Source organism: Bacillus sp. FSL K6-6038 (assembly GCF_038050455.1).
In the GTDB taxonomy this organism is placed as follows: Bacteria; Bacillota; Bacilli; order Bacillales; family Bacillaceae_G; genus Bacillus_A; species Bacillus_A pseudomycoides.
In genome coordinates this window covers 1-47,285 of the sequence record NZ_JBBOUH010000004.1, presented here as the reverse complement: position 1 = coordinate 47,285, position 47,285 = coordinate 1, and the positions used below count along the sequence as shown (strand labels likewise).

The following is a 47,285-nucleotide window of genomic DNA, read 5'->3' as shown; positions in this document are numbered from 1 at the left end:
CATCGCGTTTCGGCGACTTTTATAATATAACACAGTATATTATTTTCGTCAACAAGTTTTTTCGATAACTTGTATCTCTCATTTGCTGACTCTGCCTATTATATAGACTTTCCCATCTCTATGCAAGTATTATTCTAAAAAAAAAATAAGAGAGGGAAAATCCCCACTCTTATTCTTCAGAAGCCTCTTCGCTTCCATCTTCTTCATCTTTTTGCGCTTTTGCTACTGTTGCTACTTCTTGTTCATTTTCCAAACGGATTAATCGTACACCTTGCGTATTACGACCCATTTGAGAAATTTGATCAACTGGCATACGGATAATAATACCCGCAGCTGTAATTAGCATAATATCTTCTTCGCCAGTTACAGACTTAACTGCTACTAATTTACCGTTTTTATCTGTGATATTACATGTTTTTAAACCTTTACCACCGCGACTTTGTAGACGATATTCATCAACCGGTGTACGTTTTCCGTAACCATTTTTGGTTACAATTAAAACGTTCATATCCTCTTCAACAATTTCCATACCTACAACTTGGTCTTCATCACCTAGTGTAATAGCCTTTACACCTGCCGCATTACGTCCCATAGAACGAACATCTTGCTCATTGAAACGGATTAACATACCGTTACTTGTTCCAACAATAATATCCTTATCACCAGATGTTAATCGTACAGAGATTACTTCGTCCTCTTCACGAAGGGAAATTGCAATTAAACCATTCGTACGTATATTGGCAAATGATGAAAGAGGCGTTCTCTTAGAAATACCTTGTTTTGTTGTGAAGAATAAGAATTGATCATCACCAAATTCACGGATTGGAATAATAGCGTTGACCCACTCACCTTTATCTACTTCTAACAAATTAACAATTGGTATACCTTTTGCCGTACGGCTATACTCTGGAATTTCATATCCTTTTGTACGGTATACTTTACCTTTGTTTGTGAAGAATAGAATATGATCATGTGTAGACGTTGTCAATAAATGCTCAACAAAGTCATCATCATTCGTACCCATTCCTTGTACACCACGTCCTCCACGGTTCTGTGTTTTGTACGTAGAAGCTGGTAACCTTTTGATATAACCATTATGAGTAAGTGTGATAGCGATATTTTGCTCTGGGATTAAATCCTCATCTTCAATTGATTCCATACCACCAATTGTAATTTCTGTTCTTCTTTTATCATTAAAGCGTTCTTTTACTTCTGTTAATTCTTCACGAATAATTTCAAGAACCTTTTCTTCATCTGCTAAGATGGCCTTTAATTCAGCAATTAACTTCATTAAGTCTTGATATTCTTGTTCAATTTTTTCACGTTCTAGTCCTGTTAAGCGTTGCAGACGCATATCTAAAATTGCTTGCGCTTGTTTTTCACTTAAACCAAAACGTTCCATCAATCCTTGTTTTGCAATATCAGCAGTCTTTGAACTACGAATTAAAGTAATTACTTCATCAAGGTGATCTAATGCAATTCGTAACCCCTCTAAAATATGAGCCCGAGCTTCCGCTTTCTCTAATTCATAAGCAGTACGTCTACGAATAACTACCTGTTGATGCTCTAAATAATAATATAAAGTTTGTTTTAAGTTTAATACTTGTGGCTCCCCATTCACGAGCGATAACATATTAATACCAAAGCTTGTTTGAAGCGCTGTATGTTTATATAAATTATTTAATAGTACGTTTGCATTTGCATCACGGCGTACTTCCATGACAATACGCATACCATTTCGATCTGACTCATCGCGTAAATCTGTAATACCTTCGATTTTTTTATCGCGAACTAACTCTGCAATTTTTTCAATTAATCGAGCTTTATTCACTTGATAAGGCAGCTCTGTTACAATAATTGCTTGTTTTCCATTTGCCTTTTCTTCAATTTCAACTTTAGCACGAAGTATAATAGAACCGCGACCTGTTTCATACGCTCTTCGAATTCCACTTCTCCCTAAGATTAGACCCGCCGTTGGGAAATCTGGTCCCGGAATAAATTCCATTAATTCCGCAATAGTAATGTCAGGATTATGACTCAATGCTAGCACGCCATCAATTACTTCTCCAAGTTGATGAGGCGGAATATTTGTTGCCATACCAACCGCGATACCTGTCGTACCGTTTACTAATAAGTTAGGAAAGCGTGCTGGTAATACAATTGGTTCTCTCTCAGAACCATCGTAATTGTCTTGGTAATCTATCGTGTTTTTCGTAATATCACGCAACAGCTCCATAGAAATCTTAGACATTCTTGCTTCTGTATAACGCATTGCTGCTGCTGAATCTCCATCAACAGAACCGAAATTACCATGCCCATCAACAAGCATATAACGTTGACTAAAATCTTGTGCCATACGTACCATTGTTTCGTAAACGGCTGAATCACCATGCGGGTGATACTTACCAATTACTTCGCCAACAATACGCGCTGATTTTTTATATGCTTTATCAGCAGTAATCCCTAAATCATTCATTGCGTATAAAACCCTGCGATGCACAGGTTTTAACCCATCACGAACATCTGGTAGTGCACGAGATACGATAACACTCATTGCGTAATCTAAAAATGAGGTACGCATTTCATGACTAATATTAATTTCTCGAATTCGTGCTTGTTCTTGATTGTCTGACATCAACGAGCACCTCCTCTTACATTTCCGTTACATATACATTGATTTATATGTAGAAGACAGGAATGCTTAGATTCCTGTCATTACTTACTTAAATATCAAGGTTTTTCACGTATTTTGCATTTTCTTGGATAAAGTTACGACGTGGCTCTACTTTATCACCCATTAAAATTTCAAACGTTTCATCTGCTTCAATTGCATCTTGCAGAGAAACTTGAAGTAATGAACGTACTTCTGGATCCATTGTCGTTTCCCATAATTGAGTCGGATTCATTTCCCCAAGACCTTTGTAACGCTGAATACCAGGTTTTGGGTGAGCTGGTAACTCTGCTAATATCTTTTCAAGCTCTTTATCGTTATAAGCATATTGAATCTTTTTCCCTTGTTGCACTTTAAACAATGGTGGTTGTGCAATATATATATAACCATGTTCAATGATTTGACGCATATAACGATAGAAGAACGTTAATAATAGAGTACGAATATGCGCGCCATCAACATCGGCATCGGTCATAATAATAACTTTATGATAGCGAGCTTTTTCAATATCAAAATCCCCACCGATATTTGTACCAATCGCTGTGATAATCGTACGTACTTCATCATTAGATAAAATCTTATCTAATCGTGCCTTTTCAACGTTAATAATTTTACCCTTAAGTGGTAAAATCGCTTGAAAGTGGCGATCGCGTCCTTGTTTTGCAGAACCTCCTGCAGAATCTCCCTCTACGATGTAAATTTCACTAATCGAAGGATCTTTAGAAGAACAGTCTGCAAGCTTCCCTGGCAAACTAGATACTTCCAGCGCACTCTTTCGGCGTGTTAATTCACGTGCCTTCTTCGCTGCTACACGTGCACGTGCTGCCATTGTTCCTTTATCCACAATCTTACGAGCAACATTTGGATTCTCAAGTAAAAACTTTTCGAACGCTTCTGAGAAAACAGATTCTGTAATCGTTCTCGCTTCACTATTCCCAAGTTTTGTTTTCGTTTGTCCCTCAAACTGTGGATTCGGATGTTTGATGGAAACAATCGCTGTTAGTCCTTCACGTACATCTTCACCTGTTAGGTTACTATCAGCATCTTTTAAGATGTTATTTTTTCGTCCATAATCATTTATTACACGCGTTAGGGCAGTCTTGAAACCAACCTCATGTGTACCGCCTTCATACGTATGAATATTATTCGTAAATGAATAAATATTGTTTGTATAACCTTCGTTATATTGAAGAGAAACTTCAACTTGAATTCCATCTTTCGAACCATCTACATATACAGGTTCTTCATGAATCGGTTGCTTCGAGCGGTTTAAATGCTCAACATAAGATTTAATTCCACCTTCATAATGGAACTCTTTCTTCTGCTTATTTTCGCGTTTATCTTCAATTATCAATTTAATATTACGATTTAAAAATGCTAGTTCACGCATACGTGTTGCTAATGTATCAAAATCGTATTCTGTAGTTTCTTTAAAAATTTCTGGATCTGGCTTGAAACGAGTTATTGTTCCTGTATGATCTGTTTCGCCAATTACCTTTAAATCTGCAGCTGGGATACCTCGTTCATACTTTTGATAATGAATTTTACCTTCACGATGTACAAATACTTCTAACTCTGTTGATAGAGCATTTACAACAGATGCACCTACACCATGTAAACCACCGGAAACTTTATAACCGCCACCGCCAAATTTACCACCTGCGTGGAGTACAGTCATAATAACCTCTACAGCAGGACGTCCCATTTTTTCTTGTATACCAACTGGAATACCACGACCATTATCCGTCACACGAATACTATTATCTTCTTCGATGCTAACATTAATTTCATCACAGTATCCTGCTAATGCTTCATCAATACTATTATCTACAATTTCCCATACAAGGTGATGAAGACCCTTCCCACTTGTAGATCCAATATACATACCCGGGCGTTTTCGAACTGCTTCCAGTCCCTCAAGCACCTGTATTTGACTTTCATCATATGAATTTTCCTGCATTTGCTTTTGTTCCATTGACACAAAGATCACCTACTTTTCCATTTAAACAGAAATTATGTTCTGTCTATTTCACAATCTACCGTGCCGTTCGTTACATGAATTGTTTTCGCTTGCTTTAATGTTTCGTGTTCAATTCCGTCGACACTTGTCGTTGTCACAAATGTTTGCACTTTTCCTTGAATTGTATTTAAAAGATGTGATTGACGATAATCATCTAACTCTGATAACACATCATCTAATAAGAGGATTGGATATTCTTTAACCTCTGAATAAATCAATTCAATTTCAGCTAACTTTAGGGAAAGTGCGGTTGTTCGTTGTTGCCCTTGTGAACCAAAGACTTGAACATTTTTATCATTAACGAAGAATTGTAGATCGTCACGATGAGGACCAATTAAAGTTGTACCACGGAAAATTTCACGTTGTTTCACAGATTGAAAACTTTCATAGTATACTTCTTTTATTTTCGACAAATCCATTGATTCTGATACATCTACGCTCGGTTTATAGACTATTTCTAGTTCCTCTAATCCCCTACTAATGCCACGATGGATTGGAGCAGCCCATTCTTGTAATAAATGCAGAAACTCAAAACGTTTTTGCAAAATTTTTGTACCATGTTCAATGAGTTGCAGTGTAAATACATCCAACATCGTTTCCTCATTTTTACTATTCCCTTGCATTTTTTTAAGCAAGTGATTTCGCTGCGTGAGCACTTTTTGATATTGACTTAACTCATACAAATAGACAGGAGCTATTTGTCCAAGTTCCATATCTAAAAAGCGTCTTCGTACTTGAGGGCTTCCTTTTACAAGATTTAAATCTTCTGGGGCAAACATAACAACATTCATTTCACCAATATATTGGCTTAACCTTTGTTGTTCTAGCTGATTTAATTTTGCCTTCTTCCCTTTTTTAGAAATATTTAATTCTAAAGACAAGGAACTGTTTCGCTTTTGTAATCTACCTTTTATTTTACCATAATCCTCATCCCACCGGATAAGTTCACGATCGTTCGAAGTTCGATGAGACTTGGCCATCGCTAATACATAAATAGCTTCCATCAAATTCGTTTTCCCTTGAGCATTTTCACCAATAATTACATTCACTTTATCCTCAAAGGAGAGATCCAGATATTCATAATTGCGATAATTTTTTAATTGTAATTCTTTAATATACAAAGGGCTCCCCCTTTATGCTTGAACTTGAAATGTTCCGTTTCCCGGAATTTCAACAATATCATTTGCATACAACTTTCGGCCTCTTCTATTTTCAAGCTCTTGATTGACATACACTTCGTATTCTTGTAAGAACCATTTAACAGCACCGCCTGTATCAATTACATCAGCTAACTTTAAAAATTGTCCCAGGGTAATATACTCAGTTGAAATCTTAATACGTTTCATAAAATCGCTCACTTTCTGAAAGTGTTCATTCTTTCATTGTACTAAATAAACCCGCATTAGGAAAGTAATACCCCGAAAATCAAATAAGGGCCACTAGCATATTCAAACTAGTAACCCTCACTCTCGCTTAGTAAGTACGAACTGGTAAAATTAATTGGATGATAGAATCATCATTTATTGTACGAATTAAGAATGGTCTCATCGCTCCAGTAAAACTAATTTTAATTTCTGTACTGTCTAACGCTTTTAATGCATCCATCATATATTTTGCACTAAAGGAGATTTTTAATTCTTCCCCTTCTATTTTTTCACATTGAACTTCCTCTACTACTTTTCCGATTTCTGGTGAATTTGAAGAAAGTTCCAGCATTTGTTGTTCTAACGTCGATAATTTCACAACATTATTGCGACCATCTCTTGCTAGTAAAGAAGCACGATCAATTGCTTGTAAAAACTCTTTTGTATTTACAAATATGTCGGTTTTACTTTCTGCCGGAATTAAACGTGTTGTATCCGGGTAATTCCCTTCTAACAACCTTGAGAAGAATAATAAATGTTTAGTTCGGAATAATACTTGATACTCCGTAATGACAATATCCACCATTTCTTCAGACTCATCTAGAATTTTGCTCAATTCATTTAAACTCTTACCAGGGATAACAACATTCGCTTGAAATTCATCAGAAATTGTATGACCTTCAATCTTCGCTTTACGAAGTGCTAACCTGTGACTATCTGTTGCAATACAAGTCAGTTCACTGTTATACACTTTCCAGTTTACACCTGTCAAGATCGGACGAGTTTCAGAACTTGAAACCGCAAATACAGTTTGACGAATCATATGTTTTAGTAAATCTGTCGGGATTTTAAATACATGATGTTCTTCAATTTGTGGTAATAATGGATATTCAGCAGCATCTAAACCATTTAGATTAAACTCTGACTTTCCAGATTTTATTTTTGTCATAAAATGATTTTCCACAGAGATTTCTACTGTGTCTTTTGGTAATTTTTTTACGATCTCACTAAAATATTTTGCTTGTAAAACAATGCTCCCCGATTGTGCAATTTCAACAATTTCTTTTCCATTTTCTTCAACTGGAATAAAAGATTCAATCGAAATATCAGCATCGCTTCCTGTCAATGTAACACCTTCTTCAGTTACTACAACTTTAATTCCTGTAAGTATGGGAATAGTTGTACGAGAGGAAACGGCCTTCATTACATCTTGTACACTTCTTACAAGATAGTCTTTTTGAATTGTAAAACGCATAGCGAAAACCTCCGGCAAGTATAAGATTTTATTTATTTAATAAATATAAAAAAATAGTAGTAATAGTAATAGGGCTTGTGGATATGTGGATAACTCCATTTAGAGACGGAAAAACAGTCTATCTACATGTGGATAGACTGTGTGTAAAACAAGGGAAGTTATTCACACTATTCAGCTACTACTTTAAAATATGATTGATTTCCTCAACTTGTTTTTGTAGTTGTGTATCAGTTTTTAATAGTTTTGAAATTTTTTCGTGCGCATGGATGACTGTTGTGTGGTCACGTCCACCAAATTCTTCACCAATTTTAGGTAAAGATGAATCTGTTAACTCACGTGATAGATACATTGCAATTTGGCGAGGAAATGCGACTGATTTTGTGCGTTTTTTTGCTTTAAAGTCTTCTAGTTTAACTTGAAAAACATCACCAACGGCTTTTTGAATATCATAAATAGAAATAATCTTTGGTTTAGAATTTGGAATAATATCTTTAAGTGCTTCGGCAGCTAAATCCGCATTAATATCTTTATTAATTAAAGATGAATAAGCAACAACTCGAATAAGTGCACCTTCTAGTTCACGAATGTTCGAGTCGATTTGATTTGCGATATAGAGCATGACTTCATTTGGGATGTCAAGGCCTTCCGCTTTCGCTTTTTTTCGTAAAATCGCAATTCTCGTCTCTAAATCTGGCGGTGTAATATCTGTAATAAGTCCCCACTCAAAACGGGAGCGAAGGCGATCTTCTAATGTCGGGATCTCTTTTGGCGGTCGATCGCTTGAGATTACAATTTGCTTGCTTTCTTCATGTAGCGCATTAAATGTATGGAAGAACTCTTCTTGTGTTTGTTCTTTTCCAGCAAGAAATTGAATATCATCTATAAGCAAGACATCGACATTACGGTATTTATTACGGAAATCGACAGCTTTATTATCACGAATAGAGTTAATAAATTCATTTGTAAATTTTTCTGATGATAAATAAACAACCTTAGCATTCGGATTATGTTCAATGACATAATGACCAATTGCATGCATTAGGTGTGTTTTTCCAAGCCCAACTCCCCCATAAATAAATAGCGGGTTATATGCTTTTGCTGGTGCTTCAGCAACTGCTAATGAAGCTGCATGAGCAAAACGGTTCCCAGAGCCAATAACAAATGTATCAAACGTGTATTTTGGATTTAACATGCTCTGTGGTAAGTGATTAGACTCATCATTTATTCTTTTCTTTTTAGCAGGAGGATAGTCAATCTCCTCTTCAGTTTGACTTTGGGGAATAATAAAGCGAATTTCTAGTTTTGCTCCTGTTAAATCATAAAGTGTTTCTGAAATTAGTTCTGAATAATGAGATTCTAGCCAGTCACGAGCAAATTCATTCGGAGCTGTAATCGTTAATATATCTTTTTTCAAAGCATGTGCTTTGGTTGATTTCAACCATGTCTCATAACTTGGTTTACTGACCTTTTTTTCGAGTTCTTTCAAAGCACTATTCCATAAATCAGAGATATTTTCCAAAGGTGTCCCTCCTTTACAAAGATGGTAAAAGAATAAGGTTGTGCAACAATTGTACAACCTCAAAATAACGAAATGTATATTTATACGAAACGTATTTTAAAACCTAAAAACGTCGTTTGTATACGAGATAGAGTTTTCGACAAAAAACACAAATGTGGACAACTGTTTACCCACATGTGATTATAACTGTCCACATGTTATGCACAATTTGTGGATAAACTAAACTTGTGGAAAACTTGTTCAAGGTGAAAACACAACTATAATATCAAAAAAAGATAGCGATAGCAATGAATTTCAGAAAGTTATCCACAAAATCAATACCTTGTGGAATAAACTTGTCCACAATACGATATACTGTGTAAAAGTGAAAAAATAATTTGTGGATACAAAAAAATGAAAAATATATTATCCACAAAGAAATAAAACAGCTGTGAAATAAATTGTGAATAGGTTCAAAATGAATATTTGATGAAAATTTAGAGAACCATTGACATTTTCCTAGTTGATTAACTATAATTTATAAGACTGTCTTTAACAGATATTCCTCAGGGAGGTGTCATATAATGAAAAGAACTTACCAACCAAATAAACGTAAGCGCAGCAAAGTACATGGTTTCCGCAGCCGTATGAGCACAGCGAACGGACGTAAAGTGCTAGCAGCTCGTCGTCGTAAAGGAAGAAAAGTATTATCTGCGTAGACCACTGATCGTTCAGTGGTCTTTTTTTCTAGTAATAATGAATTTCCGCTGATGAAATACAGGAGTGTCAATTGATATGAAGAAAAAAAATCGTATAAAGAAAAATGATGAATTTCAGGCTGTTTTTCAAAATGGAAAATCAAATGCAAATCGTCAGTTTGTGGTCTATCAGCTTGAAAAAGCGGAGCAATCATACTTTCGCATTGGTCTTTCCGTTAGCAAAAAGTTAGGAAATGCAGTAGTACGTAATCGAATTAAGCGTATGATTCGCCAATCGATTGCAGAATTAAAAGATGAGATAGATTCTGGAAAAGATTTTGTTATAATAGCAAGGAAGCCTTGTGCAGATATGACATACGAACAATTGAAGAAAAGCTTAATTCATGCTTTTAAGCGTTCTGGTATTAAAATAACAAACAAGTAGCGTAGGAAAAGGAAAATGAATTACACTATATACATACCGAAACAAGGAGGAGCAGGCTGTGAAAAAAAAGATAGGCTTACTAGTCATGGTTATTGCTTTAATGGCAATTGCTACTGGCTGTAATGAAACGAATCAGCCGATTACACCGAAAAGTACAGGGATCTGGAATGAATATTTCGTATACCCGCTTTCTCAGTTAATCACGTATTTTGCAAACTTATTTGGTAGTAATTATGGTTTAGCGATTGTTGTCACAACTCTTATCATTCGTTTTGCATTGTTACCATTAATGATTAAGCAGACGAAGAGTACGAAGGCAATGCAAGCATTGCAACCAGAAATGGCGAAGTTAAAAGAGAAATATAGTTCTAAAGACCAAGCGACGCAGCAAAAGTTACAACAAGAAATGATGCAGTTGTATAAAACACACGGTGTAAATCCATTAGCGGGTTGTTTACCAATTTTTATTCAAATGCCAATTTTATTCGCATTTTACCATGCAATTATGAGGACGGCAGAGATTAAGCAACATAGCTTCTTATGGTTTGATTTAGGACATGCGGATCCGTACTATATCCTTCCAATTGTTGCGGCAATCACAACATTTATTCAGCAAAAACTTGCAATGGCAGGTACTGCTGGACAAAATCCACAAATGGCAATGATGATTTGGCTTATGCCAATCATGATTTTAGTCTTTGCAATTAACTTCCCAGCAGCATTATCACTATATTGGGTAGTTGGTAACATCTTTGGTATCGCTCAAATGTATATGATCAAAGGGCCTGAAATTAAGGCTAGTAAGGCAGGAGGATCAAGCAAGTGAGTATAATTACTGCTAAAGGACAAACAGTCGAGCTGGCAGTACAAGATGCTTTAAGACAATTAAAAGTTTCAAGGGATCAAGTAGACGTGAATGTGATTGATGAGGGAAAGAGAGGATTTCTAGGTTTTATAGGGAATCGTCCAGCTATCGTGGAAGTTGTAATGAAGAAAGATCCCATTCAAGAAGCTGAGCAATACTTACAAAGTGTTGTTCAGGAAATGGGTGTGGATGTGATGATTACGAAGAATGTAAAGGGTCGAGAAATTGAGTTTACACTTTTTGGGAAAGATGTAGGGGTATTGATCGGAAAAAGAGGACATACATTAAATTCTTTACAATATTTAACAAAACTTGTTGCGAATCGCAGTACAAAGCAATATATTGGTATTACAATTGATGCTGAAAACTATCGTAGTAAGAGAAAAGATACGTTAGAATCGCTTTCTTATCGATTAGCAAAACAGGTCACGGTAACTAAAAAAAATGTTGTGTTAGAACCAATGCCTTCTTTTGAGAGAAAAATTATTCATCAAGCATTGTCCAATCATCCAAATGTAATTACAACTTCCGAAGGGAAAGAACCACATCGACATGTTGTAATATCTTCCAAATAACCGGTTACTCATTCGAGTACCGGTTTTTTTCTTGTTAATTTATGAAAAATAGATTGTGGATAACTAAAAAACGCTAAACTTATCCACTGTGAATAAGTTTAGCGTTTTTTACATGAGGACATAATAAAATGAGTTATTATTCTTTTGTAGATAGGTTCGTTATGGTATCCTAATAGTTTAGTGAAAGAAAAAATCATATTTGAAATAGAGAGAAATAAGCAAGTGAGGTGAAAGGACATGGATTTTGATACAATTGCTGCAATTTCCACGGCACTTGGAGAAGGGGCAATTGCCATTGTTCGAGTAAGTGGAGAGGATGCGATTGAAAAGGTCAATCGCATTTTTAAAGGGAAAGATTTAACGGCAGTTTCTTCTCATACGATTCACTACGGTCATATTGTTGATTTAGATACAGATCAAGTTATCGAAGAGGTAATGGTATCGATTATGCGAGCGCCAAGGACATTTACGCGTGAAAATATTGTAGAGATCAATTGTCACGGTGGTCTTGTTTCTGTAAATAAAGTATTACAACTTATTTTGGCTCAAGGAGTGCGTTTGGCAGAACCGGGTGAATTTACAAAGCGTGCATTTTTAAATGGGCGTATTGACTTATCGCAAGCAGAAGCTGTAATGGATTTGATTCGTGCGAAAACAGATCGAGCGATGAACGTAGCAATGAATCAAATGGAAGGGCGATTATCTAAATTAATCGGTCGCCTTCGTCAGGAAATTTTAGAAACATTAGCTCATGTAGAAGTAAATATAGATTATCCAGAATACGATGATGTCGAAGAAATGACGCACAATATTTTAATTGAAAAAGCCACACATGTTCGCGGTGAAATTAAAAAAATATTGGAGACATCTAAGCAAGGGAAAATTTTACGAGAAGGAATTGCAACAGCAATTATCGGAAGACCGAACGTTGGGAAATCCTCGTTATTAAATAGTCTCGTGCAAGAGAAAAAGGCGATTGTGACAGATATAGCAGGAACAACGCGCGATGTAATTGAAGAGTATGTCAATGTGCGTGGTGTGCCACTTAAACTTATTGATACGGCGGGAATCCGTGAAACTGAAGATATTGTTGAACGAATCGGTGTAGAACGATCAAAAGAAATGATGGGACAGGCTGATTTAGTTCTAATTGTAGTAAACTATAGTGAAGCATTAACAAATGAAGATGAAGACTTATTCCGTGCAGTGCGAGGAAAAGACTTTATTGTCATTGTAAATAAAACGGATTTACCAAAGCAAATTGATATGAAACGTGTTACAGAATTAGCAGGTAAAAATCGTATGATCACAACGTCGCTAATTGAAGAAAAAGGTGTGGATGAGCTAGAAAAAGCGATAGCAGATCTATTCTTTGAAGGAACAATTGAGTCAGCAGATATGACGTATGTTTCTAATGCGAGACATATCGGTTTATTAACACAAGCGGAAAAGACAATTGGAGATGCTATTGAGGCAATAGAGAACGGTGTGCCAATTGATATGGTTCAAATCGATCTAACAAGAACGTGGGAAATCCTTGGTGAAATTACTGGTGATACTGTTCATGAAAGCTTAATCGACCAATTATTTTCTCAATTTTGTTTAGGAAAATAACATATAGCTGTTTTAGAAGGATAGATAATTTTAGGAGGAATAATAATGGGATACAATGCCGGTTCTTACGATGTCATAGTAATCGGTGCAGGTCATGCAGGATGTGAAGCTGGGCTTGCAGCAGCACGAATGGGCTCAAAAACATTAATGTTAACAATTAATTTAGATATGGTTGCTTTTATGCCATGTAACCCTTCTGTTGGTGGACCAGCGAAAGGGATTGTTGTACGTGAGATTGATGCATTAGGCGGTGAGATGGGACGAAACATTGATAAAACTCACATCCAAATGCGTATGTTAAACACGGGAAAAGGTCCAGCTGTACGCGCTCTTCGTGCACAAGCGGATAAATTTTCATATCAACACGAATTAAAGAAAACAATTGAAGAAACGCCAAATTTAACATTACGTCAAGGAATGGTAGAGCGTCTAATTGTTGAGGATGATGTATGTAAAGGTGTAATCACACAATCAGGTGCTGAATATACAGCGGAAACAGTTGTAATTACAACGGGTACATTCCTACGTGGTGAGATTATCATGGGCGATTTAAAATACTCAAGTGGTCCGAATAATCAGCAACCATCTATCACATTATCTGAGCATCTAGAGGAACTTGGCTTTGATCTTGTCAGATTTAAAACAGGTACGCCTCCTCGTGTGAATAGCAATACAATTGATTATAGTAAAACGGAAATTCAACCGGGTGATGAAAAACCACGTGCATTTTCTTTTGAAACTACAAAATTTATTATGGATCAAATTCCATGTTGGTTAACATATACAAGTGAAGAGACACATCGTTTAATTGATCGAAACTTGCATCGTTCAGCTATGTATTCTGGTATGATTAAAGGAACAGGTCCACGTTACTGTCCTTCAATTGAAGATAAAGTGGTGCGATTTAACGATAAACCGCGTCATCAAATTTTCTTAGAGCCGGAAGGTCGTAATACACAGGAAGTATATGTACAAGGTTTGTCAACAAGTTTACCGGAAGATGTCCAGCGTGAAATGCTTAAAACGATTCCTGGTTTAGAGAATGTTGAGATGATGCGTACAGGTTATGCGATCGAATATGATGCAATTGTACCAACTCAGTTGTGGCCGACACTGGAGACGAAAAAAATTAAAAATTTATATACAGCAGGTCAAATTAACGGTACGTCTGGTTACGAAGAAGCAGCAGGACAAGGAATTATGGCCGGAATTAACGCAGCATGTCGCTCTCTAGGGAAGAAAGAGGTTATTTTAGGTCGTTCAGATGCTTATATTGGTGTTTTAATTGATGATCTTGTGACAAAAGGGACAAACGAACCATATCGTCTTTTAACATCCCGTGCTGAATACCGTCTATTATTGCGTCATGATAATGCCGATCTTCGTTTAACAGAAATTGGCCAAGAAATTGGCTTAATTCCAGAAGAGCGTTACGGGCGTTTTACTGTGAAAAAGGAACAGATTGAACAAGAAAAATTACGTTTAGAAAGCATTATTATTAAACCACGTCCTGAAGTGCAAGAATTAATTCGCAGTGTTGGTGGAAGTGAATTAAAGGATGGAATACGTGCAAGTGACTTACTACGTCGTCCGGAAATGACGTATGAACATATTCGTATTCTTGCGCCAAGTGAAGTGGAAATACACGATGAAATTGCAGAGCAGGTAGAAATTCAAATTAAGTATGAAGGATATATTGAAAAATCCTTACAACAAGTAGAACGTATGAAGAAAATGGAAAGCAAAAAGATTCCTGTTGATATTGATTATGATGCGATTTCTGGAATCGCTTCTGAAGCAAGACAAAAATTAAAAGATGTTCGTCCTCTTTCTATGGGGCAAGCATCCCGTATTTCCGGAGTAAATCCAGCTGATATTTCCATTTTACTTGTGTATATTGAACAAGGAAAAATTGCGCGAGTATCGAACCAATAAATAATAAGGAGATATGGCAAGATGAACATAGAACAATTTCAATCTATGCTAGGAGAAAGAGGAATTAACCTTTCTCCTAGGCAATTAGAGCAATTTGAAATCTACTTTGAAACATTAGTAGAATGGAATGAGAAAATGAATTTAACAGCTATTACAGAGAAAGAAGAAGTGTATTTAAAACACTTTTTTGACTCGATTACAGCTGCTTTTTATAATGATTTTTCAAAGCCATTTTCTATTTGTGATGTCGGTGCAGGAGCAGGATTTCCAAGTATGCCATTGAAAATTTGTTTCCCGCATTTAAAAGTAACGATTGTAGATTCATTGCAAAAACGTATCAATTTTTTAAATCATTTAGCCCAAAAATTAGAGCTAAGTGATGTTGCGTTTTGTCATGATCGTGCTGAAACATTTGGGAAAAAAGAAGGTGTACGTGAATCATTTGATATCGTGATGGCGCGTGCGGTAGCACGTCTTTCTGTATTGAGTGAGTTATGTTTACCTCTTGTAAAAGTAGGTGGGACATTTATCGCTATGAAAGGTGCAGCTGCCAATGAAGAGATTGAAAATGGTAAGTATGCTTTAGAAATACTTGGCGGTGAACTAAAAGAGATTTCTACTTTCCAATTACCATTTGAAGAAAGTGAACGTAATATTTTAGCAATCGTGAAAAAGCGCAAAACACCAAAGAAATATCCGCGTAAGCCAGGGACACCCAATAAATTACCTATTGAAAAATAAATCTTATTAGACGTAAGATTAAATTATATAAATGAAAACGTAAATGTTTCATAGGAAACATTTCTGTGTAGGACATTCAATAGGCCCAAAGGTGGTGGAATATGTATGAAAAATACGTTTTCTCGTTTATTTGGCTTTGGAGATAAAGAGAGCGAATTCGAATTACAAAACGAAAGCCATGAAGAAATAGATAAAAAGATACATGAAGAAATACAAGAAATTCCGATAGCAAATATCATTCCCAATCGCTATCAACCACGTACAGTTTTTGATGCCGCGCGTATTGACGAACTTGCGTTAACCATTCGTACACATGGACTCATTCAACCAATTGTTATCAGGAAATATGAAGAAGATAAGTATGAAATTATTGCCGGGGAAAGACGTTTTCGTGCTGCAACGAAATTAGGGTGGGAAAAAGTTCCAGCGATTATTAAAAACTTAAATGATACGGAAACAGCTTCTGTTGCTCTCATTGAGAACTTGCAACGTGAGGAATTAACAGCAATTGAAGAGGCTGTTGCTTATCAAAAGCTAATTGAGTTACATAATTTAACACAAGAGGCATTAGCGCAGAGGCTCGGAAAAGGACAATCAACAATCGCAAATAAGTTGCGATTATTAAAGTTGCCTGAAGAAATTAAACGAGCATTGCTAGAAAAGAGTATTACAGAACGTCATGCCCGTGCCCTTATCCCTTTAAAAAATGAAGAATTACAGTTGAAAGTTTTACAAGAAATTGTAGAAAAACAATTGAATGTAAAACAGACTGAGGAACGCATTGCTAAGCTATTGGAAGAAGTAAAACCAAAGCGAAAGGCAAAACAGAAAGCGGTAAGTCGTGATATGCGAATTGCAATGAATACAATTAGACAATCGCTACAAATGGTTACAAATAGTGGACTGAAAGTAAACTCTGAAGAAGAAGAATTTGATGAGTACTATCAGATCACAATTAAGATTCCTAAAAAAAAATAATTCATATTTGAAAGAGATCTCATCCTTTGGAGAGATCTCTTTTCCTATATTTTTCTTCTTAAATGAAGAAGGAGTTTTGGAATAAATTTTGAAGTTTAATAAGGATGCAAAAGAAAAATTTTCATTTCATGTTACAATAAACATAATTATTTTCAGAATAAGACAGAAAGGTTGAAAGTAGGTGACATCATGGGAAAAATCATTGCTATTGCTAATCAAAAAGGCGGTGTAGGGAAAACAACAACGTCTGTTAACCTAGGAGCTGGATTGGCACAGGTAGGAAAAAAAGTATTGCTTATTGACATTGATGCTCAGGGGAACGCAACGACAGGTGTAGGAATTGAAAAGTCGGAATTAGATCAATGTATTTATAATGTTCTTGTGGAAGATGCTGATGTTCAAGGGGTTATACAAAAAACCGCAACTGAAAATTTAGATGTTCTACCTGCTACAATTCAATTGGCAGGTGCTGAAATTGAACTGGTACCGACCATTTCCCGGGAAGTTCGTTTACAAAGGGCTTTGCAGCCAATCCGTAATGAATATGATTATATTATTATTGATTGTCCCCCATCTTTAGGCTTATTAACAATTAATGCACTAACGGCAGCAGATTCTGTTATTATTCCAGTTCAGTGTGAATACTACGCATTGGAAGGATTGAGTCAATTACTGAATACAGTTCGACTTGTACAAAAGCATTTAAATAAAAATTTAGCAATTCAAGGTGTACTATTAACGATGCTAGATGCACGTACAAATTTAGGGATTCAAGTTATAGATGAAGTGAAGAAATATTTTCGAGATAAAGTATATCGTTCTATTATTCCGCGCAATGTTCGTTTGAGTGAAGCACCAAGTCATGGAAAACCAATTATGCAGTATGATGCTAAATCAAGAGGTGCAGAAGTGTATATAGATTTAGCAGAGGAAGTGATTGCTGGTGGCTAAAGGATTAGGAAGAGGGATTAATGCTTTTTTTCCAGATTTAGATGTGAGAGAGGAAGAAAAAATTCAGGAAATTGCACTAACTGAATTAAGGCCAAACCCCTACCAACCGCGTAAAAACTTTCAAAAAGAAGCTATTCAAGAACTGGCAGCATCTATTAAAGAACATGGTATTTTACAGCCTTTAATCGTAAGGAAAAGTATTAAAGGATATGAAATCGTTGCTGGTGAACGTAGATACCGTGCTGCAAAAGAAGCATGCCTTGAAAAGGTGCCAGCTGTCGTTCGAGAATTAAATGAACAGCAAATGATGGAGTTTGCTTTGTTAGAAAATCTACAACGTGAAGATTTAAATCCAATGGAAGAAGCTTTGGCATATCAAATGCTAATGGATGAGTTGAATGTAACTCAAGAGCAATTAGCAAAGCGCCTTGGAAAAAGTAGGCCATATATTGCTAATTATGTTCGGTTGCTTACACTTCCTTTATTTGTTCAAGAAATGATTGCGAATGGAAGTCTATCCATGGCACATGGACGGACATTACTTACAATAAAAGATGAAGAACAGCTAAAGTCTTTATTAAAGCGTATTGAAAAAGAAGGATTGAATGTTAGACAGCTAGAGCAAATTGTTCAACAGATTCATCAACGCGTTTCACGTGAAACAAAGACAGTGAAGCGAGAGCGAAATATATTTTTCGAAGAGCGCGAAACATTGTTAAGAGAAAAGTTTGGAACAGGTGTAAAAATTAAAGAAACAAAGAAAGAAAAAGGGAAAATTGAAATAGAATTTTTCGATAAGGAAGATTTAAATCGCATTTTAGAATTATTATCTGGGGAAAACTGAAAAGCAAACCATCTTTTTATTTATAGATGGTTTGCCTTTTTTAATACGGATAATTTCTGATCTGTTTCCTTTATACTTTGGGCAATAACGTCCGCCATTTTCATAACGAGGCTTAATCTTGTATTTTGCAAGACAAAAAATTCCATGAAACCATTTAAATTTACGATACCATGTATGTGTAGCGCGCCAATTGCAGGTAACTTTTTGTTCATTGCTGCACCAGGTTTACTAGGTCCTTCACCAACAGTTATGGAACCGATACTTTGTGATTTTCCAAGACAAGCATCAATGGCAATAATAAAAGAATCAGGAATTAAAGTTTGTATATTCTGAATTTCATCTTCGAGATTTAACGCATGGATTGGTTCATCAAGTGTGCCGAATACGTGGAAATTTTGAATGTTCATTTGTTCTAGTTTAGATCCGACTAGTGGGCCAAGGGCGTCACCGGTTGAACGATCTGTTCCTATGCAAATTAGGCTGAGGGGGGTATTTTGACTAATAGGTATATGTGAGAGAAGAAAATCACTAATTGTTGTACAAGCCTCTAAATCGTGATGCATAATATTTTGTGATTCTTTTTCAAAAAAAGGTAAGCGGAAATTCCCTATATTCATGAATCATCCATCCTTCTGATAAATTTTATGATTCACTGTAAAGTTTTATTGAAAAAAATGTAATATGGAAAATTATAAGTTCTTTATTTTTGCAAGCCGTTTATAAAACAGGAAATAATAGTACTAGTATATATATATTCATTACATTTTATACCTGAATCAAAGTGAACAAATGCAAATGCAGCAATAAATTTTTTTTCAGAAATGGAGAAAACTTCTGATACAATAAAGAATGAATGAAAAAGAAATTTTTATCGGAGAGGTAGAAGTATATGGATGTATTAACACAAGGATTCGAAGCTACCAAGAGATATTTATTAGATTCAGATCGTTGGGCTTATGTCGGAATGGCAACATTAAAAATATTGATAATTTTAGTACTTGGTGCAGTAGTAGTACGTATTGCTAGAGCAATTGTAAGAAATGCATTCCGTATGGGAAGTCGTTCACCAATTCAAATCTCAGAGCGTCGTACAGTTACAGTAGCGAAATTGCTTGAAAACATTGTGGCATACGTTGTTATGTTCATAATGTTAATAGCGATTTTAGGCGTATTTAACATTAATGCATCAGGTTTACTAGCTGGGGCTGGGGTAATCGGTTTAGCAGTCGGTTTTGGTGCTCAAAGCTTAGTAAAAGATGTTATTACAGGATTGTTTATTTTATTAGAAGATCAGTTTTCGGTAGGTGACCATGTTCGTATCGGTCAATTTGAAGGTGTAGTTTTAGAAATTGGATTACGTACAACAAAGATAAAAAGCTGGACAGGGGAAATTCATATTTTGCCAAATGGTGGTATTACGCAAGTAACGAACTTTTCCATTAGTAATAGTGTAGCTTTTGTTGATATATCAATTTCCTATGAAGGTGATATAGCACGAGCAGAACAGGTAATTGAAGATTTATTAGAGGAATTACCTGAAAGATATGAAGAAATGGTAGCAAAACCAGAATTATTAGGAATTCAAACACTTGCTGCATCTGAAGTTGTACTACGTGTTGTCTCTGAAGTAGAACCAATGAAACATATGGCTATTGCTAGAGCCCTTCGTAAAGAGATTAAAAATCGTCTTGATTTACATGGCATTGAAATTCCATATCCACGTATGGTCTTATATAATCGTGAAGAAATGGTTAGTGAGAAAGCAAATTAGTTGTGAGAGGGGTTTAGAGAGTGGAGCAAAAGCAATATAACTTGTACGATGTTGTGGAAATGAAGAAGGCCCATCCATGTGGTGCAAATCGTTGGAAAATTATTCGTATGGGAATGGATATCCGCGTTAAGTGCGAGGGATGTGGCCATTCGGTAATGATTCCTCGAAGAGAGTTTGATCGCAAGGTGAAAAAAATTCTTGTAAAGCATGAAGAATAGAGAAGAAGTAACAGCTGCTTCAGGCAGCTGTTACTTTTTTGAACTTTTAGGGAACTTGTCATTTTATTCGTTACTATCTATAATGATGGAAGATTGAGACATAGGAGTGAAAAATATGGGATTAACGGCTGGGATTGTTGGTTTACCTAACGTAGGGAAATCAACATTATTTAATGCAATTACACAAGCGGGAGCAGAATCTGCAAACTATCCATTCTGTACAATTGATCCGAACGTAGGGATTGTAGAAGTACCAGATGAACGCTTAAATAAATTAACGGAACTAGTAGAACCGAAAAAAACTGTTCCAACTGTATTTGAATTTACTGATATCGCAGGTATCGTAAAAGGTGCAAGTAAAGGTGAAGGATTAGGAAACAAATTCTTATCTCATATTCGCCAAGTAGACGCAATTTGCCAAGTTGTTCGTTGTTTTGAGGATGAAAATATTACACACGTTTCAGGAAAAGTAGATCCAATTGATGATATTGAAACAATCAATTTAGAGCTAATTTTAGCAGATTTAGAATCTGTTGATAAACGTATTGAACGTGTAGCGAAATTAGCAAGACAAAAGGATAAAGAAGCAGTATATGAGCACGAAATTTTAGTTCGCTTAAAAGAAGCATTTGAAGCGGGAAAACCAGCTCGTACTGTTGAGTTTACAGAAGAACAAATGAAAATTGTTAAAGGTCTTCATTTGCTTACGACGAAAGAGATGCTTTATGTAGCAAACGTAAGTGAAGATGATATCATGGATCCATCTGAAAATGAATATGTGCAGATGGTAAAAGAATTTGCGGCAAATGAAAATTCACAAGTAATTGTTGTTTGTGCAAAAATTGAATCAGAAATTGCTGAGTTAGATGAGGAAGAGAAAAAAGTATTCCTTGAAGAGTTAGGCATTGAAGAATCAGGTTTAGATCAGCTGATTCGTGCTGCATACGATTTATTAGGCTTAGCTACTTATTTCACAGCTGGTGTACAAGAAGTACGTGCATGGACGTTTAAGAAAGGTATGAAGGCACCACAATGTGCTGGTGTTATTCATACAGACTTTGAACGTGGATTTATTCGTGCTGAAACAGTTTCATATGATGATTTAATGGAGAACGGTTCTATGACAGCAGCTAAAGAAGCTGGAAAAGTACGTTTAGAAGGAAAAGAGTATATCGTAAAAGATGGAGATGTTATGCACTTCCGCTTTAACGTGTAATTTTATATTTCCTAGGAAAAATAGGGATATAAACTTGGCAAATATATCATATGTTTGCCAAGTTTTTTATTTATTGGTTAGTTGATTCATCTAACTTACTATGATATAATCTAAACTCGTGAGTAATTACTATATAATTAATTGCTCCTTGCCCATTATGGGCCGTTTAGACCAAAAGGAGGTGAAAGTGTAATGAAAAAGTACGAAATCATGTACATCATCCGTCCAAACATGGAGGAAGAAGCTCAAAAAGCTTTAGTTGAGCGCTTCGCAGGCGTTTTAACTAACAATGGTGCAGAAATCATTAACACAAAAGAGTGGGGTAAGCGTCGTTTAGCTTACGAAATCAACGACTTACGTGACGGTTTCTACATGATCTTAAACGTAAATTCTGATGCAGAAGCTGTTAAAGAATTCGATCGTTTAGCTAAGATCAACGAAGATATCCTTCGTCACATCGTTGTTAAAGAAGAAGAAAAATAATTAAGATATATAGGGAGAGTGGTTCGATTGATGAATCGTGTTATCCTCGTTGGTCGTTTAACTAAGGACCCTGACTTACGTTACACGCCCAATGGTGTTGCGGTAGCTACTTTCACGTTAGCTGTAAATCGCGCATTTGCAAATCAACAAGGTGAGCGTGAAGCTGACTTTATTAATTGTGTAATATGGCGTAAACAAGCAGAAAACGTGGCGAATTATTTGAAAAAAGGTAGCTTAGCAGGCGTAGATGGACGTCTTCAAACTCGTAATTATGAGGGACAAGATGGTAAACGTGTATATGTAACAGAGGTTCTTGCGGAGAGCGTACAATTTTTAGAGCCGCGTAATGGCGGTGGGGAGCAACGTGGTTCATTCAATCAGCAACCATCAGGAGCTGGTTACGGTAACCAAGGCTCTAACCCATTTGGTCAATCTGGTAATTCAGGTAACTCAGGTAACTCTGGATTTACGAAGAATGACGATCCATTTTCAAATGTAGGTCAACCGATTGATATTTCGGACGACGATTTACCATTCTAATGGTATAGATCGGTTATTTTTAACAAAGAATGGAGGGAAATAGACATGGCAGGACGCAAAGGTGGACGTGCGAAACGTCGTAAGGTGTGTTTCTTCACATCTAACGGCATCACTCGCATTGACTATAAAGATGTTGATTTATTAAAACGTTTCGTTTCTGAGCGTGGTAAAATTTTACCTCGTCGTGTAACAGGAACAAGCGCAAAATACCAACGCAAACTTACAGTTGCAATTAAACGTGCTCGTCAAATGGCACTTTTACCATATGTTGGTGAATAATAGCGTATGAAATGCACAGTAGAGTCGGACTCTACTGTGCATTTTGCTATGCTTTTCTTTTTAGAAATAGGAGGTAAAAGATGAAACGTACAAGGCTTATTACAGAAGGGGCAGTTTTGTTAGCTGTATATGCAGTTTTACTTTTAACGTTCTTGTATGTACCTGTTATAAGTATGGTTGCAATATTTGCACTTCCATTGCCTTTTCTATTGTTTATGGTAAGGTATCCGTTTTCTAGTACATGTATGCTGTTTGGAGCATCGATTCTTGTTACTATCATTATTAGTTCGCCACTTAGTCTTGTGAATACATTCATGTCAGGCATAATAGGCATCTCTTTAGGATATATGTATAAGAAGAAAAAAGGACCAGCAGAAATATTATTGGTAGGAACGCTTGTATATTTGCTTAATTTTGTACTAGTTTATGTAGCGAGTATACAATTTTTTAACATAGATTTTCTTAAGGAAATGCAAGATATGTTCAAACAAGGAATGGAACAAAGTGAAAAAATAATGAAGGCAGCAGGTGCGCCAATTAACCAAGAGCAAAAAGATTTATTAGGGCAATTTAGTGATATGCTTCGAATTCTTCTGCCAAGTTTGCTTGTAATGGTTTCTTTAATATATTCTTGGATTACAGTATTAATAGCGGGGAATGTTTTAAAGAGATTAAAGTATGCGATAGAGCCATGGCCTAAGTTTAGGGATATGCGATTGCCAAAAAGCATTGTCTGGTATTATGTAGTATTTATTTTACTTTCAACATTTATGAAGGTGGAATCAGATTCATATGTGTATATGGCATTTTCTAATCTATATGCCATCTTTTCATTGCTGCTCCTATTCCAGGGTTTTTCATTTATAGCCTTCTTTGCGCATGTAAAAGGTTATGCAAAAGCGATCCCTATTCTCAGTTTTATCGTATGTATGATTATTCCAATGTTGTTTCCACTAGTAACAATCTTAGGTATAATTGATTTAGGCTTTTCGTTACGTTCTAAAATACAACCAAAATAAGCAAAGACGAGAGAAGGATATATGAGCTTATTATATGACGTAAGCTTTTAATGGAAGTTTAACTTTGGGGCGTTTAATCTGTTCAACTGACCATTGATGGAAATTGAATGATTTCCTATTTGTGTTAGTTTTACTTTATAGGAGTTGGGTACATGCCTGAATTTTATAAGAGACAGCGGTTTTTATATCCTGTTTATGTATTAGCTTTTTTTATGCTTGTGCTTATTACCATTCTCGGTTATTTGCACTGGATAATGGGAATGGCCGCTTTTTTTATTTTTTGTATTGTTCTCTTTTTTGTAATTCGATTTGAGCTAGCCTTTCAGAGGAATTTTGAAAAGTATACAACGGATATGATTACAAGAGTAAAGAAAGTAAGTAATGAAGCGTTTAATCAAATGCCAATTGGTATTTTGTTATACAATAAGGATTATGGAATTGATTGGGCAAATCCTTATTTGTCCTCTTGTTTGGGGCAACACTCTTTAGCAGGATGGCATTTGTATGATGTATCAGAAACATTACTCCTCTTTATTAAAGGAGAAACTGCGGATGATATTGTATCTTTAAATAATCGTAAGTTTCGTGTGTTTGTAAGGAAAGAAGAAAAGTTAATTTATTTCTTCGATGTAACAGAGCAAACAGAAATTGAAAAAATGTATGAGGATCAGCGTACAGTTCTCGCGATTATTTATTTGGACAACTATGATGAAGTTACACAAGGTTTGGATGACCAATTGCGTACGAACATCACGAGTCTTGTGACATCACGTCTAAATGAGTGGGCTATCAAATACGGTGCATATTTAAAACGAGCTTCTTCAGAGAGATTCTTTGTTGTGTTAAATGAAAGTATTCTGGCACAAATGGAGAAAGGAAAGTTTGATATTTTAGATCAAGTGCGTGAAGAAACATCAAAACGAAATATTCCACTTACATTAAGTATTGGTGTAGGATCAGGCGACTTATCTTTATCAGAGCTTGGTGCGATGGCACAATCGGGTTTAGATCTTGCTTTAGGGCGAGGTGGAGATCAAGTTGCGATTAAACAAGCGACAGGTAAAGTGAAATTTTATGGTGGCAAGACAAATCCAGTGGAAAAACGCACGCGTGTACGTGCACGGGTTATCTCTCATGCATTGAAAGATTTAGTATTAGAGAGCAGTAATGTTATTATAATGGGTCATAGAGCTCCTGATATGGATGCAATTGGGGCGGCCATTGGAATTTTAAAAGTAGCACAGTTGAATGAGCGTGAAGGGTACATTGTACTAGACGAGAATGACTCTGATAAAGGTATTAAACGTTTAATGGATAAGGTAAAGCAAAATGAGGATTTATGGTCTCGTTTTATTACACCACAGCAGGCTATAGAATTTGCAACAGACGATTCATTGCTTGTCGTTGTTGATACGCACAAACCATCAATGGTGATGGAGGAAAAGCTTTTGCATAAGATTGAAAATGTAGTTGTGATTGATCATCATCGCCGTGGTGAGGAATTTATTGAGGATCCTCTTCTTGTGTACATGGAGCCATATGCGTCTTCGACAGCTGAACTTGTGACGGAACTTCTTGAATATCAGCCGAAACGTTTGAAACTGACAATGTTAGAAGCTACAGCATTACTTGCAGGGATTATAGTGGATACGAAAAGCTTTACATTCCGGACAGGTGCCCGTACATTTGATGCAGCTTCGTATCTACGCTCGCATGGAGCGGATACAGTACTTGTACAAGAATTGTTAAAAGAAGATATGGAGCAGTATTTACGAGTTGCAAAAACAATTCAAAATGCTTACATTTATAAAAATGGAATTGCAATTGCGAAAGTAGACGGCGATGAATATTATGATCAAGTATTAATCGCACAATCAGCTGATACGTTGCTGACAATGACAGGAGTAATCGCATCTTTTGTCATTGCGAAACGTGGGGAAAGCTTCATTGGAATTAGTGGGCGTTCTTTAGGCGAAGTAAACGTGCAACTAATTATGGAAAATCTAGGTGGCGGCGGACATTTAACGAATGCAGCTACACAAATGAAAAATGTAACAGTAGATGAAGCTCAAGATAAACTTCAATTTGTTATTGATGACTATTTACAGGGAGGCACACAATCATGAAGGTAATTTTTCTAAAAGACGTAAAAGGTAAAGGGAAAAAAGGAGAAATAAAGAACGTACCAGATGGTTATGCAAATAACTTCTTACTAAAACAAGGATTAGCTGCGGAAGCAACAAATAGCAGCATGAAAACGTTAGAAGCACAAAAACGTAAAGAAGAAAAAGATGCAGCGGCTGAACTTGAGAATGCGAAAGAGTTAAAAGAAACTCTAGAGAAATTAACTGTAGAATTAAAAGCAAAGTCTGGTGAAGGTGGTCGTTTATTTGGTTCTATTACAAGTAAACAAATTGTAGATGCGATGCAAAAAGCACATAATATTAAGCTTGATAAACGTAAGTTTGAAATGGACGATGCAATTCGTGCATTAGGATATACAAACGTAACTGTGAAATTACATCCACAAGTAACAGCGACAGTAAAAGTTCATGTTAGTGAACAATAAAAATAAGTTAGGCAAGGAGGATTGCGCATGAGTGACGTATTTGCTGATCGTACCCCTCCGCATAATATAGAGGCTGAGCAAGCGGTTTTAGGTGCGATATTTCTTGATCAAGATGCATTAACTTCAGCTTCAGAACTGCTAATGCCGGAATCTTTCTATCGAACAGCACACCAAAAGATTTTTGAAGTTATGCTTAAACTATCTGATAAAGGAGAACCTATTGATTTAGTTACCGCAACAGCAGCGCTTGCTGATCAAGGGTTGTTAGAAGAAGTTGGTGGTGTTTCTTATTTAGCTGAATTAGCGGAGGCTGTTCCGACAGCGGCCAACGTAGAATATTATGCACGCATTATTGCTGAAAAATCACTGTTACGCCGTTTGATTCGAACGGCAACTCATATTGTTTCAGATGGATATGAGAGAGAAGATGATGTGGAAGGTCTTTTAAATGAGGCGGAGAAAAAAATATTAGAAGTATCACATCAGACAAATGCAAAGGCATTCCAAAATATTAAGGATGTTCTTGTAGATGCTTATGATAAAATTGAACTTTTGCATAATCAAAAAGGTGAAGTTACAGGAATACCAACTGGATTTACTGAATTAGATAAGATGACAGCGGGATTTCAACGTAACGATTTAATCATTGTGGCAGCTCGTCCTTCAGTGGGAAAAACGGCATTTTCACTGAATATCGCGCAGAATGTGGCAACTAAAACAGATGAAAATGTGGCAATTTTTAGTTTAGAGATGGGTGCTGATCAGCTTGTTATGCGTATGCTTTGTGCAGAAGGAAATATTGATGCACAAAGGCTTCGTACTGGCTCGTTAACTTCAGATGATTGGGCAAAGCTGACAATGGCAATGGGAAGTCTTTCGAATGCTGGAATATATATTGATGATACGCCAGGAATTCGAGTTAGTGAAATTCGTGCGAAATGCCGCAGATTAAAGCAAGAACAGGGACTTGGAATGATTTTAATCGATTACTTACAGCTTATTCAAGGTAGTGGGAAATCTGGTGAAAACCGTCAGCAGGAAGTATCTGAAATTTCCCGTACATTAAAAGGAATTGCGCGTGAGCTACAAGTTCCTGTTATTGCTTTATCTCAGCTCTCTCGTGGTGTTGAATCTCGTCAAGATAAACGTCCGATGATGTCTGATATTCGTGAATCAGGAAGTATTGAGCAGGATGCCGATATTGTGGCATTCTTGTATCGTGAAGATTACTATGATCGCGAAACGGAAAATAAAAACACGATTGAAATTATTATTGCCAAGCAACGTAATGGTCCAGTAGGTTCTGTAGAGCTCGCATTCGTGAAGGAATTTAACAAATTCGTAAACTTAGAGCGACGTTTTGACGATGGACATGCGCCACCGGCATAGTAGAAGTATAAAAAAGAAACACATTTCTTATAATAAGATGTGTTTCTTTTTTTATGAATAAAAAATAGGGCTTTCATCGTGTGAATAAAGAATTCTTACGAACGAAATTGATAAAAGATAAAAAAATGTTCGTTTTTAAATTGACTTCTCTTTTCATTTTGGTACAATTATATTGTTTGAAAAGTTCGTTTGAAAATTGCGGAGGTGCTTGAATAATGTCTTCAGTAGTAGTTGTAGGAACACAGTGGGGCGATGAAGGAAAAGGTAAAATTACTGATTTCCTTTCTGAACATGCGGAAGTAGTTGCAAGATATCAAGGTGGAAACAACGCAGGACATACAATTGTTTTCGGCGGTGTTAAGTATAAACTACACTTAATTCCATCTGGTATTTTCTATAAAGAAAAAATTTGTGTTATCGGAAACGGTATGGTAGTAGATCCAAAAGCATTACTTGTAGAATTAAAATACTTACACGATCGTGGTGTAAGCACTGATAATTTACGTATTAGTAACCGTGCGCACGTTATTTTACCTTATCACCTAAAACAAGATGAGTTAGAAGAAGAGCGTAAAGGTGATAACAAAATCGGTACAACGAAAAAAGGTATCGGTCCAGCATACATGGATAAAGCTGCTCGCGTTGGTATTCGTATGGCTGATCTTTTAGATCGTGAAGCATTTAAAGAAAAGCTTGAACGTAATTTAGCAGAAAAAAATCGTCTATTTGAAAAAATGTATGATGCAGAAGGCTTTAATGCAGATGAAATCTTTGAAGAGTACTTTGAATATGGTCAAAGAATCGCACAATACGTATGCGATACATCCGTTGTATTAAATGATGCATTAGATGAAGGACGTCGCGTACTATTTGAAGGTGCACAAGGCGTAATGCTTGATATTGACCAAGGTACGTACCCATTCGTTACATCTTCTAATCCAGTTGCTGGTGGTGTAACAATCGGTTCTGGAGTTGGTCCTTCTAAAATCAATCGTGTAGTAGGTGTATGTAAAGCCTATACAAGCCGTGTTGGTGACGGTCCATTCCCTACTGAACTGCATGATGAAATTGGTCATCAAATTCGTGAAGTTGGTCGTGAATATGGTACAACAACAGGTCGTCCACGTCGCGTAGGTTGGTTTGACAGCGTTGTTGTAAGACATGCACGCCGTGTGAGTGGTTTAACAGATTTATCTTTAAACTCTATCGACGTATTAACAGGTATTCCAACTGTGAAAATCTGTATTGCATATAAGTATAATGGAGAAGTTCTGGATGAAGTTCCAGCAAACTTAAACATTTTAGCAAAATGTGAGCCTGTATATGAAGAGCTTCCAGGTTGGACAGAAGATATTACTGGTGTAAAATCATTAGAGGAGCTTCCTGAAAATGCAAGACATTATGTAGAGCGTGTGTCTCAATTAACAGGTATCCAACTATCTATGTTCTCTGTTGGTCCAGATCGTAATCAAACAAACATCGTTCGTAACGTATACGGTGTTTAATTGATATAAAATTGGTTTATTTAAGAAAAAACTCATGTAAACATGAGTTTTTTCTTATCTTGTATAAAAAAATATAAAAAAGGTATTGCAAAAACAAAAGTTATTATGTTATGATAACCCTTGTCGTCACGAAAATATGACGTTGGTGAGTATGAGCCATTAGCTCAGTTGGTAGAGCATCTGACTTTTAATCAGAGGGTCGAAGGTTCGAGTCCTTCATGGCTCACCATTTTATTTTTCGTGGCCCGTTGGTCAAGTGGTTAAGACACCGCCCTTTCACGGCGGTAACACGGGTTCGAATCCCGTACGGGTCATATCTTTTATATATGTTTTGTGGTCCCGTGGTGTAGTGGTTAACATGCCTGCCTGTCACGCAGGAGATCGCCGGTTCGACCCCGGTCGGGACCGCCACTTTTGTTTATACCACCATTAGTGGTTTTATATATATATGTTTTGGCTCGGTAGCTCAGTCGGTAGAGCAGAGGACTGAAAATCCTCGTGTCGGCGGTTCGATTCCGTCCCGAGCCACTCTCAGGATATTAAGTGGGCCCACTTAATATCCTTTTTATATTCTTCAATTTTACAAATGAGAGTAGTTATTTTACAATAGAATGAGGAGCCTCTAGCAGTTGAAGCTAGGGGTTTTTCTGTAGATTGTATAGTGTTCCACTTTTATGTGGATCATACGTGATTCTATGAGAATAGAGGAGAAAATACTCAAACAAAGGCTACGAATGTTTGATTATACGCTATACAGATAGCTGTGCATGTTTGAGGATGATTGACCATATTTTTATTAGGAGGAAACAAACAATGATGGGAAAGAAAATCTTAGTCGTTGATGATGAGAAACCGATTGCAGATATTTTAAAATTCAACTTAGAAAAAGAGGGCTTTGAAATTGTGATGGCGCACGATGGTGACGAAGCTATTGAAAAGGCAAATGAGGAACAACCAGATATGGTTTTATTGGATATTATGTTACCAGGGAAAGATGGGTTAGAGGTTTGTCGTGAAATACGAAAAAGCTCTGAAATGCCAATTATTATGCTAACTGCAAAAGATTCTGAAATCGATAAAGTATTGGGATTAGAGCTTGGAGCAGATGATTATGTAACAAAACCATTTAGTACGCGTGAATTATTAGCACGTGTAAAAGCAAACTTGCGTCGTCATCAACAAGGTGGCTCAGCTGAAAAAGAAGAAAATACAGAAATGGTTATTGGACCAATTGTGATTAATCCAAATGCGTACAGTGTAACGAAAAGAGAAGAAAGCATTGAACTTACACATCGTGAATTTGAATTACTTCATTATTTGGCGAAGCATTTAGGACAAGTTATGACGCGTGAGCATTTATTACAAACGGTTTGGGGCTACGATTATTTTGGAGATGTACGTACAGTAGATGTAACAGTACGCCGTTTACGTGAAAAAATTGAAGATAACCCAAGTCACCCAACTTTAATTGTAACAAGACGTGGGGTAGGGTATTACTTGCGTGATCCAGAGCAGGAATAGTATATGAAGAAAGTTGGTTTTTTTCAATCGATTCATTTAAAGTTTGTGCTCATCTATATGCTATTAATTTTGATAGCAATGCAGGTTATTGGTGTATATTTTGTTCGTGAACTGGAGAAAAGTCTCGTACAAAGTTTTAAGGATTCATTAACACAACAAACGAATTTACTGTCTTATAATTTGAAGCAAGAGTTTGCAAAAGAGCGTGAAAAAACAGATCCCCCTTTAGAAGATGCACTTAAAACATCAATTACTGACTTCGCATCAGACCGGAAAAAGGATATTCAAGAAGTACGTGTGATTGACCCAAACAGGCGTCTACTAGCAATATCTAATTCATCTAAGCAAGGTATGGTAGGGAAAACAATAACAGACATAACAGTGCAAAGGGCTATTGTACAAAAAAAGGCTGAAGGAAAGATTGAGAAAGATGGAAAAACCGGTCACCGTGTTCAAGTTATGGCTACCCCAATTGAAGGAGAGAAGGGGAAAATAATTGGTGTCATTCACATCGTTGCTTCGATGGAAGATGTTTATAAGCAGATGAAGGATATCAATCAAATTTTTGCAACGGGGACAGTGATTGCTTTATTAGTAACAGCAGTTCTAGGAATTTTATTAGCTCAAACAATTACAAGACCAATTTCAGATATGCGAAGGCAAGCAATTGAAATGGCAAAGGGAAATTACTCCCGTAAGGTAAAAGTACACAGTCATGATGAAATCGGTCAATTAGCACTAGCGTTTAATAATTTATCAAAAAAATTACAACAAGCGCGTTCTTCGACTGAAAGTGAAAGACGTAAGCTTTCGTCTGTTTTATCTCATATGACAGATGGTGTAATTGCTACTGATCGAAAAGGGGACATTATTTTATTAAATGATCCGGCAGAAAAGATGTTAAACGTTTCACGTGAAACGGCATTAGATCAGTCTGTTTTAGAAGTGTTAGGCATTCAAGAGGAATTTACACTCGATCATCTATATGAAGAACCAGATTCTGTTTTATTAGATTTCAGTACGCGAAATGAACCGTATATCTTGAGAGCTAGTTTTTCTGTTATTCAAAAGGAAACAGGTAAAGCAAATGGTTTAATCGCTGTGTTGTATGATGTAACAGAACAAGAGCGAATTGACCGTGAGCGCCGTGAGTTTGTAGCAAATGTATCACATGAACTACGGACGCCGTTAACAACGATGCGTAGTTATTTAGAGGCACTTAGTGATGGTGCATGGCAAGATCCGAATATTGCACCGCAATTTTTAACAGTTACACAAGAAGAAACGGAAAGAATGATTCGACTTGTGAATGCCTTGTTACAATTATCTAAATTAGATAGTACAGAACATCGTTTAATGAAAGAATGGGTAGATTTTACGGATTTCTTTAACAATGTTATCGATCGTTTTGAAATGTCGAAGGAACAAAATGTAATTTTCAAGCGTTCATTCTCTAAGAAATCTCGATTCATTGATATGGATGCTGATAAAATTACACAGGTTTTATACAATATCATTTCAAATGCGTTAAAGTACTCTCCTGAAGGTGGAACAGTAACATATCGCCTGCGCGATCGAGAGGATATGTTAGAAATTAGTGTGAGTGACCAGGGAATGGGTATTCCAAAAGAAAATGTAGAGAAGATTTTCGAACGTTTTTATCGTGTAGATAAGGCGCGTTCAAGACAGATGGGTGGAACAGGCTTAGGTTTAGCCATTGCTAAGGAAATGATTGAGGCGCATGGTGGATCTATTTGGGCAAAAAGTGAGGAAGGAAAAGGGACAACCATTTATTTCACCCTTCCAATGGCGAAGGAAGAAGAGGACGATTGGGAATGAATATGGAAAACTTTAAAACCATTGTCCTTATTAACTTAGTTGTCATTAGTCTGTTTCTTACTTTTAATTTATGGACTTATGTACCTGATTCTAATTCATTGCAGAGCACAAAATTTGTTCCAGATAACGCAACAGCACCGAAACAAGATGTTTCAAATGTAATTGTCCCATCTTCTATGATTGTTCATAAGGATAACAATCATTTTGTAAGTGAAAAGAAAAGTAATATTAATTTATTATATACTTTTATTCAAAAAGGGGAATTGCACGATTTTAAGGATATTACAAGCTCTATATCTAAAGGTGATTTCCTCTCTTATGTGCACGGGGAAGGCAAGATTGAAATTGTCTTTCCGACAGAGGTTCCGTTTGATGCGATTAGGAGCGTATTAACAATTAAAGATAAGAAATTGGATATGTTGAGTTTTGATCGTATTGTTGTTGATCCTTCTAAAAGTCGTGATCAAAATATTGATGTGAATTTCGTTTCTTATAGTACTCGTAAAGTGTATAAAATGACATTAACAGGTGTGAATCTAAGAGACATTATAAATGCACAAAATCAATTTTTAGCTTTAGCAAGACCGTATTTTGCGTATGAAATAAATGATACGAAAAATATATTTTTACCAGATGGTTCAACAGAAATGCAGAATTTAATATATTTTGCGCGAGTCATGGAAGTGGAATCATTTAAAAATGCACTATTTAGTGATCCGCGTTATGTGCAACCTTTTTCTAACGAAATAGAGGATACATATACAGATGGCATTCGTCTTATGCGAATAAACAAACAGAATCGAATGTTAGAGTATACAAATTCATCTGTATCTGGTGGTGCACCTATGAATGGTACCTCTCTTATGCAGCGGAGTTTTGAATTTGTTAATAGTCATAGTGGATTAACTGATGCTTATCGATTTGACTATATAAATTCTAAAGGGACTAAAGGGACAACCAAATTCCGTTTGTATGAAGAAGATTTGCCAGTATTTAACCGAGAAGGAATGACCGAATTAAGGCAAGTATGGGGATCAGAAGAATTAATTAGTTATAGACGCCCATTATTTAAATGGTTGTCAATTGATAAAGATGGAGAAACAACGCTTCCAACTGGTCGGACGGTTATCCAATCCCTAGAAAAAAATTCGAAGATAGCTAAAAATTTGATTCAAAACATTGGAATAGGTTATAAATTAGTACCGGAAGTTGAGCAAAACGGACAAATTACAAATATAAAGTTAAAGCCAATTTGGTACGTAATTTATGGTGAAGATCATCACGCATATGAGTGGAGTGAAGAGAAGGAGGGAGAGCTAATTGGATTGGAATCGGATTAAAACAATATTTATTGTTACCTTTTTTATTTTAGACCTCTTTCTCGTTTTTCAATTCATTCAAAAACAAGATAGTAACCAATTAGAGCTCATGGCAGAAACAAAGGTGGATCAGCAGTTAAAAGATGATAAAATTACCATTGGTGATTTACCAAAAGAACCAAAGAAAGATTCCTTTATTACAGCGAAAAATAAGGAATTTAAAGAAGAAGATATACGTTCTTTAAAAAATCAAACAGTTACTTTACGAGATTTAAACACAATTGAAAGTAAATTAAAGGAACCATTGTTAAATGCAAAAACACTTTCTAAAGATAAATATAGTGAGTTCTTGAAAAACTATGTGCTAGATGGTCAGAAATATGAGTTTGGTAAAGCAGAAGCAACGAAAATCTATTTCTTTCAAAAGTATAAAGATAAACCTATCTTTTATAATGATCATGGGATGATTGTTGTGGATGTAAATGAGAAAGGTGAATTTATTTCGTATACACAAACAATGTTAACCGATTTAAAAGAGATGGGTGAGAATGAAAAAGCAAAAGAGCAAGAGATTATTACCGCTCAAACAGCTTTAGAAAATTTATACTTTAAGACTGAAATAAAAATAAAACAAAATACACATTTTAAAGAAGCACAGATTGGATATGCAACTCTTGTAGCATCTTCTGCTTCTAATATACAAGTGCTTGCTCCGACATGGAATTTAAAAACAGATCGAAAAGTAGATTATTTTGTGAATGCCATTGAGGGACAAGTTATTAAGTTAGGGAAAGAAAAGGAAAATGAAAAAGAAAAAATAATGGAGTGAGCAGAAATGAGTTTGCATTTTAGTGTACTTGCAAGCGGCAGTACAGGAAATGCGCTATATGTAGGGACCGAGAAACAAAAATTGCTCATTGATGCAGGCTTGAGTGGAAAAGCGACAGAAGCCCTATTTCAGCAAGCTGAATTGGATATCCAAGATATATCAGGTATTCTTGTCACACATGAGCATAGTGATCATATTAAAGGTCTCGGCGTTTTAGCACGTAAATATCAGTTACCTGTGTATGCAAATGAAAAAACGTGGAGCGCTATGGAACATTTAATTGGTAACATCCCAACTGATCAAAAATTTGTTTTCTCAATTGGCGATGTGAAAACATTTGGAGATATTGAAGTGGAATCATTTGGCGTTTCTCATGATGCGGCAGAGCCAATGTTTTATGCATTTCATCATAATGGTAGAAAATTGGCCCTTATTACAGATACAGGTTATGTAAGTGATCGTATGAAAGGTATCATTAAAGGAGCAAACGCATTTGTGTTTGAAAGTAATCACGATGTTGAAATGCTTCGTATGGGGCGTTATCCATGGAGTATAAAACGACGCATTTTAAGCGATGTGGGTCATGTTTCTAATGAAGATGCAGCACTTGCAATGGCTGATGTTATTACAGATGAGACGAAACACATTTATTTAGCGCATTTGAGCTTAGATAATAATATGAAAGAACTAGCACATATGTCTGTTGCACAGGTGCTAGAGGAAAAAGGTTTTGCAGTTGGGGAAGCGTTTGAGGTACATGATACGGATCCAAAGGCACCAACGAAAATTCAATACGTATAATTCTTGATTTTAGTAAACAATAAAGGGGAATATAGTTGTTTTCGGGAGGATTGGTGAACAAGTATGTCCTTTATTGATGAAGAGAAATTTCGTATGAAACGAACAGGTAAAAAGAAGCACAAAGGTATCGTTATTTCTAGCATAGCAGGAACAATCGTAGGGGCTTCATTGTTTGCATTTGGAGCTCCTTTATTTTCTCAATCTGAAACTGGCCCCTTGCAGCAAGCTGAGGCAAGTGAAGAGAATATGGTAGTAAAGCAATCACAAACAGCGAATCATTCTGGTTTTGTAGATGCTGTTGATCGTGCATCGGAAGCCGTTGTTGGTGTAATAAACATCCAACGTGATAATTTTTCAGAAGCAGATTCAGAAGCTGGAACAGGATCAGGCGTCATTTATAAGAAAACAAATGGTCATGCTTATATCGTAACAAACCATCATGTTGTTTCAGGAGCGAATCGTATTGAGGTGAGCTTAAGTGATGGAAAAAAGGTTCCTGGTAAAATATTAGGTAGCGATGTAGTTACAGATTTAGCTGTTCTAGAAATAGATGCAAAGCCAGTTAAGAAAGTAATTGAAATTGGTGATTCTAATACAGTGCGTCGAGGTGAAGCAGTCATTGCAATTGGGAACCCACTTGGATTACAATTTTCAGGAACTGTTACACAAGGAATTATTTCTGCAAATGAGAGAATTGTTCCTGTAGACTTAGATCAAGATGGGCATTATGATTGGCAAGTAGAAGTACTGCAAACAGATGCAGCTATTAACCCAGGGAATAGTGGCGGTGCACTTGTAAATGTAGCAGGACAACTTGTTGGAATTAATTCGATGAAAATTGCAGCGAAAGAGGTAGAAGGAATTGGGCTTGCCATCCCTGTTTCGAGAGCAGTTCCTGTTATGAATGAACTTGAAAAGTATGGGAAAGTAAAACGTCCTTATGTTGGAATTGAACTGAGATCTCTAAATGAAATTCCGAATTATTACTGGTCTAAAACGCTGCATTTGCCAGGAAATATAACAGATGGTGTCTGCGTTTTAGATGTGAAAAGCCCATCGCCTGGTGCAGATGCAGGACTTAGGGAACATGATGTAATTATAGCTGTTGATGGAAAATCAATACATGATATTATTGGATTCCGAACGGTATTATATAATAAAAAAATTGACGATAAAATGACTCTGACATTTTATCGTGGTACAAAACGAGCAACAACAACGGTGAAATTAGGCAGTCAAAATTATTAAGAAAACAGGAGGACAGCCCTCCTGTTTTCTATTGTGAAAAAGTGAGGTGAAAGATATGAAGTTACCTTGTTGTTTAGAACATGTAGAATTAGCGTTGGATATCATTGTGGATGAGTGTGAAGTAGCGCCAGTTATCAACAGTGTGGATAACTCGGAAAAAGAACAAAAAACATGTGAATTTTGTCAAAACAAGGCGACATATGTTGTATCGAACACAGATTCTCACACAATATGTGGATGATGATTGTGGATATGTGGATAAGTTTTGTGGATAACGTGTTTGTAAGGTGGGGAATAGGTGTGAATATCTCGATTATTTCAATCGGAAAATTAAAAGAAAAATATTTAAAACAAGGTATTGCAGAATACTTAAAACGATTATCTGCGTATGCAAAAGTAGAAGTTATTGAATTGCCGGATGAAAAAGCACCGGAAAATTTAAGTGAGGCAGAAATGCTAATTGTAAAAGAAAAAGAAGGAATACGAATACTAGATAAAATTTCAGATGATACACATGTTATTGCATTAGCAATCGAAGGAAAACAAAAGTCATCAGAAGAATTTGCAGCGAATCTTGATCGTCTTGCTACATACGGAAAAAGTAAAGTGGCATTTATCATTGGGGGATCACTCGGGCTTAGCTCGGAAGTGATGAAGCGCTCTAACGAATCACTTTCATTCTCGAAAATGACATTGCCGCATCAGCTGATGAGATTGGTACTTTTAGAACAAGTGTATCGGGCTTTTCGGATTAATCGTGGTGAACCGTATCACAAGTAAAAAGGAGCCAGCTGTAGATGTGGTGTAACGATTAGGATAATTCGATATATGGCAGAATACTTTTTATTAAAATTTCTACAATATGATAGTTATCCATTAGATCATTACTATTAAGAAGACCATCGGAGAAAAATCCCCTGATGGTCTTTTTAACGCTTCATAATAATTGGACGAATTACGGTTTAGATTGTAGTGAGATAAGTAAAATACAATCATATGCTTCCAAACAGAGAAAATGGTAAAATTAGTTTCCTTGAATAAGTATGTTTCTATTTATAAAAAATTATGCTGTAATATTGATAGAACAATATTTCATTTTGTTCTAAGTAGTTAAAGAAGTGGGGAATTGAGGTTGAAAAAGTTTAAGAAGTTTTATTTAGAGATTACTAGTGTATGTAATCTTGCATGTAGCTTTTGTCCGCCAACAGAACGACAGAAGCAATTTCTTTCTGTGGAGGATTTTTCTAAGAGATTAGACCAAATTAAACCTCACACGGACTACATTTATTTACATGTAAAAGGTGAGCCGTTGCTCCATCCTAAAATAGATCAATTGTTAGACTTAAGTCATGAAAAAGGGTTTAAGGTTAATATTACAACCAACGGAACGTTAATTAATAAAAAGAGGCATAAATTATTAAATAAACCTGCACTAAGACAGATGAATTTTTCACTTCATAGTTTTGATGGTCATCCAGGATCTGAAGATAAAGAAGGGTATGTAAGAAGCATACTTTCCTTTATTAAAGAAGCAACTAGTCAATCGGAATTAATTGTTTCGCTGAGGCTATGGAATCTTACGCAAGACAATAAGACAAATCTTGAAATACAGCGAAACAGAAATTTATTAGAAATTATTGAGAAAGAATTTGATTTACCATATAAAATTGAAGAGAAGATTACACCAGGAAGTGGCGTGAAGATTGCGGATCGTATCTTCATTAACCAAGATTACGAATTTCAGTGGCCGGCATTGCATGAAGAAGAGGACGATGGGAAAGGCTTCTGTCATGGTCTTCGAAATCAAGCAGGTATTTTAGCAAACGGGACTGTTATCCCTTGTTGTTTAGATGGTGAGGGAATTATCAACCTTGGAAATATTAATGATGCTTCATTTTCTGATATTATCGAAAGGGATAGAGCCCAAAATCTTGTAGATGGATTTTCACGAAGAGTGGCAGTAGAGGAACTATGTAGAAAATGTGGATATCGTAAGAGGTTTGGAAAATAGAGAGATAATAAAAAAATGAGCAAGTACGAAATAAAGTACCTTGCTCATTTTTTATATAATAATCAATACTTATTGTATTTAAAGGGTAAATAAAGCTTAATATACTTTATCACCATTAAAGATTGAGTTTTTCACGACAACATAATCTACAGTACGAATTGCATCTAATTTCGTTCCACCAGCATAAGAAATAGAGGACTGAAGATCTTGTTCCATTTCGATCAATGTATCTTCTAAAGATCCTTTGTGCTCGACAAACATCTTTTTGCCTTCTACGTTTTTCTTTTCACCTTTTTGGAATTCTGAAGCTGAACCAAAGTATTCTTTGTAGAGTTTCCCATCTTTTTCAATTGTTTCCCCTGGAGATTCTTCATGTCCGGCAAACAATGAACCAATCATAACCATAGTTGCGCCAAATTTAATGGATTTAGCTACATCACCGTGAGTACGAATACCGCCGTCAGCAATAATTGGTTTACTTGCAGCTTTTGCACACCAACGAAGTGCAGCTAATTGCCAGCCGCCAGTTCCAAAACCTGTTTTAATTTTTGTGATACATACTTTACCAGGTCCGATACCTACTTTTGTTGCATCAGCACCAGCATTTTCTAACTCTCTTACTGCTTCTGGAGTTCCTACATTTCCTGCGATAACAAAGCTCTCAGGTAAATGTGTTTTAATGTGTTGAATCATTTTTATCACCGCATTAGAATGCCCATGTGCGATATCTATCGTAATATATTCAGGAGAAAGCTGTTCAGCAGCTAATTGTTGTACAAATTCATATTCTTCTTCTTTCACACCAACACTAATAGATGCGATTAAGCCACGAGAGTGCATATCTTTAATGAAAGAGATACGCTTTTCTGGCTCAAAACGATGCATTATATAGAAATATTTATTTTCCGCTAAATATACAGCAATTTTTTCATCTATAATTGTTTGCATATTTGCAGGTACGACAGGTAATTTAAATGTATGTTTTCCTAAAGTTACACTTGTATCACATTCAGAACGGCTATTTACTATACATTTTGCCGGAATTAATTGAATATCTTCATAGTCGAATACTTTTTCCATGAATTACACCCCTAAATACGAATATTTTATTTTCAATTTAAAAAAATGTTCGTCCAAAAGATAATGTACATCATTTTTTTCGTTAAGTCAAAGCTTTTAGTTGATATTTAGAAAATATAGGGACGGAATTCAAAGGAATAATGAGTAATACCGAATTAAATAGTTTGTATATATCTATATTGTTCGGTTTTTTGGAAAAGTATATTGTAAAAATTTAATCGATAATAGTGAAATAATATTTCGGAATATCATAGTAAAATAACAGAGAAGCAGGGTGCTAAAATACCCTGCTTCTTTGTTATTTATTGTCTTCAAGAAATTGATACTTCTTTTTCAATTCTTTTAAATCATTTACCAATTGCTCTCCAATTGTAGGAGCAAGATCTTCGTATATAGGAGATAATGCTTTCTCCCACTCTTTTTTTTGTGAAGCGGTCAATTCGTGAATTTGAATCGGTGAACTTTGTTTAATAAGCTCAAGTTGTTCTTCATTCATTCGGATGGACTGACGATTGTTCCATTCAGTCGTTTCTTTCATTGCTTCAAGTAATATTTGCTTCGTTTTTTCCGTTTGTTGATTCCATGTTTTTTGATCCATCATTACAGCATAGCCTAAATACCCATGATTACTAATTGTCAAATAGTTTTGAACGTTATAAAATTTTTTAGAGTATATATTTGAAATAGTATTTTCTTCACCATCAACTTTCCCTGTTTCAATTAATTTATATGTGGAATTAAATGAATCTTGATGTGCATGAACTTTTAATAAATCAAATTGAGATTGAATAACATCACTTTGCATAATGCGAAAGGATTGTCCTTTTATATCTGCAGGTGTATAAATAGGCCCCTTATTTGAAGTGATTTGCTTAAAGCCATTTGACCAATGGGCAAGCCCTTTAATGTTGTCTTTTTGTAAGGACTGAAGTAATTGTTCTCCAATTTTTCCGTTCAAGCCTTCTTGAATAGCTTCATAATTTGGAAAAGCAAATGGAAGGTCTAATACACCCCATTCGTGAGATAGCATTCCGAGCTTTGAGGTAGAGGGAGCAATAAAATGAACTTGCCCAGCTTTTAAAGCACGGATTTCTTCTATATCAGAATAGAGGCTCCCGTTTGGAAAAATTTCTATTTTTATAGTTCCGTTTGATTTCTCATTAACAAGCTCAGCAAATTTACTAGCAGCAAGCCCTTTAGGTGTATTTTCTGCTACAACATGACTAAATTTGAAAACAATTTGTTTTTTCAAGCCTGCTTGGTCATCGTCATAAGCAAGCTCACCTTGAGAAAAAAGACTTTGAAAACCTATAAATAAAGCACTAGTAATTAAAACAATAAAAAGGAGTATAAAAGCAACTATTTTTTTCATTTTAAACCTCCTCTTGGGTTGTTAATGTAAGCATACCGAGAAGATTTTTATTCGTAAAGATGCTTTTAGGGGAAAGGGGAACAAACAGTGAAACAATTGCCCATCCGCTGGAAAATTACGATTTTATCCTATGCGGTAGTTATTTTTTCATTACTGATAGGTGGAATTGTTATCATTGCAAATATTCAACAAAAAGAAGAAAAAGAAGTAAGAATTAGATCTATGAATACAGCTCGGACGGTAGCAGAACTGTCAGATGTAAAGAAATCACTTCAAGAAAAAACGGGAGGGTTTACATTGAATCCTGTTATTGAAAATATTCGGGTGATTAATGAAACAGACTATATCGTAGTAATGAATATGGAGCGAATTCGATATTCTCACCCTGTGAAAGAAATGATTGGAAGGCCGTCAAAAGGGACGGATGAAGAACCGGCATTTGCGGAACATATTTACTTTTCAAAAGCAAAAGGAGAGATAGGTACTGTAATTCGTGCCTTTATGCCTATTAAAGATCAAAACTTAAATCAAATTGGTGTTGTTGTTGTTGGAAATAAAGTCCCGAATTTTTGGGAGATTATGCTGGGGCTAGCAGAAGAGATTTCTTTTATTGTTATATTAACTTTAATATTCGGATTAATAGGCTCATTAATGCTTGCCAACCATATTAAAAAACAGATGTTTCAGTTAGAGCCATATGAAATTAAAAGGATGTTAGAAGAAAGGACAGCAACCTTTCATTCGATTAATGAGGGTGTGATTGCAATTGATAACCAAGAAGTTATTACAATTTTTAATGAGAAAGCAAAGCAGGTTTTTCATGTAGATGGAAATGTTGTAGGAAAGCCTATTCGTACAGTATTAAAGGATACAAGACTTCCAGAAATCGTGGAGAGGAATCAGCCAGTATACAATGAAGAGATAAAAGTAAGTGGAAAGGTAATTTTAAGTAATCGTATACCAATCAAGAAAGATAATGAATTAATTGGAGCTGTGGCAATCTTTCAAGATCGTACAGAGGTTACAAAGCTCGCAGAGGAATTAACAGGAGTGAAAACATTTGTAGAGGCACTTCGAGTACAAAGCCACGAGCATATGAACAAACTTCATACAATAGCAGGTTTAATTCAACTAGGTAAAGCTGATAAAGCATTACAACTTGCTTTTCATACTTCAGAAGAGCAGGGGAGTGTAACAAACTTTTTAAATGAGACGATTAAAAATGATGCTATTGCAGGTCTCCTCTTGAGCAAAGTAAGCCGGGGCAAGGAATTAGGGATACAAGTTATAATTGACCAAAATAGTTATTTAGAAGCATTTCCTTATCAACTGGATCAACATGATTTCGTTGTATTACTAGGTAACTTAATCGAAAATGCGTTTGGATCATTTGAGCAAACTGAGGTAGAGAATAAAAGAATTGATATTAGTATTGAGCAGTCAGAAGATGTATGTGCAATATTGATTGAGGATAATGGATGCGGCATAAAAGAGGAGCATTTACCAAGAGTGTATGAGAAAGGATTTACTGTGAATAAAATGAGTGGAACAGGTTATGGACTTTTTCTAGTAAAGCAAATTGTTGAAAAGGGGAGAGGGGAAATTAGTGTTTCATCTTTTCAAGGTGAAGGAACTTCTTTTATCATTACTTTTCCAATGGAGATGGAGGCGGAATTGTATGAAATATAAAGAGGACATCAAAGTACTATTGGTTGAGGACGATCCGATGGTTCAAGAAGTAAATAAAGAGTTCATTAGAAGTGTAAAGGGATTTCAAGTAGTAGCCGTCGCTAACAATGGCGAGGAGGGGATTAACCTTGTCCAAAAAATGAATCCAGATCTCGTTATTTTAGATATTTTTATGCCGAAAAAGGACGGTATTAAGGTATTACAGGAATTTAGAAAACAAGAGTTAGAAGCAGATGTAATCGTTGTTTCTGCTGCAAAAGATAGGGAAACAATTAAACTCATGCTTCAAAACGGAGCGATGGATTATATTATTAAGCCATTTAAGTTATACCGAATTCAGCAAGCTTTAGAAAAATATCGACAATATAGAATGAGTCTGAAGGAATCCGGAGCGATTTCACAGGAACAGCTTGATTTATTATTATATTCTGGGCGTTCTAAAAAAACAGCAAACAATTTGCCAAAGGGATTAAATGAATTTACATTGAATGAAATTGAAGAGTATGTAAAAAAACAAGATGAACCTCGTTCTGCAGAAGAGGTAGCCAGTGCAATTGGGATAGCCAGAGTTACCGCGCGGCGATACTTAGATTATTTAGAAAAAAAGGGGTTGATTCATTTAGCAGTTCAATATGGAGGGGTTGGAAGACCAATTAATCGCTATGTGTATCGTGAAGTAAAAAAGTAAGACCAAAATGACCAAAATATTCGTTATGACCATAAACTTCTCACTTTTAATTGAAAACGCTATCATTATGTAAAACATAGGGGTAGTAAAGTTTTCAAAGATGAAACAGTGGGAGGAGAAGTGAAGGTGAAACGACTGTTCAAAAATTTAACTTTTCAAGTATTAACGGCTATTGCACTCGGTGTATTAGTTGGGCTTATGTGGCCAAATGTTGGGAAGGAAATGAAGCCGATAGGCGATACGTTTATTAATGCTGTAAAAATGGTAATTGCACCAATTATTTTCTTAACAATTGTACTTGGTATTGCCAAAATGGGAGATATGAAGAAGGTTGGTAAGGTCGGCGGAAAGGCTTTTATTTATTTTGAGGTTGTGACAACATTTGCGCTTATTGTTGGATTGATCGTTGTAAATGCTATGAAGCCGGGTTCAGGTCTTAACTTTAATGAACTTGCAAAAGGAGACGTATCTAAATATACACAAGGCGGAGGACAGGGTATTAATTGGATTGATTTTGTTACTCATATTGTTCCTTCTAATATGGTTGATGCGTTTGCAAAGGGTGATATTTTACAAGTATTATTCTTTTCTATTTTATTTGGGGTTGGGCTAGCTGCTCTTGGAGAAAAAGGAAACTCGGTGATTGATTTCTTAGACAAACTTTCACACGTATTCTTTAAAATTATTGGTTATGTAATGAAGGCAGCGCCGCTTGGGGCATTTGGTGCTATGGCATATACAATCGGTCATTTTGGGCTTGCTTCACTTGTACCACTTGGAAAATTGATGATGTCAGTATATATAACGATGTTCCTATTCGTATTTGTTGTCTTAAATATTATTTGTAAGATATATGGGTTTAGCTTATGGAATTATTTGAAGTTTATTCGAGATGAAATACTAATCGTATTAGGAACAAGTTCTTCGGAATCCGTACTTCCGAGAATGATGAATAAGATGGAGCGATATGGCTGTTCAAAATCTGTTGTTGGCCTTGTTATTCCGACGGGCTATTCTTTTAATCTTGATGGTACATCCATTTATTTATCCATGGCAGTTGTCTTTTTAGCACAAGTATTTGGTGTCGATTTAACAATCGGACAGCAAATTACTATTATTTTAGTACTTATGTTAACGTCTAAAGGAGCTGCTGGTGTAACAGGAAGCGGATTTATCGTGTTAGCTTCTACATTAGCGGCACTAAAGGTTATTCCTTTAGAAGGATTAGCATTACTTCTTGGTGTCGATCGTTTTATGAGTGAGGGAAGAGCAATTGTAAACTTAATTGGAAATGGAATTGCTACAATCGTTGTTGCAAAGAGTGAAAATGAATTTGATGAAATGAGGCATGCAGAGGCAATCGCTAATATGAAAGTATTAAATGAGAGAACAGAAGCCGTATAAAGTGAAATTTTAATCAGTGGGGGTTTCTTCATCCCCCACTGATTATTAGTTGAACCAATCGGGCTTTTTCGGGCAGTAAGAAATAGAAAAGCAGACTTTATCCTAAGTCTGCTTTTTCAATTTGTGGGAACCCCTTTTTCACAGGTTATTTTTACTAGGAAATAATAGAATATGTTATAATTTAGTAGGATTTTTTAGAATTACAAGAAGATTAGTGTTTATTTTATTAAGTGAATAATGTTAGAGTTGAACAGATTAGGGAGAAGGTTGTGACTTTTCGGGATAACCTTCATTTTTGGTTTGAATCATTATAAGGTAATGGAGGTTATAAATGTGAATCGTTTGGTTTATATGGATTGGTTACGAGTATTAGCAACAATTGCAGTTGTTACAATTCACGTTGCTGCTGGTTCCGTATCCACTTTGGATCCAAATAAGCTTTCCAATTGGATGGCTGGTAACTTTTACGAATCGTTATCACGTGCTAGCGTTCCTATTTTCGTTATGATTAGCGGTGCTTTATTATTACGAGGGAACAAGGAAAGTTCAATTTTCGAATTCTTACAGAAACGAGCAAGTAAGGTAATTATTCCATTTGTAGGTTGGAGTGCCTTATTTTATCTGTATGGTGCTTATATGGGGTATTTCCCTGCTTCTTTAAAACAAGGGATAAAGTACTTCTTAACAAATCAAATTGGTGGTCACTTATGGTTCCTATATATGATTGTGGGAATTTATTTAATCGCACCGTTATTAAAGGTATTTGTTAAAAACGCTAAAAAAAGTTATATACAATATTTTTTAATTTTATGGTTGTATGCGTCAGTTATTTTAAATTTGATGCAGTACTATTACCCTATTAATTTCAATATAGAGCTATATTTTGTCACAAATTATGTGGGTTATTTTCTACTTGGTTATTATTTATCTCATTACGAAATTACGAAGAAATGGAGAAATATCTCTTATATTGGAGGCTGTTTAGGGTTTATTGGTACATTCTTCATTACTTATTACTATACAGTACAAGCAAATGGACAGTTGGACCAGTTTTGGTATGGATATTTTGCGCCAAATGTTTTACTTATGGCAATTGGATTATTTGTATTCTTCCGATATGCTTTTCAAAATTCAGAAGGAAAGCTGCCATTTCTGTTACGTGGTATAAATCAAGCAAGTCTTGGGATTTATATTCTTCACTTTTTCCTATTAAATAATTTTTTATATAAAGTTTTCCCTAAAGTAAATGAACATGCACATGCAATATTAGCAATACCTATTAATGTAATGATTACGATTGGTCTTAGTATGTTAATAACGTTAGTATTACAACGAATTCCAGTGGTGAAAAAACTAGTTCCGTAATGATATCTCCTTTGTAAGCTTTATATGAGTATCGTTGCTAAATTAGCAGGCTTAATAGTAAGTCTGCTTTTTGTTTTTTTATCAAATGATGAACATAGACTTCGATTCGGGCAATAATTTCAATATAATGAAATGTAGGCAATGGCGCATAGGATTTATATTATGGATAAATATATAAATAAATTAAAATACATAACAAAATGAGGTTAGTATATGAGCGAAAAAAGTTTTAAAGAGTATGCATTGAGTAAGAAAATTGTAAGGGCACTTACTAGTTTAAAATATGAACAGCCAACAGAAGTACAAGGAAAAGTAATTCCAGTTGCACTAGAAAAGAAAGATCTTGTCGTGAAATCACAAACCGGAAGCGGGAAGACAGCTTCTTTTGGTATCCCGCTTTGCGAAATGATCGAATGGGAAGAAAATAAGCCCCAAGCCTTAATTCTTACGCCAACGAGGGAACTTGCTGTGCAGGTAAAAGAAGATATTACGAATATAGGAAGATTTAAACGGATTAAAGCGACTGCCGTTTATGGAAAATCACCATTTGCACGACAAAAATTAGAATTAAAGCAAAAGACACATATTGTAGTTGGAACCCCTGGGCGTGTGTTAGATCATATTGAAAAAGGAACTTTTTCTTTAGAGCGTCTGAAATATTTGGTGATTGATGAGG

Annotated in this window: 44 protein-coding genes and 4 tRNA genes; 39 read left to right on the top strand and 9 right to left on the bottom strand. The window is 35.7% G+C overall.

Going from position 1 to position 47,285, the window contains the following annotated elements:
- Positions 1–169: 169 nt before the first annotated feature.
- The 6 genes from gyrA to dnaA all read right to left on the bottom strand — a co-directional run bounded on the left by gyrA (position 170) and on the right by dnaA (position 8,829).
- The gene (gyrA, locus tag NSQ40_RS29275; protein ID WP_003194143.1) at positions 170–2,635 is read right to left on the bottom strand and encodes a DNA gyrase subunit A; all 2,466 of its coding nucleotides are present in this window, start codon (positions 2,633–2,635) and stop codon (positions 170–172) included.
- Positions 2,636–2,723: 88 nt separating this feature from the next.
- On the bottom strand, positions 2,724–4,646 hold the full coding sequence (gene gyrB / locus NSQ40_RS29270; RefSeq protein ID WP_003194145.1) for a DNA topoisomerase (ATP-hydrolyzing) subunit B: 1,923 nt from the start codon (positions 4,644–4,646) through the stop codon (positions 2,724–2,726).
- A gap of 38 nt (positions 4,647–4,684) precedes the next feature.
- Positions 4,685–5,812, bottom strand: coding sequence for a DNA replication/repair protein RecF (gene recF, locus NSQ40_RS29265; RefSeq protein WP_003194147.1), 1,128 nt, complete (start codon positions 5,810–5,812; stop codon positions 4,685–4,687).
- 12 nt (positions 5,813–5,824) lie between these two features.
- Positions 5,825–6,037: a S4 domain-containing protein YaaA gene (yaaA, locus tag NSQ40_RS29260; protein ID WP_003194149.1), complete on the bottom strand. Its 213-nt coding sequence runs from the start codon at positions 6,035–6,037 to the stop codon at positions 5,825–5,827.
- Between the two features lie 127 nt (positions 6,038–6,164).
- The gene (gene dnaN / locus NSQ40_RS29255; RefSeq protein ID WP_098158858.1) at positions 6,165–7,310 is read right to left on the bottom strand and encodes a DNA polymerase III subunit beta; all 1,146 of its coding nucleotides are present in this window, start codon (positions 7,308–7,310) and stop codon (positions 6,165–6,167) included.
- Positions 7,311–7,488: 178 nt separating this feature from the next.
- Positions 7,489–8,829 carry a chromosomal replication initiator protein DnaA gene (gene dnaA / locus NSQ40_RS29250; RefSeq protein ID WP_003194153.1) on the bottom strand — a complete coding sequence of 447 codons (1,341 nt, stop codon included), beginning with the start codon at positions 8,827–8,829 and terminating at the stop codon, positions 7,489–7,491.
- 563 nt (positions 8,830–9,392) lie between these two features.
- On the opposite strand from dnaA, the gene rpmH reads away from it, so the two are divergent.
- From rpmH to NSQ40_RS29200, 10 genes are all read left to right on the top strand, one after another.
- The gene (gene rpmH, locus NSQ40_RS29245; RefSeq protein ID WP_000831901.1) at positions 9,393–9,527 is read left to right on the top strand and encodes a 50S ribosomal protein L34; all 135 of its coding nucleotides are present in this window, start codon (positions 9,393–9,395) and stop codon (positions 9,525–9,527) included.
- Positions 9,528–9,603: 76 nt separating this feature from the next.
- Positions 9,604–9,951, top strand: coding sequence for a ribonuclease P protein component (gene rnpA / locus NSQ40_RS29240; protein ID WP_016112830.1), 348 nt, complete (start codon positions 9,604–9,606; stop codon positions 9,949–9,951).
- Between the two features lie 58 nt (positions 9,952–10,009).
- Complete coding sequence (gene spoIIIJ, locus NSQ40_RS29235; protein ID WP_018764822.1) at positions 10,010–10,777, top strand: YidC family membrane integrase SpoIIIJ; 768 nt, start codon at positions 10,010–10,012, stop codon at positions 10,775–10,777.
- The gene (jag, locus tag NSQ40_RS29230) at positions 10,774–11,391 is read left to right on the top strand and encodes an RNA-binding cell elongation regulator Jag/EloR (RefSeq protein ID WP_018764823.1); all 618 of its coding nucleotides are present in this window, start codon (positions 10,774–10,776) and stop codon (positions 11,389–11,391) included. The genes spoIIIJ and jag overlap by 4 nt, the downstream gene beginning before the upstream one ends.
- Positions 11,392–11,628: 237 nt before the next feature.
- Positions 11,629–13,005, top strand: coding sequence for a tRNA uridine-5-carboxymethylaminomethyl(34) synthesis GTPase MnmE (mnmE, locus tag NSQ40_RS29225; protein WP_003202594.1), 1,377 nt, complete (start codon positions 11,629–11,631; stop codon positions 13,003–13,005).
- 45 nt (positions 13,006–13,050) lie between these two features.
- Positions 13,051–14,940 carry a tRNA uridine-5-carboxymethylaminomethyl(34) synthesis enzyme MnmG gene (gene mnmG / locus NSQ40_RS29220; RefSeq protein ID WP_003209342.1) on the top strand — a complete coding sequence of 630 codons (1,890 nt, stop codon included), beginning with the start codon at positions 13,051–13,053 and terminating at the stop codon, positions 14,938–14,940.
- A 21-nt stretch (positions 14,941–14,961) separates the two neighbouring features.
- Positions 14,962–15,681, top strand: a complete 720-nt coding sequence (rsmG, locus tag NSQ40_RS29215) for a 16S rRNA (guanine(527)-N(7))-methyltransferase RsmG (RefSeq protein WP_098158859.1) — start codon at positions 14,962–14,964, stop codon at positions 15,679–15,681.
- A gap of 105 nt (positions 15,682–15,786) precedes the next feature.
- Positions 15,787–16,659, top strand: coding sequence for a nucleoid occlusion protein (gene noc, locus NSQ40_RS29210; protein WP_003209340.1), 873 nt, complete (start codon positions 15,787–15,789; stop codon positions 16,657–16,659).
- Positions 16,660–16,848: 189 nt separating this feature from the next.
- On the top strand, positions 16,849–17,610 hold the full coding sequence (soj, locus tag NSQ40_RS29205; RefSeq protein WP_003202576.1) for a sporulation initiation inhibitor protein Soj: 762 nt from the start codon (positions 16,849–16,851) through the stop codon (positions 17,608–17,610).
- Positions 17,603–18,454: a ParB/RepB/Spo0J family partition protein gene (locus tag NSQ40_RS29200; protein WP_018782455.1), complete on the top strand. Its 852-nt coding sequence runs from the start codon at positions 17,603–17,605 to the stop codon at positions 18,452–18,454. Before soj ends, NSQ40_RS29200 begins: the two co-directional genes overlap by 8 nt.
- Positions 18,455–18,474: 20 nt before the next feature.
- Here NSQ40_RS29200 and yyaC read toward each other — a convergent pair whose 3' ends face one another.
- The gene (gene yyaC, locus NSQ40_RS29195) at positions 18,475–19,071 is read right to left on the bottom strand and encodes a spore protease YyaC (protein WP_003202581.1); all 597 of its coding nucleotides are present in this window, start codon (positions 19,069–19,071) and stop codon (positions 18,475–18,477) included.
- 272 nt (positions 19,072–19,343) lie between these two features.
- Here yyaC and NSQ40_RS29190 point away from each other — a divergent pair, with 272 nt between their 5' ends.
- The 24 genes from NSQ40_RS29190 to NSQ40_RS29075 all read left to right on the top strand — a co-directional run bounded on the left by NSQ40_RS29190 (position 19,344) and on the right by NSQ40_RS29075 (position 39,011).
- A complete protein-coding gene (locus NSQ40_RS29190) occupies positions 19,344–20,225 on the top strand; it encodes a mechanosensitive ion channel family protein (protein ID WP_003202583.1) in 882 nt (293 codons plus the stop codon).
- 20 nt (positions 20,226–20,245) lie between these two features.
- Positions 20,246–20,443, top strand: a complete 198-nt coding sequence (locus NSQ40_RS29185; RefSeq protein ID WP_003202584.1) for a DUF951 domain-containing protein — start codon at positions 20,246–20,248, stop codon at positions 20,441–20,443.
- A 115-nt stretch (positions 20,444–20,558) separates the two neighbouring features.
- Positions 20,559–21,659, top strand: coding sequence for a redox-regulated ATPase YchF (gene ychF, locus NSQ40_RS29180; protein WP_006096782.1), 1,101 nt, complete (start codon positions 20,559–20,561; stop codon positions 21,657–21,659).
- A 192-nt stretch (positions 21,660–21,851) separates the two neighbouring features.
- Positions 21,852–22,142, top strand: a complete 291-nt coding sequence (rpsF, locus tag NSQ40_RS29175; protein ID WP_003209337.1) for a 30S ribosomal protein S6 — start codon at positions 21,852–21,854, stop codon at positions 22,140–22,142.
- 27 nt (positions 22,143–22,169) lie between these two features.
- A complete protein-coding gene (gene ssb / locus NSQ40_RS29170; protein WP_016112819.1) occupies positions 22,170–22,682 on the top strand; it encodes a single-stranded DNA-binding protein in 513 nt (170 codons plus the stop codon).
- Positions 22,683–22,727: 45 nt separating this feature from the next.
- Entirely contained in the window at positions 22,728–22,961 is a 234-nt protein-coding gene (gene rpsR / locus NSQ40_RS29165; protein WP_000918874.1) for a 30S ribosomal protein S18, read from the top strand.
- An 80-nt stretch (positions 22,962–23,041) separates the two neighbouring features.
- Positions 23,042–23,980: a YybS family protein gene (locus NSQ40_RS29160; protein WP_003202592.1), complete on the top strand. Its 939-nt coding sequence runs from the start codon at positions 23,042–23,044 to the stop codon at positions 23,978–23,980.
- Between the two features lie 152 nt (positions 23,981–24,132).
- Positions 24,133–26,106 carry a DHH family phosphoesterase gene (locus NSQ40_RS29155; RefSeq protein ID WP_098100964.1) on the top strand — a complete coding sequence of 658 codons (1,974 nt, stop codon included), beginning with the start codon at positions 24,133–24,135 and terminating at the stop codon, positions 26,104–26,106.
- Positions 26,103–26,549 (top strand): 50S ribosomal protein L9, encoded by a 447-nt coding sequence (rplI, locus tag NSQ40_RS29150; RefSeq protein ID WP_018764827.1) that lies wholly within the window; start codon positions 26,103–26,105, stop codon positions 26,547–26,549. Before NSQ40_RS29155 ends, rplI begins: the two co-directional genes overlap by 4 nt.
- A gap of 27 nt (positions 26,550–26,576) precedes the next feature.
- A complete protein-coding gene (dnaB, locus tag NSQ40_RS29145) occupies positions 26,577–27,938 on the top strand; it encodes a replicative DNA helicase (RefSeq protein ID WP_003202566.1) in 1,362 nt (453 codons plus the stop codon).
- A 215-nt stretch (positions 27,939–28,153) separates the two neighbouring features.
- Positions 28,154–29,443, top strand: coding sequence for an adenylosuccinate synthase (locus NSQ40_RS29140; protein WP_003202567.1), 1,290 nt, complete (start codon positions 28,154–28,156; stop codon positions 29,441–29,443).
- Positions 29,444–29,596: 153 nt separating this feature from the next.
- Positions 29,597–29,672 (top strand) — tRNA-Lys (locus tag NSQ40_RS29135).
- A 13-nt stretch (positions 29,673–29,685) separates the two neighbouring features.
- A tRNA-Glu gene (locus NSQ40_RS29130) sits at positions 29,686–29,757 on the top strand.
- A 21-nt stretch (positions 29,758–29,778) separates the two neighbouring features.
- Positions 29,779–29,854 (top strand) — tRNA-Asp (locus tag NSQ40_RS29125).
- A 44-nt stretch (positions 29,855–29,898) separates the two neighbouring features.
- A tRNA-Phe gene (locus tag NSQ40_RS29120) sits at positions 29,899–29,971 on the top strand.
- Between the two features lie 285 nt (positions 29,972–30,256).
- Entirely contained in the window at positions 30,257–30,964 is a 708-nt protein-coding gene (walR, locus tag NSQ40_RS29115; RefSeq protein ID WP_000971870.1) for a cell wall metabolism DNA-binding response regulator WalR, read from the top strand.
- A 3-nt stretch (positions 30,965–30,967) separates the two neighbouring features.
- Complete coding sequence (walK, locus tag NSQ40_RS29110) at positions 30,968–32,803, top strand: cell wall metabolism sensor histidine kinase WalK (protein WP_003202552.1); 1,836 nt, start codon at positions 30,968–30,970, stop codon at positions 32,801–32,803.
- Positions 32,800–34,143: a YycH family regulatory protein gene (locus NSQ40_RS29105; protein ID WP_018764831.1), complete on the top strand. Its 1,344-nt coding sequence runs from the start codon at positions 32,800–32,802 to the stop codon at positions 34,141–34,143. The genes walK and NSQ40_RS29105 overlap by 4 nt, the downstream gene beginning before the upstream one ends.
- Positions 34,124–34,951 carry a two-component system regulatory protein YycI gene (locus NSQ40_RS29100; protein ID WP_018764832.1) on the top strand — a complete coding sequence of 276 codons (828 nt, stop codon included), beginning with the start codon at positions 34,124–34,126 and terminating at the stop codon, positions 34,949–34,951. The genes NSQ40_RS29105 and NSQ40_RS29100 overlap by 20 nt, the downstream gene beginning before the upstream one ends.
- A 6-nt stretch (positions 34,952–34,957) precedes the next feature.
- A complete protein-coding gene (locus NSQ40_RS29095) occupies positions 34,958–35,752 on the top strand; it encodes an MBL fold metallo-hydrolase (RefSeq protein WP_003202558.1) in 795 nt (264 codons plus the stop codon).
- 63 nt (positions 35,753–35,815) lie between these two features.
- Positions 35,816–37,000 carry a S1C family serine protease gene (locus NSQ40_RS29090; protein WP_003209322.1) on the top strand — a complete coding sequence of 395 codons (1,185 nt, stop codon included), beginning with the start codon at positions 35,816–35,818 and terminating at the stop codon, positions 36,998–37,000.
- A 55-nt stretch (positions 37,001–37,055) separates the two neighbouring features.
- Positions 37,056–37,241: a CxxH/CxxC protein gene (locus NSQ40_RS29085; protein ID WP_026008486.1), complete on the top strand. Its 186-nt coding sequence runs from the start codon at positions 37,056–37,058 to the stop codon at positions 37,239–37,241.
- Positions 37,242–37,300: 59 nt separating this feature from the next.
- Entirely contained in the window at positions 37,301–37,780 is a 480-nt protein-coding gene (gene rlmH / locus NSQ40_RS29080) for a 23S rRNA (pseudouridine(1915)-N(3))-methyltransferase RlmH (RefSeq protein WP_003209320.1), read from the top strand.
- A 352-nt stretch (positions 37,781–38,132) separates the two neighbouring features.
- Positions 38,133–39,011 (top strand): radical SAM/SPASM domain-containing protein, encoded by an 879-nt coding sequence (locus tag NSQ40_RS29075; RefSeq protein WP_003202549.1) that lies wholly within the window; start codon positions 38,133–38,135, stop codon positions 39,009–39,011.
- Between the two features lie 96 nt (positions 39,012–39,107).
- On the opposite strand, the gene guaC is transcribed toward NSQ40_RS29075, so the two are convergent.
- The gene (guaC, locus tag NSQ40_RS29070) at positions 39,108–40,091 is read right to left on the bottom strand and encodes a GMP reductase (RefSeq protein ID WP_003202530.1); all 984 of its coding nucleotides are present in this window, start codon (positions 40,089–40,091) and stop codon (positions 39,108–39,110) included.
- Between the two features lie 298 nt (positions 40,092–40,389).
- Positions 40,390–41,463 carry a DctP family TRAP transporter solute-binding subunit gene (locus tag NSQ40_RS29065; protein ID WP_003202541.1) on the bottom strand — a complete coding sequence of 358 codons (1,074 nt, stop codon included), beginning with the start codon at positions 41,461–41,463 and terminating at the stop codon, positions 40,390–40,392.
- A gap of 87 nt (positions 41,464–41,550) precedes the next feature.
- On the opposite strand from NSQ40_RS29065, the gene NSQ40_RS29060 reads away from it, so the two are divergent.
- From NSQ40_RS29060 to NSQ40_RS29040, 5 genes are all read left to right on the top strand, one after another.
- Positions 41,551–43,152: an ATP-binding protein gene (locus tag NSQ40_RS29060; protein ID WP_003209317.1), complete on the top strand. Its 1,602-nt coding sequence runs from the start codon at positions 41,551–41,553 to the stop codon at positions 43,150–43,152.
- On the top strand, positions 43,142–43,840 hold the full coding sequence (locus tag NSQ40_RS29055; protein WP_033796615.1) for a response regulator: 699 nt from the start codon (positions 43,142–43,144) through the stop codon (positions 43,838–43,840). The genes NSQ40_RS29060 and NSQ40_RS29055 overlap by 11 nt, the downstream gene beginning before the upstream one ends.
- A gap of 126 nt (positions 43,841–43,966) precedes the next feature.
- Positions 43,967–45,244, top strand: coding sequence for a C4-dicarboxylate transporter DctP (gene dctP, locus NSQ40_RS29050; RefSeq protein ID WP_170957062.1), 1,278 nt, complete (start codon positions 43,967–43,969; stop codon positions 45,242–45,244).
- Between the two features lie 333 nt (positions 45,245–45,577).
- Positions 45,578–46,609 (top strand): acyltransferase, encoded by a 1,032-nt coding sequence (locus NSQ40_RS29045; RefSeq protein WP_033796613.1) that lies wholly within the window; start codon positions 45,578–45,580, stop codon positions 46,607–46,609.
- Positions 46,610–46,822: 213 nt separating this feature from the next.
- Positions 46,823–47,285, top strand: a 463-nt coding sequence (locus tag NSQ40_RS29040) for a DEAD/DEAH box helicase (RefSeq protein WP_341286187.1), incomplete at its 3' end; no start/stop codon positions are given.

What these genes read in the sequence shown, in the direction of transcription:
- dnaB (WP_003202566.1), top strand. Translation starts at nt 26,577, where the DNA reads ATGAGTGACGTATTTGCTGATCGTACCCCTCCGCATAATATAGAGGCT.
- NSQ40_RS29055 (WP_033796615.1), top strand. Translation starts at nt 43,142, where the DNA reads ATGAAATATAAAGAGGACATCAAAGTACTATTGGTTGAGGACGATCCG.
- NSQ40_RS29140 (WP_003202567.1), top strand. Translation starts at nt 28,154, where the DNA reads ATGTCTTCAGTAGTAGTTGTAGGAACACAGTGGGGCGATGAAGGAAAA.
- gyrA (WP_003194143.1), bottom strand. Translation starts at nt 2,635, where the DNA reads ATGTCAGACAATCAAGAACAAGCACGAATTCGAGAAATTAATATTAGT.
- yaaA (WP_003194149.1), bottom strand. Translation starts at nt 6,037, where the DNA reads ATGAAACGTATTAAGATTTCAACTGAGTATATTACCCTGGGACAATTT.
- gyrB (WP_003194145.1), bottom strand. Translation starts at nt 4,646, where the DNA reads ATGGAACAAAAGCAAATGCAGGAAAATTCATATGATGAAAGTCAAATA.
- yyaC (WP_003202581.1), bottom strand. Translation starts at nt 19,071, where the DNA reads ATGAATATAGGGAATTTCCGCTTACCTTTTTTTGAAAAAGAATCACAA.
- guaC (WP_003202530.1), bottom strand. Translation starts at nt 40,091, where the DNA reads ATGGAAAAAGTATTCGACTATGAAGATATTCAATTAATTCCGGCAAAA.
- rnpA (WP_016112830.1), top strand. Translation starts at nt 9,604, where the DNA reads ATGAAGAAAAAAAATCGTATAAAGAAAAATGATGAATTTCAGGCTGTT.
- soj (WP_003202576.1), top strand. Translation starts at nt 16,849, where the DNA reads ATGGGAAAAATCATTGCTATTGCTAATCAAAAAGGCGGTGTAGGGAAA.
- rpmH (WP_000831901.1), top strand. Translation starts at nt 9,393, where the DNA reads ATGAAAAGAACTTACCAACCAAATAAACGTAAGCGCAGCAAAGTACAT.
- noc (WP_003209340.1), top strand. Translation starts at nt 15,787, where the DNA reads ATGAAAAATACGTTTTCTCGTTTATTTGGCTTTGGAGATAAAGAGAGC.
- NSQ40_RS29105 (WP_018764831.1), top strand. Translation starts at nt 32,800, where the DNA reads ATGAATATGGAAAACTTTAAAACCATTGTCCTTATTAACTTAGTTGTC.
- NSQ40_RS29190 (WP_003202583.1), top strand. Translation starts at nt 19,344, where the DNA reads ATGGATGTATTAACACAAGGATTCGAAGCTACCAAGAGATATTTATTA.
- rpsR (WP_000918874.1), top strand. Translation starts at nt 22,728, where the DNA reads ATGGCAGGACGCAAAGGTGGACGTGCGAAACGTCGTAAGGTGTGTTTC.
- rsmG (WP_098158859.1), top strand. Translation starts at nt 14,962, where the DNA reads ATGAACATAGAACAATTTCAATCTATGCTAGGAGAAAGAGGAATTAAC.
- rpsF (WP_003209337.1), top strand. Translation starts at nt 21,852, where the DNA reads ATGAAAAAGTACGAAATCATGTACATCATCCGTCCAAACATGGAGGAA.
- NSQ40_RS29085 (WP_026008486.1), top strand. Translation starts at nt 37,056, where the DNA reads ATGAAGTTACCTTGTTGTTTAGAACATGTAGAATTAGCGTTGGATATC.
- NSQ40_RS29155 (WP_098100964.1), top strand. Translation starts at nt 24,133, where the DNA reads ATGCCTGAATTTTATAAGAGACAGCGGTTTTTATATCCTGTTTATGTA.
- mnmG (WP_003209342.1), top strand. Translation starts at nt 13,051, where the DNA reads ATGGGATACAATGCCGGTTCTTACGATGTCATAGTAATCGGTGCAGGT.
- walR (WP_000971870.1), top strand. Translation starts at nt 30,257, where the DNA reads ATGATGGGAAAGAAAATCTTAGTCGTTGATGATGAGAAACCGATTGCA.
- mnmE (WP_003202594.1), top strand. Translation starts at nt 11,629, where the DNA reads ATGGATTTTGATACAATTGCTGCAATTTCCACGGCACTTGGAGAAGGG.
- NSQ40_RS29065 (WP_003202541.1), bottom strand. Translation starts at nt 41,463, where the DNA reads ATGAAAAAAATAGTTGCTTTTATACTCCTTTTTATTGTTTTAATTACT.
- NSQ40_RS29095 (WP_003202558.1), top strand. Translation starts at nt 34,958, where the DNA reads ATGAGTTTGCATTTTAGTGTACTTGCAAGCGGCAGTACAGGAAATGCG.
- rplI (WP_018764827.1), top strand. Translation starts at nt 26,103, where the DNA reads ATGAAGGTAATTTTTCTAAAAGACGTAAAAGGTAAAGGGAAAAAAGGA.
- NSQ40_RS29160 (WP_003202592.1), top strand. Translation starts at nt 23,042, where the DNA reads ATGAAACGTACAAGGCTTATTACAGAAGGGGCAGTTTTGTTAGCTGTA.
- NSQ40_RS29090 (WP_003209322.1), top strand. Translation starts at nt 35,816, where the DNA reads ATGTCCTTTATTGATGAAGAGAAATTTCGTATGAAACGAACAGGTAAA.
- ychF (WP_006096782.1), top strand. Translation starts at nt 20,559, where the DNA reads ATGGGATTAACGGCTGGGATTGTTGGTTTACCTAACGTAGGGAAATCA.
- dnaN (WP_098158858.1), bottom strand. Translation starts at nt 7,310, where the DNA reads ATGCGTTTTACAATTCAAAAAGACTATCTTGTAAGAAGTGTACAAGAT.
- walK (WP_003202552.1), top strand. Translation starts at nt 30,968, where the DNA reads ATGAAGAAAGTTGGTTTTTTTCAATCGATTCATTTAAAGTTTGTGCTC.